Source organism: Taklimakanibacter deserti, assembly GCA_003574785.1.
Genome location: QORU01000013.1, coordinates 169265 through 226935, shown reverse-complemented (window position 1 = coordinate 226935; position 57671 = coordinate 169265). Strand labels below are relative to the sequence as shown.

Sequence of the window (57671 nt, the reverse complement as noted above, 5' to 3'; positions counted from 1 at the left end):
TGGCCCGGTCACGGCCCTGATCCGCCCGGAACAATTCTCGCTCGCCACCGCCAGTCCGGCCAGAGAGGCGAGCCTCGATGTCGAGATCGACCAGGTCGTCTTCGTCGGCTCCGTCTTCGAGCTCTATTGCCACTCGGCCTCGGGACGGAAGATCATCGCAACCGTGCCGGCGAGCGAGGCGGCGGCGGTCAATAGGGCGAGCCACGAGAAGAAGGCGCGCCTCGGCTACGATCCGGCCGCCGTCCATCTCATCACCGCCAAGGACGCCGAGCCATGACAAGGGTCGGACGGCGGATCGCCGAGCTGTCTGTCCTTCTCGGACCGGTCACGCTTTTCCTCGCCGTCTTCTTTCTGGGCCCGCTCATCATCATGATGATCTACAGCTGGCTGGCGCCCGGCCTCTATGGCGGTGTCGAATGGCAGTTCTATCCGCATAATTTCGGACGCATCCTCGGCTTCGCCGATCCGGCCTTCGAGGAATTCGACCCCGTCTATCTGTCGATCTTCTTCCGTTCGCTGAAAATCGCGCTGATCACGACCTTCTGCACCTTGCTCGTCTGCTATCCGGCAGCCTTCCAGATCGCCCAGCTGCCCGACCGCTGGAAGGCCTTCTGCCTGTTCCTGATCACGCTCCCCTTCTTCACCAGCCTGATCGTGCGCCTGTTCATCTGGGTCCTCATCCTGCGCCCGACCGGCCTCATCAACGGCCTCTTCATGTGGACCGGCCTCATCAGCAAGCCCTTCGAGCTCATCTATACCGACGGCGCGATCATCATCGGCATGGTCTATATCTTCATTCCCTTCATGTTCATGCCGATCTATGCCAGCGTCGAGAAGCTCGACTGGTCGCTGGTGCGCGCTTCGCAGGATCTGGGCGCCAACGGGTTCAAGACCTTCCTCAGGATCATCCTGCCGCTCACCATGCCCGGCATCATCGGCGGCATGATCATCGTCTTCATCCCGGCACTGGGCAATTTCATCGTGCCGGCGGTGCTCGGCGGCGCCAAGGTCCTGATGATGGGCAATCTGATCGAGCAGCAGTTCCTCTATGCCCGCAATTGGCCGTTCGGCGCCGCCCTCGCCATGCTGGTGATGACGGCGGTGCTGGTGCTCTTGTGGTTCTATGTCAGATACGAAATGCGCCGCGACGACGATGCCGCAGTGACGCGCTGAAGCGAGGGCACCATGCGGCTGGCCAGGAAAGTAGGTAATGCGGCGCTCGCCTTCTACACGGTGCTGTTCTTCGTCTTCATCTACCTGCCGCTGGCCCTGATCGTCGTCTATTCGTTCAACGCCGATCCGATCAACATGATGAACTGGTCGGGCTTCACGGTCGAATGGTACTTGAAGATCCTGGGCTTCAGGACGACGATCTCGGAAACCGCGCTCTATCTCGAATCGACGCCACAGCTCATCCAGGCGGTCAAGAACAGCCTGACGATCGCGGCCGCGACGACGGTGATTGCGACGGTCATCGGCACCTCGACCGCGCTCGCCATGTACCGCTTCAATTTCCTCGGCAAGCAGTTCTATCGTGTGCTGCTGTTCGCGCCGATGCTGATGCCCGATATCGTGCTCGGCATCGCGCTCCTGATCTTCTTCGTCGGCGGCGGCATCCAGCTCGGCCTCAAGACTATCATCATCGGCCAATGCACCTTCCTCATCTCCTATGTCTTCATCGTCGTGTCGGCGCGGCTTGCCGGCATGGACCGCACGCTCGAGAACGCCTCGGCCGATCTCGGCGCCAATGAATGGACGACCTTCCTGAGAGTGGTCCTGCCGCAGCTGACGCCCGGCATATTGGGCGGCGCCCTCCTCGCCTTCATCATCTCGATGGACGACCTCGTCATCACCTATTTCGTCGCCGGCGCCGAAACCCAGACCTTGCCGATCTTCATCTTCGGCATGCTGCGGCGTGGGATAAAGCCCGAGATCAACGCCATCGCCGTCATGATGCTGGTCTTCTCCTTCATCATCGCCTCGCTTGGCCTCTATCTGCGCAGCCGGCGGCGATGAGGTGCACCCCGATCACCGGTAAAGTTCCCTGACCCGGGCCACGGCCACGGCCATGTCCGGCCGATCTTCGCGCACCCCGGCGACAGGCGGCGGCGTACCGAACCAACTCAACCGGCCTTGGGCGGCGAGCTTGGAAAAAAGACGGTGCCGGTCGGCCGTCGCTTCAATGAGACCGGAGCCGAAGAGCCAGGCCGCCGAACGAGAAAAGGCTGAATTGCGCCGCATCGCCTGGCCATGCAGCCACTCGCACAGCCTGAACGTCACCGTCCTGCGCTGCGGCAATTCATAGACATGGACCGTCTTTCCGGCCGAGAGGGCATCAGCGACCATGGAGACGCTATCGCTGGTGACGACGATCTCATCGGCCAGACGGATCATATCCCAATAGGGATTATCGGGAGCTTCACGATAGGCCAGAGCCTGATGCGGCGGCCGCAAGCAGCGGACAAAGGTCTCCTCCACGGCAAGCGCGGTGCGCGGACTTGGAACGATCACCACGGTAGCACTTCTTTGCTCGGCATAGGCGGATAGCTCTCGGCACATGGTCTCGGCGACCGCATCATCGATCCAATCGGGCGTGCTGCTGGCGCCGATGAGAAGGGCGATCACCGGCGGCGCGATCTTCAAGGTCGATGGCGCGACCGGCCGGTCACATGACGTCTTGAGGACAAGCGGAAGGTCGAGCTCGACGACATTCGGCGCCGGCGGCAGACGATATTGCGCCGTGGTCAGGATGAGGTCATAGCCCGTCACGGCACCCGGCGGGCGGCCGATCACCACGATCTTCGTCCGGTTGCCGGACAATTGCCGCAGCTGCCTGGCGACCCTTACGCACAGTGCCTCGGCGCACAGGATGATCTCCGGCCATGGCGGCGCGAGCCGATCCGATGCGGCACGATCGAGAAGCCAGGGGGCCAGAAAAGTGAGCTCAGGCGAGCGGAATTGAATCCGCTTGGCCACCCACGGCCATTCCAGCGCCTGCGCCAGCGCCAGCATCTGCTTGTAGTCGCCAATGCGCCGATGCCACAGGATCCAGAGTGTCGGCGAAATCCGCGGCCGGACGTCAACCGCCTTCAAGCCCGGCGCGCGGCTGTCGACACGCTGCTCAAGAGCCGAGCGCGGCATTGCGGCCCGGACGCAGCGACACGGCATGTCGTGGCCTGTTGCTCATGACGACGGTCTCGGTCACCTCGACCACGTCGATATAGTTCGCGAGAAGCCCGGAAAGGACATTGTCCCATCTATATTCAGCCGACCGCTGCAGGGCATGGGCGCCCATCTTGAAGCGCAGCTCCTGTGACGCGACCAGAGCGGCGATCCTGTCGGCGAAGAGGGCTTCGTCTCTGGCGTTGACCAGGAAACCCGTCGTCCCTTCGATCACCAGGCTGCGGCTGCCGCTCGCATCGGCGCAAACCACCGGCAAGCCGCTCGCCATCGCTTCCAGTGTGACATTGCCGAAAGTCTCGCTCTCGCTCGGAAAGACGAAGACATCGGATGACGCATAGGTGCGGGCAAGCACGTCGCCGTTGAGAAAACCGGTGAATATGCAGTCCGGCAGGGCCCGGCGCATGGCTTCTTCTTCCGGCCCATTGCCGACGATCATCGGCCGACAACGCATGCCCCGCCGCCTCAGATCATCGAAGAGCCGGATCAGCACAGCGGTGTTTTTCTCCTTCACCAGCCGGCCGACATAGCTGACGACGATATCGTCATCGGCCACGCCGAGCGAGCGCCGCCAGGCCAGGCACCGGCGATTCGGATTGAACAGTTCGGTGTCCACGCCGCGCGACCATACTCGCATGTTCTGCGCTATCCCCTCCTCCTTGAGAATCGAAAGCATCGATTCGGAAGGCGGATAGATCTGGCGGCATTTGCCGTAGAAATACCTGAGATATTTCTTGCCGAGGCTTTCGAGCGCGGCGAGCCCGTAATACTTCAAATAGGCATCATAGCGGGTGTGATAGGAGGCGACGACAGGCACCTGCCAGCGTTCAGCCAGGCACAAGGCCCTGTAGCCCAGGACATCCGGCACCGCGATATGAAACAGGGTCGGCCGGAAATCTTCCAGGCGACGACAAACAGTGGATGGCAGCCCCAGGGACAGACGATATTCGGGACGCGAGGGAATGGGGAAGGAAGGCACCGACAGCAGCTCGCCGACAGGCTCGAAGGCCGGCGCAGGTCCGGTCGGGGCCACGACCAGCACCGCGATTCCGCGCCGCTGCAAATAGCCGACGAGACGGTTCAAGGTCAGAGAGACGCCATCCTTGATGTAATTGTAGTTGCCGGTGAACAACGCCACACGCAGCTTTCCGCAAATCTCGGCGGGTAGGCGATCGGCCGGTGCGTCGATCCGATGTGCCTGCGAAAACTTCGCCTCGGTCAATCCCATGCGGGTCACTCCGTCGCCAACGGGTCGTCAGCCGGTAGAAGCTTCGAGTCGCCTCACCCGTTGTTCATGAGACTCATTGTCCGCTCTTTCTTTAAAGGCGCATGACATTTGTCTGACGGGCGACAGAAAGATGTGCGCTAGGCTCCCACGGTCGCCGTTTCGACCAGGCGCGGCACGCGCGCGACGACGTCGAGCGCGTCATGACGGATGAAGTTTCGTTTCATCGCATCGCGGATCGTCGCTTCCTCGACCAATCCTTTCGCCAGGCACTCCTGCAGCAGAGTGAAGAAGAATTCCTCCTGCCGCCGGTCAGGATGCCTGGCATAACGGCCGAGCAGACCGTGATCGCCGAACATCTGGCGCCGCAGGCGCATGATCCAACCGATGACGGGCACGAACTCGGTCGGCGTGTAATCGACGGGCAGGCCGGTTTTCCAGGGCTGGGTGCGCCGCCTGGTATTGTGCAGCATCTTGGTCTTGGGCGTCAGCCGGTCGAAATCGTTCCACTCGTCCTCGAAGGAGCCGATCGTGTCGCGCGGCTCGAGCAGCAGGGAAATCCAGTCGTGATAGTCGCGCTTTCCCTCGAACAGCTCATCGAAATCGCGTTTGACATTCCAGTGCGCAAGCTTCGCGCAGTCGAGCAGCATAACACTGGTCGCGAAGGCGCCGTTCTTGAATTTCGACCCGCGGCACAGGATGGCCTTGCCCTTCATATCGCGGCCGAGCAGTTCCCAGACATCGGCCACGGCGAAAACATCCGGGTCGACCACCAGGGCGCGGCCGCGATAGCCCATCAACTCGGGCGGAAGGAAGCGCACCAAGGTGAAGGATTGCAGATCGTCATTGCGCCAGACGCGCTCGACGCCATGCCGGCGGTAGGATTGCCCTTCCCTGGCGTGGAAGAACCCATGGTCCTCCTGACGGATGATCGTCACATCGAACTTGTCGGCGTGTTTCGAGGCGCGCTTCATCGAATAGGCCGAAACGATCGCGCCAATCGACTGCTTGTCATTGGTCTGGATGAAGATTCGCGCTCTGTCGTGAGGCTGCTGCATGGATCCCCGCGGATTCAAAATCGGCCAACGCCAACTGACGCAGCAAAATGCAAATCTTTAATGACAGAAGAAGCGGCATTTTGCCGTGCGCGTGGAGATGGCGCCTGAGATAGGAATCCGGCTCATGGCGATGGCCGCACCGCGCACCTGGATTCTCGCAAGCCCGCATGCGGGCGACAACACCCAGCTCTTTGCTTTGGCCGACGCCTTGGGGTGGCCTTATGAGACCAAGAGGCTGATCTATCGCCCGTCGGAAAGGCTCTTGCGGTTCCTCGGCCAAGCGACGCTCGCCGCCTTGAGCAAGGAAAGCCCGGACAAGATCATGGCGCCCTTCCCCGATCTCATCATTGCCGCGGGACGCGCCAGCGAGGCCATCGCATCGTGGATTCGCAAATTCGGCAACCATGACGCCCGCCTCGTCTTTATCGGCACGCCTTGGGGCGATCTCGCCGGATTCGATCTGGTCATCGCCACGCCGCAATATGCCTTGGCGCGGCGCGCCAATGTGCTAATGAGTTCGCTTCCACTCCATCGCATCCATGCCGAGGCCCTGGCCGCTGCAGCCGAGTCCTGGCGGCCTCGCCTGCAGCATCTGCCTCGGCTATTGACCGCTGTGCTGGTCGGCGGCAGCAGCGGGCCTTATGTGTTCGATCAAGCCTCAGCCGAGCGGCTGGGCCGGGACGTCAGTCGACTGGCCCACGAGCGCGGCGGCGGCCTCCTGGTCTCGACCAGCGCGCGCACTGGCCTCAAGGCATCGCAGGCCCTTGCGGCGGCGATCAGCGTTCCCAGCTATCATTATGACTGGGCCAGCGGTGGAAGCGACAATCCCTACCTCGCTTTCCTGGCTTTGGCCGAGCGCATCGTCGTGACGGCCGACAGCATCTCGATGATCTCCGAGGCATCGGCCACTGGAAAGCCCGTGCTGCTCTTCGACATCGAGACAGGCAGGCAATCGATGCGCGCCGAAGCGAGCGAGGCGGGCGTCCTTCCAGCACCTCATTGGCGCGGACGAACCCCGGGGGCCACGGCGTTCCGGCTCGCCATGCGCTTTGGTCCGCCGCGCTGGTCGAGAGACCTGCGCATCGTGCATCGCAATGTCGTGTCGGCCGGCCGGGCAAGCTGGCTCGGCGATGACTCTATCGCGAAGCCGCCCGCCCCTCCTCCGACTGACCTACGGCATGCCGTGGCGCGCGTGCAAGCTTTGTTCAAACCGTGAGGACAGCATGGACGTTCCGCCGCTGCAGCACGAAGCGTCGCGCCCGCTGGCGAAGCCGTCCGTCAGCGGCCTCACCGCCAGTGCTGCGCTGCTGCGGGGCAAGCTGTGGAAGAGCACTCTCGCTCGGGCCGAGCAGTTTGCCTATGATGTTTCGGGCCTTCCCATGGCGCTCGCGCCGGCGTCCCGGCAGGGGTCCGAGGCGGCTGCCTATCTCCACGCCACATATAAAGAGTATTTCTGGCGTCTTCCGGCGGGACCGGGCAAGGCTCTCCTGGCGGCTGTCACATGGCCATTCGCGCTCGCTTTCACGATCGTCCAGAACACGGCGCGCAATGGCGCGGTCATCCGCAGGCGAACCGGCAAAAGGGCCGTGTCACAGGCCCTCGGCCAGCTCCATTGCGCCTGGTCCTATGCCATCGCGCCGCCTTGGTATTACATGTTCGAGCTTTTCGATGATGACCGAAGAGCACGGGCTCCGCTCTATCTGACGGCTCATGAGACGATTGCCGCCGCCTATGAGCTGCTCGAGCCCATGGCCAATACCGACTTCCTGGCGGACAAAGTGTGGTTTGCCGATTATTGCAAAACAACGGGACTTATCGCCGTTCCGGTGCTTTTCCATGCCGCGCGCGGCAAGATCTGCTTTCCGCAGGGCGACGGCGAAGCGCTTCCCGACAGTGATCTGTTCGTGAAGCCGCGGCAGGGCAATGGCGGTCATCATTCCGAAAGATGGGATTTCGTCGGTGACGGCCGCTATCGCAACAGCAAGGGCGAAGCGCTCCGTCGCCCCGACCTGCTGCGATGGATCGCCCAGCAGTCGCTCGGGCAGGATTTTGTCGTGCAGCCGCGGCTCGTCAATCATCCACTCCTCAAGGACATCAGCAATGACGCGCTCGCCACCGTGCGCGTGCTGACTTGCCGCGATGAAAAGGGGGGATTCGAGGCGACGAACGCCGCCTTCCGGATGGCCATCGGGGCGAATTCCGTGGTCGACAATTTCCATCAGGGTGGGCTCGCCGCCCCTGTCGATCTCGCAACCGGCCGCATCGGACTCGCCTCCGACATGGGGGTCAGGCCGCATGTTGGTTGGCGCGACACCCATCCGGTGACTGGTATTGCCTTCATCGGGCGCACTCTGCCTTTCTGGGCAGATGTCCTCGAGCTCGCCCGCCGCGCGCATGCCGCGTTTCCGCAGCGCACCGCGATCGGCTGGGACGTCGCCATGCTGGAAGACGGTCCCTGCATCATCGAGGGCAACGGTAAGCCCGATCTCGATATCCACCAGCGAGTCGAACGGCGGCCTCTCGGCGATCAGCGCATCGCCGAGCTGCTGGCCTTCAATTTGCGCAAGCGTCTGACCCAACCCGGTGTCATCTTCACGACCGGTGCATGACGCCGTTCGCCCCTTTGCCGGGCAGGTTCAGCCATCGCCTCTCCGTCACCAAAGCCTGCGGCCATTCATAAGGAGAGCGGAACGGATCGCGCTTGGCCGTAAAGCACGCCGTCCAGAAGCGCCAGGCCGTGAACAGCGCCATGACGGCGAAGGGCAGCCATATGCTGAGCCACGGCGAAGTGCCGTTGCCACTGGTGGCAGCGGCGCCTTGCTCGATGAAATGATTGTAGATGAACAAGAGGATGATGGCGCCGCCGATATTCGAGGCGCGATGAACCCGGCTGCGGGCCAAGGCGAAGGGGATCGCCAGCAAGGGCAGCAGCGGGATCGTCAGCATCTTGACGAGGCGGTTGTGGAGCTCGGCCGTCATCGCATTGACCGAGGAATCGGGCGGTGGGCTGGCCTGACGCGCGAACAGCTCGGGTAGGGTCAACTCGCGCTCATCGAGGCCACGCGCGCGAAAGGCCTTGTCGCTGACGCCGCCAATCGGCGTATCGACCGTGGTGAAGTCGCTGTTCTCCGGCGCCTTAAGCGGTCCGGCCACCAGGTTCGGGACCGGCGCGATCTTCAACGTCGAGCCGTGCTCGAGGCGAAGCGTCGGGCGGCCCTGACCTTCCGCATCGTGAATTTGCCCCGCTTGAGCGGTGATCGTCGTGACGCCCTTCTGCGGACCGCGATCCTCATAGATGAAGACATGCTGCGCCCGCTTGTTGGCCCGGTCGAGCCCGTCAAGGATGAAGGTGCGGTTGTCGGCCCGCATGAACACGCCTTCTTCGGCGAGGTAATAGACTTCGACATTTTGGACGGCATAGGCCAACGCCCGGTAGGCATAACGCCCATGCGGCTGCAACCAGCCCATGACCACAACCGCCGCCGCCAGCGAGACGATGGACAGGAGGGCAACCGGCACTGATAGGCGATGCAGGCCTATACCCGCTGCCTGCAGCGCATCGATCTCATTGTCCTGGGACATGCGGCTGAAGCCCAAAAGGACGCCCAGGAACAGGGCCATCGGGATCGCGAGCCCGATATAATAGGGAGAGAGATAAGCGAGCATCTGGAACAGGACGCCCAGCACGTTGTCCTTGCCGATCGTTCGGTCGAGAAGGCCCATGACGCGGTCGGCCAGAAGGAAGATGAGCCCTATGCCGAAGGTGGTTGCCAACGGGACGAGAACCTTGCCGGCAATATAACGATCGATCGTGAAGCGGCGCATTGCTGACTTCCCCGCGCAAGCCTCGTGTCCTCTAGAGACCGGCAATGACGGTGACGTGACAGCAGCATAGCGCATGGCGGCTGCCCGTTTCATTAAATCGACATAAGGAGAGGCGAAATGCCTGGCCGGTCCTTCGATCTACCAGGTAAAATCGCCGACATGCTGCCGTCGACCGCCACATTCCGCACCGGATTGCGCATTGCCGCTGCGTCCGCGGGCCGCATCCTCCCGGAACACCAGAATATCGCGTTCGAGCGGTGGCTGCGCGGCTATGAAGAAGCAAAGAAACTCGAACGGGCTGATGCCGTCATCGTCTCATTCGGTAAAAGCGGTCGCACCTGGCTCAGGGTCATGCTGACACGATATTTCACGCAGAAACATGGCCTGTCGTCACCGGTGATGATGGAATTCGACGAATTGAACCGGCGCCATTCCGCCATTCCCATTCTGTTTTTCACGCATGACAATTATTTGCACGACTATACCGGCACGGACGTGAAGTTCGACAATTACGGCCGCAGCAAGGTTGTGCTGCTCGTCCGCGATCCGCGCGATACGGCCATTTCCCAATATTTCCAATGGAAACATCGCATCCGCCGGCGCAAGAAGATCATCAATGCCTATCCGCTCGACGATCTCGGAGTCTATGACTTCATCGCCGGCGAGGCCGCCGGCATCCCGAAGATCATCCGTTTCATGAATGCCTGGGCCCGTGATCTCGACCGGTTCGCTGAGCTCAGCCTCTTGCGATATGAGGATTTGCGCGCCGACAATCACCGCGAGTTCGGCCGGCTGCTGGGCTTCCTCGGCCAATCGCCGGGGGAGCCTGAGATCGAGGACGCCGTCGCTTATGCCTCGATCGAGAACATGCGCAACCTGGAGCGCCAGAACTCGGGCAAGCTCGGCTTCAACATACGCCTCAAGCCCGCCGATGCGAATGACCCCTCGAGCTTCAAGGTCCGCCGTGGGAAAGTCGGCGGCTGGCGGGATTACCTGACGCCCGAAGAGGCGGAGAACATCGATCGCATGGTGCAAGCCGAGCTTTCCCCGGTCTTTCGCTATGGGGAAAATCAATAGGCCAGCACGTCGCATTTCGCCGGATAAGGCCCGCCTGGCGCATCGATCTCGAAACGCCCCGTCTCGATCCAGCCCTTGTCGATACCGCCTTCGCTGGAGATGAAACCGAGGGCCTCGGGCTTGCCGTTGAAGGGCCCCCAATGCCCCGATGTGGTCTGGCCTACCGTCTTTCCATCGCGCAAAATGCCTTCGTTGCCGTAGAGCGGGACTTCGGCCGACGCCATCGACACCCTGACGAGTTTTGTCTTCGTCGTCTCCCGGGCCGGAGCCTGATCATCAAGGTCGCGCGGCCAGGCCGGAACCCCTGCTCTGACCCGCAAGGCTTCGAGCGCGTAGTGGCCGCCCGGAATGAGCTTCCCTGAGCGGTCGAGGCTTTCGGCCACGTGGCCCGCGAATTCCGTCGATGTCACGACGAGCCAGGCGTCGATGCCATAGTGATCGCAGCGCAAGACGCGGCAAGGCGCATAGCCGATATGGAGATCACCCTCTTCAGCCGCGCCGATGATCTTCGCGCTGTCCGGCCCGATCAGGAGTAACACCGCGAGACCGGGCGTCACCTCCGTTACCGAGACATTACGTCCCGGCTGAACCCGCTTGCCGATCCAATGCAAATGCCGGCGTTCCGCCCCCGGCTCCGAGAGGATGAGGTAATGCCACTGCCCCATAGGTGCGATCGTCACTGCGGCTTCGATCGTGCCTTTGGACGTCGGCCAGATCGCCCGGCTCAATCCTGCTTTCGGCGCTTGCGATGACAGATCGGCGAGAGCAGCAGCGCTGTCCGGTCCCGACAAATCGATCTTCGCCAGGCCTGAAAGATCGAACAGGACTGCCGCATCGAGCGCGCGGCGGCATTCCTCGCTCGCCCAGCCTTCCCAGTTCTGATGACCATAGCTCAATTGCACTTCCACCTCGGCACCTGCCGGCGCATAGACGAGCGGCACTTCCCAGCCGGCCTTCTCGCCCATGACCGCCCGCTTCTCGATATGCCAATGATGCAGCGGCGAACGCCTCGCGCCGCGTGCCGATGAATATTCGCGATTGGGCCAGCCGACGGCATAAAGCACGCCCAGCGCCTCGACGGTACGGTCGTGGCGGAAGCTGCGGCTGATCTGGAAGGCGGGAGCGCGCGCCACATCGTAGGCCGAGAGACCCGGCGGCCTTTCGCGCGTGGCGATCCACTCCGCCATCGCCTTGCCGACGCCGCCGCCCGTCATCACGCCGACCGTGTTCATGCCGCAGGCGACGAACAGGTTCTTCACCTCGGGCGTCTCGCCCAGCAGGGCATTGCCGTCCGGGGTGAAACTTTCCGGACCGTTGAAGAAGATCTTGATCTCGGCTTTCTCGAGCAGCGGAAAGCGTTCCACCGCCGCGGTGAAGATCGGCTCGAAATGATCGAGATCCTCAGGCAGAGCGTCGAAGCAGAAGGATTCGGGGATGCGATCGAGCGCCCAGGGCTTGGCGCGGGGCTCGAGGCATCCGAACAGCAGCTTGCCGGTGTCTTCTTTATAATAGGTGCTCTCGTCCGGCACACGGATGAAAGGGATGTTGCGCTGGAGATCGGCGATAGGCTGGGTGACGGCATAGAAATGCTCGGCCGCCTGCAGCGGCAGGGCGACGCCATGGCCTTGCGCGAATTCGCGGCCCCACATGCCGCCGGCAATCACCACCGCATCGGCGCGGATGAATCCTTCCTTGGTGAACACGCCGGTCACCGCGCCGTTCTCGATCAAAAGTTTGTCGACCGGCATGTCCTCGCGAATGGTGGCGCCCTTCATCTTGGCGCCGCGCGCCAAGGCCTGAGTGGTGTCGACGGGGTTGGTGCGGCCATCGGTCGGAATATAGAGACCGGCCAACGCATCGTCGGTTTTGACATGCGGGCAAAGTCTTTGCACATCGGCGATCGAGACCATCTCGGCCTCGGCGCCATAGGCGCGCGCAAGCGCCATCACCCGCTGCATTTCCATGAAGCGCTCCGGGTTGAGCGCCAGCATGATGGAGCCCGATTTCTTGTAGCCGGTCGCCATGCCGGTCTCGGCCTCGAGCGAGCGATAGAGCTCGACGCTGTATTTCGCGAGCTCGGTCAGGATGCGGCTGCCGCGGAACTCGGCGACGCTGCCGACCGAATGCCAGGTCGTGCCGCAGCAGAGCTGCCGGCGCTCGAGCAGAAGCGTGTCGCTTATGCCGCGCTTGGCCAGATGATAGGCAATGGAGCAGCCGATGATGCCTCCGCCGATCACGATCACATCGACTTTATCCGGCATCATGCTTTCCTTGTCTCATTGAGCGCCCGCCATACCGCCTCGGGCATCGCCGGCATGTCGATGCGGTCATGACCGATGGCATCGGCAATGGCGTTCATGATCGCCGCCGGCGCGCCGATGCAGCCGATCTCGCCCGCACCTTTCATGCCGAGAATATTGTTGTCGGTGGGCAGATCCGCTTCGCCCAGGGTGAACATCGGCATGTCGTCGGCGCGCGGCAGACCGTAATCCATGAGGCTGCCGGTCAGAAGCTGGCCGGTCGCCGGGTCATAGAGAACCCGCTCGGTCAATGCCTGGCCTACGCCCTGCGCGATACCGCCATGGATCTGGCCCGCGACGACCTCCGGGTTGAGCCTTTTCCCCACGTCATCGACACCTGAGAACCGCGCGATCGTCACGCCGCCGGTGTCCGGATCGATCTCGACCTCGCAAATATAAGCGCCATTGGGGATGGTGAGGATATTGCCGTCGAGGGCCGCCTCGCCGCAGCACGGCGCCTTGGATTGGGCTGCGAGCGTACTGGCCAGATCGAACAGGCCGATCACGCGGTCGGTGCCCGTCACCCTGAACTCGCCCTGGCCATAGTCGAGATCGAGCGCATTGACCTCGAGCTCATCGGCCGCATGCTGCTTCGCTTGCTCGAGAAGCCGGTCCATCGCCCTGATCATGGTGACGCCGCCCACTTGCAGCGACGACGACCCGGCCGTCGGCCCGCCGCTGTCGGCCAAAGCGCTGTCGCCCTGCACGATCTTCACGCGATCGAAGGGAAGCCCGAGCTTCTGCGACATCAATTGTGCAAAGGTCGTCTCATGACTCTGGCCCGATGACTGCAGGCCCGTCTCCACAATCACCAGACCGGCGGGATCGAGGCGGACCCGCGAAATCTCCTGCGACGTGACGCCCGTCGTATGGATATAGAGGCCGATGCCGCGCCCGCGCCGCAGGCCTTTCTTCGCGCTCGCCTTGCGGCGCCTGTCGAAGCCTGCCCAGTCGGCGAGTTCGAGCGCGCTCGCCAGCACCTCAGGGAAATCGCCGCTGTCATAGATGACGCCATTGGCGGCCTTGTAGGGCATTTCCGGCGGCGTGATGAGATTGAGACGGCGGATCTCGATCGGCCCCAGGCCGGTTTCGCGTCCGGCGCGATCCATCAATCGTTCCAGCAGGTAAATCGATTCCGGCTTGCCGGAGCCGCGATAGGCATCGGTCGGCGCCGTGTTGGTATAGACGCCGCGCGACAGGAGATGCAGCGCCGGTATGCGATAGGGCCCGCAAGAGGTCGCGGCAAATCCGCCGGTATGGGTCGAAGGGCTCAAGGCCGAGGCATAAGCGCCGAGATTGGCAAAGGTCTTGATGCGCAAGCCCAGTATTCGGCCCTGTTTATCGAGGGCGAGCGACCCGCGGCTCACATGATCGCGCCCCGCGATATCGGCGAGATGACAGTCGAGCCGCGATGATATCCAGCGCACCGGCCGGCCGAGCTCCTTCGCCGCGAAGAGAAGCGCCGTCTGCTCCGGGCTGTTCACCAGCTTGGAGCCGAAGCTGCCGCCGACGTCGTTGGTGATGACCCGCAGCTTTTCAAGGCTCACGCCCAAGGTCGGAACAACGAGCCGGCGGATGAGATGGACCCCTTGCGAGGGCGTGTAGAGCGTATAGGTCCCGCTTGCAGCATCATAATCGGCCAGCGCGCCGCGCGGCTCGAGCGGACTGATCAGCACGCGGCCATTGACGACCTCTATATCGACAATTCGAGCTGCCCCGGTAAAGGCTGTTTCCGTCGCCTTGGCATCGCCTTTCTCCCAGAGGAAAGCCCGCTCCTCACTCTGCTTGACATCGAGAACGGGCGCGCGCTCCTCGCAATCGGCGAAGACCAGGCCCGCGGCCTGCGCCGCCGCCTCGTCCGTCTCGGCAATGACGATGGCGATCGGGTCTCCGACAAAGCGAACAGCATCCACGGCGAGCGCATGCCGGACCGGCGTATGGAACGGCTTGCCGTCGACGCTTTCGATCGGCCGGACGCAGGGAAGCGGTGAAAGCCCCGCGGCAACGAGATCCGTTCCGGTGAAGGCAGCGAGCACGCCCTTCACCTTCAGGGCCTCGCTGACATCGACCGATTTCAGGCCGGCACTGGCATAAGGCGATCGCGCGAAGGCGGCATGGACCTCGCCTTCGAGATGGATGTCGGCAATGTATCGGCCCGCTCCGGTGATGAAGCGGAGGTCCTCCGTCCGTCCCGTCTTTGCCGGGCGTGACACAGATCGGCGGGTGGGTGCGCCTACATCCGCTTTCATCGCAAGTCCACTCAATGCAGGAAGGAGGCTCCGACAACGTCGATCGTCGCACCCGTCGAATAGCTGGCCTTGCCGCTGGCGCAGAAGATCACGACATTGGCGACATCCTCGGGCGTGCCGAAGGCGCCGACCGGAATCTCGCGCAGCATCTCATCGGCGCCATAGATGGTGAGCATGTCGTCGGCCTGGCGGCTGTTGATGACGCCGGCGCAGACCAGGAAGGTCGAGATCTTGTCCTTGGCATAGAAGCGCGCGATGCCGCGCAGGAGCGAGTTCATGCCGCCCTTGGAGGCGCCGTCATGGAAGAAATCCGGCCGGTCGCCACGCACCGCGATGCGCGCCGTGATGCCGATGATGATGCCGCCGCCGACTTGCTTATAGTGCTTGACCGCCATGCGGGAGAGATGCGCCGTCGACACCAGGTTGGTGCGCAGCGCATGGATCCAATGCTCGTCCCATTCCTCGCTTCCCGCATCCATGCTGACCGGCTGGCGGATCGCGGCATTGTTGACCAGGACGTCGATGCGGCCTTTCCAGTCGACCGCCGTCTGCCACAAGCGATCGAGGTCGCGCCATTTCGCCATGTCGGCCTGGACCGGCAGGCAGCGGTCGCGGCCGATCTCGTCGGCGATCTTCTCGGCGCTCGCCTTGCTGCCGAGATAATTGAGCACGACGGATGCACCTTGCGCCGCGAGGCCGCGGACGATGCCCTCGCCGATGCCGCGCGAGCCGCCGGTCACCAGGATGGTCTTGCCCGTCAGGTCGGTGAAGTTTTTCATTTTTGTCCTCCCTTGGCCTCGGCCGGCGGCTGCTTCAATTCGCCCGAATGCCAGAGCACCGCTTCCTTCGACATGGCCTCGACGAGCAACTGGCCGAGCTTCTTTGATATGGGACCCGGCACGCCCTTGCCGATCGGCCGGCCGGAGATCTCGGTCACCGGCACGGCGAGCTCGAGCGTCGAACAGATGAACACCTCATCGGCCGCGGCCAGGGTGAAGGAATCGAACAGCATTTCTTTCACCTCGAAGCCTACCCGCCGGCCGATCTCGATCAAGGCGGCGCGGGTTATGCCCGGCAAGAGGTCGCGATCGGTTGGTGGCGTCATGATGGTGTTGTTGACGGCGGCGAAGACATTGTAGGCAATGCCCTCGGTGACGAAGCCCTCCTGGTCGGTGGCGATGCCGATATCGGCATGAGCGGCGGTCACATCGATCGCACCCAGCACGCTGTTGAGATAGTTGCAATGCTTGGTGCCGGAGGGCAGCGCGGCCGAAGGGATGCGCGGGCGCGACAGCATGAGCGCCTTGAGACCCGTCTCCATCTTCTCGGCGATCAGGCCCTTGTAATAATCCTTGAAGCCCGGAATGGGGATGATCGTCACATTGGGCTCAGGCTTGCGCAGCAGGCGGCGTTCCCATTTGATCGACGATATGCCTTCGCCGCGGCTGATCTGGATGCGCAGATAGCCGTCGAGCATCTGGTTCTCGGCAATGGTGCGATCGATCAGATCCAGCCATTCCCCGTCGCCATGCGGATTGTCGATGCGCAGATAAGCCAGACCCCGCTTCATCCGCTCGAGATGCGGCCAGAAGCGAAAGGGGGCCCGGTCCCAGACCGCGATCCCCTCGAAGATGCCGTCTCCATAGAGAAAGCAGCGGTCGAACACTGAGACCTTCGCCTCGCTGTCATCCATGAATTGGCCGTTCAAATAGACTTTTGTCACATCCGCTCCCGCGTCATGGATCGCCGATCTCAATCCACAGATTGCCGTTCTCGCTCTTCGTCACCGACGTGCCGGGATAGAGCACGACCGTCGTCAGATTCTGGTCGATCAAAGCCGGCCCCTCGACCGGGCGGCCGATTTCAAGCGCTGCTGCCTGATGGACGGGGAGATCGGCGACGCCGTCCAATTCCCGCAAATAGACCTTGCGTGTCTCGCGGCCGACCTTCTCCGATGAGGGAGTGTCATCGTCGTTCTGCCAGCTCTTGGGCAGCCTGCCGATCGCCATGGCCGACCATTCGGTGAATTCCACCGGATCGCCGCTGCGGACGAAATAGACCTTCTCATGGAGCTGATGGAAGGCTTCGAGCACCTGTACCAGCGCCATCTCATCGGCGATCTCGCCCTCAGGCAGCGCCAGCGACAATTGCCAGACCTGGCCGCGATAGCGCGCCTCGACCGAGAACTCGATCCTCCGGTCGGCGGCCGGCACGCGCATGCGCTCGAGATAGTCTTCAGCCTCCTTCGCCAAGACTGCGAGCGTTGCATTCACGCCGGCGAAGTCGAAGCGGGCGCTGGTCGCGGCGAAGCTCCTCGAGAAGCTTGACTTGATGTCGCTCGCCAGGATGCCGAAGGCCGAAAGGACGCCCGCGACCGGAGACACGACGACATGCTTGATGCCCAATTCGCGCGCCATCGGCACGGCGTGGAGGCCGGCTGCGGCGCCGCCGACCATCATGGTATATTCGCGTGGATCAATGCCCTGGCGAATGGTGATCTCCTCGATCGCCGCCACCATATTCTGCTCGACGGTGAGGCCGATGAGGCTCGCCGCCTCCAGCACGTCGATGCCGAGGGGCTTGGCGATGTGCGCCTCGATCACCGCTTTCGCCTTGTCGAGCGACAGGGTCATCGTGCCGCCGGCGAATTTGTCGGGGCTGAGGAAGCCGCGCACCAGATTGGAGTCGGTAACGGTCGGCAGGGTGCCGCCGCGGCCATAGCAGGCGGGACCCGGATAGGAGCCGCTGCTCTCCGGCCCGACATGGACGAAGCCGCCGGCATCCACCCGGGCGATGCTGCCGCCCCCGGCGCCGATGGTCTTGACCTCGACCGAAGGCACGCCGAACACATGGCCTGCGATCACGCCTTCGCGATGCATCGGTATGGTCCAGTCCGAGACGATGCTGATATCGAAGCTCGTGCCGCCCATATCGACGACGATGATATTGCCGTTGTCTCGGGCCTCACGCCTGAGCACTTGGTTGGCCGCCTCGGGTGCGGCTGAAGGTCCGGAAAGGCATAGGCTGATCGGACGCGCCACGACTTCGCGCGCCGCGGTCTGGCCGCCGCTCGAAGTCACGAAAGTGAGAAGACCCTTGAGCCCGGCGGCCCGGAGCTCGTTCTCCAATTCGTTGATGGCGCGACCGGCCAGCGGCTTCAAGGACGCATCGATCGCGGTTGCCGAGGTGCGGCGATATTCCCTGAGAGTCGGGCTCGTCCTGTGGCTCAGACTATAGGGAATGCCCGGGCAGATCTGCTCGATGAGGCGCGCGAGCTTGATCTCATGTTCCGGATTGGCGATCGACCACAGCAGCGAGACGGCGATAGCCTCGACGCCCCAGCTTTTCACCTCTTCGAGCGCTCGGGCGGCTTGAGCGACGGAGAGCGGAATCTCGATCCCGCCTTCGCTGTTGATGCGCTCCTCGATGCCTATGGTCAGGCGGCGCGGAATATAGGGCGGCGGATAGTCGATGGCGATATTATAGGTGTCCTGCTTGCCGCCTTCGCGAATGAGAAGCGTGTCGCGGAAGCCTTGCGTGCACAGGAGGGCGGTCCGGGCATATTTGCCTTCGAGAATGGCATTGGTGGCGACCGTCGTGCCGCAAGCGAGCTTGCTGCAGGCGCCGAGCAATTCCTCGCGCGTCCGGCCGAGATTGTCGGCGATGAGCGAAAGCCCTTGCAGGATGCCGCCGCTGATCTGGCCAGGCGTCGTCGGCGCCTTGAACGAGCGCACGCGTCCGGCCGCATCCTGGAGCACGAGATCGGTGAACGTGCCCCCGACATCGACAGCGATCTGATAGGTCATGACGCCACCCGCCGGTCTTTGAGCTCCTGCCGGCGCTCGAGCGTGGCCGGCTGATCGACTTCCCCGTCTTTCAGGATCACTCCGAAGACATCGCGCGCGCGTTCCGCCGAGATGACACCTTCCCGGACATCGCGGCGGACAAGATCGGCTGCGCGTCGCAGCGGATCGCCGAAGCCGCCGCCGCCGCAGCCTTGTGACAGCAGCCGCTCGCCGGATGCGATCACCGTGTCGACGGAGATCGGCAATTCCTCGACCACGCCATCCGTTCCCATCCTGGCAATGCGCATGGATGCTGCGGCAAGGCCGCCCGCCGCCCCTTGCGGCGGGTTCTGCCGTGAGGCCGAATTGACGATGAAGCGGACGGGATTCTGGCGCGCTTTTATCGAGCAGTCGGCACCGGGAGCGCCCTGCCACTCGCCGGCTCCGCCTGAATCCTGCCGGATTTCCAGCTTCTCGATGAGGATCGGCTGTTGCTGCTCCACCACCTCGACGCTGGACTGCCAGAGAATGCCTTGCGAGCAGCCGCTGCCATAGGTCAGCCAGCCGTCATGGCCATGCATGGCGGGCCCACCCCAGTAGCCCATGATGACCTGATTGACGAAAGGCTGGCTGGTGCGATGGTCGAGACCGCTGATCACGGCGCAAGAGCCCGGCATGCCGATCGTGCCATAGGCGGTGCCGAGATCGGGCCTCAAGTCGGCGAACATCGATTGGATATGCGGGACAAGCGCGTGGCAGAGATTGGTGGTCGCCGCCGATGTCGCGGCCGGGAATTTCGGCCGGCCGATGGCCGAGCCGTCGCGGAGCAGCAATTGCACCCGCTTGAAGGAGCCGGTGCAGCGCGGCACGTCGGGACCCAGGATATTGAGCACCGCGGTCATGCAGGCGGCCGTCACCGTGCTTTCGGTGAGATTGATGCCGAGCGGCAGATTGTCGACATTACCGGTGAGGTCGACCGTCACCGTCGCGTCCTCGGGATCGACGGTAAGCGTGGCGCGAATGGGGATGCCGTCCGGCAGGCCTTTATATTCGGAATCGTAGAGCATCTCCTTGCTCACCGTTCCCGCCGGCAGCTTGCGAATGGCGTCGACCGCCATGCGCTCGGCATATTTCTGGAATTCCTCGAGGAAGGCCTCGATCTTGGGCGAGCCATATTTCCCGCACAGCTCGACCAGTCGGTTCTCGCCGGTTCTGACCGCCGCCAGGACCGCGAGATAGTCGCCATAGAACTGGTCCGGCACTCTTATATTGGCGCGGCAGATATCGATGACTTCCGGAACGTCCGCGTAATCCTTCTGGATGCGCACGCAAGGCAGGATCAATCCTTCCTCATAGACGTCCTTCGCGGTCGGGCTGTAGGTCGTCGGCGTCGGGAAGCCCATGTCGCCCAGATGCGCGCGGGCGATGACATAGAACACGATGCGGCCTTCGAAGAAGACCGGCGCACAGACGGTGAAATCGGCGCAATGGGTGTTGCCGAGATAGCCGCTATTGTTGACGAAGCAGTCGCCGGGGCGGATGTCCTTGCCGAATTTCGCCGCCACCGCCTTGGGGATGAGATCGATGGCGCCGACATGCACGGGCAGGCCTTGCGCCAGGCTGATCGAGCGGAACTGGTGATCGGTGAGGCTGCAGGAGAAATCCATCGCGGTGTTGAGCACGCCCGACCGGCCCGACTTGAACAGCGCATTGATCATCTCGCGGATGATCGCCTCGAACCGACGCCGGATCACGACCATGGTGAAGAGATCGATGGGCGCGGCTTCGATTTCGGGAGCAGTTTTACGAAGCAATCGCTTCCTCCGCAGTGGTTCTTGTTGGAGGGAGCCTCGCAGCGCCCATGATCATTGCCAGCGGATTCTTACGGCCGGCGCATACGAGCGTCGACTAATATCTTTTGATCAGCCCTATCAAACGTGATGATAAACCATGCATTTATTGCAAGGATTTGAGCGCCGCCTCGATATAGCCGACGAACAGCTGGGCCGGCGCCGACAGGGTCTTCTGGCCCGGGAAAGCGGCGATGAGGGTGCGGTGGATCTCGGGCTCGACCAGATGGAAGCTCTTCAATTCACCGCGCTCCACGGCGCTTTTGACGGCGGCGGCCGGCAGTATGGAGTTCCAGCCGGCATCGCGGATGAGGCCGAACACGACGGCAAGTGAATCGACCTCCATCGTGGCGGTGAGCTTCAGTCCGGCGCGCTCCAGCTCATTGTCGATCAGGATGCGGGTGAGATTCTGGGAAGACGGCAGAACCAGTCGCAGATCCTGGATATCGGCGCATTTGACCTCAGGACCGGAGATCGTGCTGTTGAGATTGGTGACCAGCAGCAGTTCCTCGGTTACCAGCCGCTGATAGCGCAAGCGCCGTTCTTCCTCGAACTCGCTCAGGACCGCGACGTCGAGCTTGCCCTCGACCAGCCATTCGACCAGATGCGCGCTGTAGCCCTCATGCACGGTGAGCTGCACATCCGGGTTCTGGGTACAGAATTCGGTGAGCACGGCCGGCAGGATGCCCAGCGCCACCGAAGGCGGTACCCCGACTGAGAGATTGCCGATCAGGCGCCCGGAAATGTTGCGCAGCTCCTCCTTCACCGCTTCGAGGCGCTTCAATATGTCGACACACAAGGGATAGAGCCGTGCCGCCGCGGCGTTGGGGATGACACCCTGGGCCGAGCGTTCGAAGAGGACCGTGCCGTTGTCGACCTCGAGCCGGCGGATCTGCATGCTGACGGCGGGCTGCACCACATGCAGCCGGCGGGCCGCCTTGGTGATGCTCCTCTCTTCATAGAGAGCGACGAAATATTGGATTTGCCGAAAGTCCATCTTGTTTACCGTGACGTGACGGCGCGGCGTCTCCGCTCCGTCCCTCCGCCACTTACCCTCCCCTATTATTCATGATGGCCGCCATCATCAGACTTTATTGGATTTCCATTTGCAAATCATCAAAGTAGTTCGCGCTCTCATCACTATCGGTGCCTTGAATGGGCGATCGGATTTCAGCGGGTAGCAGACCCATTCGAGTGCTCATGGCCAAGGTCGGCCTTGACGGCCACGATGTGGGCGCGCGCGTCGTTGCGCGCGGATTGCTCGAGTCAGGAATGGAAGTCATCTATACCGGGATCAGGCGCACGCCGCAGCAGATCGTCCGCACCGCCGTCGACGAGGATGTCGATGTCGTCGGCGTCAGCATCCTCTCCGGCGCCCATGACGTCCTCCTGCCGCGCCTCAGGCAGCTCCTCGACCAGGCCGGCGCGCAGTCGATCATCCTCATCGCCGGCGGTGTGATCCCGCAAGAGGACATACCCGAGCTCACCCGCCAGGGCGTGGCCCGCGTCTTCCTTTCCGGCACCTCGATCGCCGAGATCGCCCAAGCGATCAAAGGCCTGGTGGCGCAGAAGGACGCGGTTTCGTGAGCATCGACGCTCCCGTGCAGAACGCTTTTCGGCATTTCGCCGGACGCACCGCCTTGATCGACGGTGGCCGGCGCTGGACCTTTGCCGAGCTTGAGCACCTCGTGAATTCGATCGCCGGCGGATTGAGCCAGGCGCTGCGGCCCGGCAGTCGGGTCGGCCTTTTCATGAAGAACCGCGCCGAATATCTCGTCCTGCAACTGGCGCTCGAGCGTGCCGGCCTGGTGCGTGTCCCGCTCAACGCGCTCTATACGGCGCATGAGGTGGAGAAGATCGTCGAGGATTGCGAGGCGGCGGCGGTCTTCTGCGATGCTGCGTGCGAAGCGAAGCTTAAAGGTCTCGATCAGAGCGGGCTCTGGCAATGCAATGTGGAAGGCTCCGCGACGGGCGGGCGCGATTGGAAAGCCCTGACTCAAGCACCGGCACAAGCGTCTTCGGGCCTCGACGACCTCGATGCGCTGGGCTCGATCAACTACACGTCGGGCTCATCGGGCCAACCCAAGGGCGTCATGCTGACGCACCGCAATTGGCGCTCGGTCACCAAGAACATGCTCATCGACCGCGATATCCGCGGCAGCGACCGGCTCGCCCATATAGGTCCCCTCACCCATGCAAGCGGCACCTATTTCACGCCATTCCTGTTGCGCGGCGCCACCAACATCATCGTGAACGGCAACTGGCAGCAGCTCCTTGCCACCATCGAGCAGGAGAAAGTGACGGCCTTCAGCTGCGTTCCGACGGTCCTGACCCGCATCCTCAATTCGCCCGATATCGAGCGTCACGACACGACGAGCCTGCGCTGGATCGGCTATGGCGCGGAAGCGATCCAGCCGACGACCCTCGACAAGGCGGTCAAGCGCTGGGGGGCCATTCTCACCCATAATTACGGGCTGACCGAGGCGATGATGACCTGCACGCGGCTCGGTGCCGATGATCATTTCGAGCAGCGGCCGGATGGCAGCTCCATGCTGCGCCATGGCTGCATCGGCTCGCCCTATACATTCGTCGACATCGTGCTGCGTGCGCCCGACGGCACGCCGGTCAGGAGTGGTGAGACCGGCGAGATCACCATCCGGGCCGAGCATGTCATGCAAGGCTATTGGAAGCGGCCCAAGGAAACGGCGGAGGTGCTGAAAGACGGCTGGCTGTGGTCGGGCGATCTCGCCAGGATCGGCGGCGACGGCCTCATCTATCTCGTCGGCCGCAGCAAGGAGATGCTGATCAGCGGCGGCTTCAACATCTATCCGCGTGAGATCGAGACCTGCCTGTCGGGCTGTCCGGGCATCGAGGAAGCGGCCGTCATCGGCATGCCCGACCGGGAATTCGGCGAGATCGCCGTCGCCTTCGTGGTCGCAAGCTCGGGCCACACCGCGACGGCCTCGGCCTGCGAAGCCCATTGCAAGCCGATCCTGGGTTTCCGCACGCCGAAACGCTGGCATTTCCTGGCCGCCCTGCCGCGCACCGGCAACGGCAAGGTCGACAAGACCGCGCTCAAGAACCAGCTCAGCCATGAGGCGATAGGCTCGTGATCAACGACACTGATGTCTATATCGGCGCCGTCGCTCGCACAGCCTTCGGCCGGTTCGGCGGAAAGCTCAAGGACATCGCCGGACCCGAGCTCGGCGCATTGGCGATCGACGAGACGATCAGCCGCTCGGGCGTCGACGCTCAAGCCATCGAGGCCGTCTATGCCGGCGTCGGCATGATCGGGAGCGCCGTGCTGACCCCTGCCCGCCGGGCGGTCCTGCGGTCACGCAAGCTCAAGGACTCCACGCCCTCACTGACGGTCGACCGCGCCTGCTGTTCAGGGCTGACGGCGATCAGCCTCGGTTGGAAGGATATCCGCCTCGGCCTTGCCGATGCCGTCCTGTGCGGCGGCTTCGAAAACCTGAGCCAGACGCCGTTCCTGTGGCCGCGCCAGCGCGGTGCCAAGCCGGGCGCGGTCGATATCAACGATCCGCTCTTGCTGCGTGCCGAGTTCCTCGACAAGGCGATCGCCGCCTATACTGGCGAGGAAGCGATGCGCCTCGGCATCACGCGCGCCGATCAGGATCAGTGGGCGCTCAAGAGCCACGAGAAATATTTCAAGGCCCAGGCGCAGGACTATTTCGATTTCGAATGCTTCCCGCTCATCAGCAATGATGCGCCTTTCGAGGCCGATGAATCGCCGCGCAGCGACACATCGCTTGCCAAGCTCGCGAGCCTCAAGCCCGTCTATGGCAGCCCCACGGTCACGCCCGGCAATGCGCCGGGCTTGAGCGACGGTGCCGCTTTCGTTCTCCTGCTGTCCGGGCGCTTCGCTCGCGCCCATGGCGTGACGCCGCTGGCTCGGATCATCGGTTACACCCAGGTCGCCTCGGGGCCGACCACGGGAAGCTATACGCCCGGGATCGCCATCGCCGAGCTTCTGCGGCGGACGAATGTCGGGCTCGACGACATCAGGCAGTTCGAGATCAACGAAGCCTTCGCCGCGACGCCGCTCGCCAGCACCTTGCATCTCGCCCTTGGCGATCGCGGCAAAGTGGAGAAGCTGCGCGAGCACACGAACCCCTATGGTGGCGCGGTGGCCATCGGCCATCCGCTCGGCGCCAGCGGCGCACGCCTCGCCATGACCATTGCCAACGGGCTCAGGCGGAATGGCGGCGGCATCGGCGCCGCGGCCATTTGCGGCGGCTATGGCCAGGGCGACGCGCTGCTGCTCGCGGTCGAATAGGTGGCGCCGTGAAGCCCTCCATCCGGCATCATCTGGCGCAGGCGCTCTCGGCAGTCGAGAACCGCAGCGGCAACTGGCGCCAGGTGCTGGCCGAAAGCTATGGCAGTCCGCGTGAGCTTTTCATCATCGGCATCACCGGCCCGCCGGGCGCCGGCAAATCGACGCTCATCGATGCGCTTGCGGCGCATTGGGCGGCAAACGGCCTGACGGTCGGGGTCCTCGCCATCGATCCCTCGAGCCCCTTTTCGGGCGGCGCCATCCTCGGCGATCGCCTGCGCATGCGCCAGTCGGAAGACCTCGACAATGTCTTCATCCGCAGCATGTCGGCACGCGGCCATGGCGGCGGGCTCAATGCCTCAGCGCTCGATCTGTGCATGGTGATGGCTCATCACGGCTGCTCGCATGTGCTCCTCGAGGCCGTCGGCTCCGGCCAAAGCGAGGTCGACATCGGCTTCGTCGCCGACTGCACGCTGGTCGTCGCCGTGCCGGGTCTCGGCGATTCGGTCCAGGCGGCAAAAGCCGGCCTCATGGAGATCGGCGATCTCTATGTCGTCAACAAGAGCGACCTGCCGCAGGCGCGATCAGTGCAGCAGGATCTCGCCGCCATGCTGGCGGTCTCCTTCCACGGCAGGCCCGGGCCCAATGATCCGCGTACGGCAAAGGGCGTTCCCGCGCGGGCGGTGGGCGCCATGCCGCAAGCGCTGAGCGAGCGCTATGGCGGTCCCGAAGGCGCCCAAGCCTATTGGCATCCGCCCGTTCTGGCCGCCGCGGTCGAGCGCCCCGATCTCATCGCCGGGATCGCCCAGACAATCGACAGCTTTGCTCACTGGCTCAAAGCCACTGACCGTTTTCATAAGCGCCGGGCACGCGCGCTCGCCAATCATGTCCTCGATATTGCCCGCAACCGCTTGTTCAGTGAATGGACCCGCAACTTCGAGCAGAGCCTGGGAAAGCCCCTGGAAGAATGGACCTGCGCGCAACTGGCCGATGGCGTGAAGGATCCCTATCGGCTCGCCGACATGATGATGGATGGGAGCAGCCTATGAAGGGCCGAGCCGCGAAGCCACAGACGCACGCCGATCGCTTCGGCACCTCTCTTGCTCAAGCGCATGAGCGCTGGCGCCGCGAAGCCTATGATCCGGCGATCACCGAAGCCGGCGAATATCGCAGCTTCAAGACCGACAACGGGATCGAGATCGAACCCCTCTATTCGCCCGCGTCCCTCGATGAGATCGGCTTCGACTATCTCGAGGATGTCGGCTTTCCCGGCGAATATCCGTTCACCCGCGGCGACAGCGCCGCCATGTACCGCGCCGAGCCTTTCGTGGTCTCGGCCTATACGGGCTATGGCGAGGCGGGCGACTGCAATCTGCGCCTCAAAAAGCTGATCGGGCTCGGCGTCGAGCAGATCCTGATGGCCTTCGATCTGCCGACCCAATGCGGCTATGATTCGGACGACGTCATGGCGACCGGCGAAGTCGGTCGTGTCGGCGTCTCGATCGACAGCCTCGCCGACATGGAGCTGCTCTTCGCCGGCATCCCGCTCGACAGCATCAAGCGCGTCGGCACGCTTGGCAATTCGATCGGGCCCATCGTCCTCGCCCTCTTCGCCGCCCTCGGCGAGAAGCAAGGCCTGTCGAACCACCAATTCACCGTCAACCTGCAGAATGATCCGCTCAAGGAATATCTCGCCCGCGGCACGCAGATCATCCCGGCGGCGCCGGCCGCGAAGCTCGCGGTCGATCCGGTCGAATGGTGCGCCGAGCATGCGCCCAACTGGTCGCCGATCACGGTCTGCTACAATCACCTCAATGCCGGGGGCGCCGGCTCCACCTGGGGCGCGGCGCTGGCGCTCGCCAATGCCGTCCATTATCTCGATCTCCTGGTCGAGAGAGGCTGCCCGATCGACAGCGTGGCTCCCCTCTTCCACATGTTCCCGGACGAGCGGCATGATTTCTTCATCTCCGTCGCCAACCTGCGCGCGTTGCGCCGGGTCTGGGCGCGCCTCCTCAGTGAACGCTATGGTGCCAGCGCGCCTGCGGCGCTCGCGCTCAAGACCACCGTCTATGGCCATGGCCAGGAGACCCTGCAGGAGCCCCTGAACAACATCGCGCGCATCGCCTTCGGCACGCTCGCCTATGCGCTGGGCGGCGCTTCTTACGTCTATATCGCCTCCTATGACGAGGCGGTGGGGACGCCGACCGAGGAAACCGTCAAGGTCGCGGTCAGGACTCAGCAGATCATCGCTCATGAGCATGGCTTCACCGATACGATCGACCCCTTGGGCGGCTCCTATTTCGTGGAAAGCCTGACCAAGACGATCGCCGAGCAGATCTGGGTCGACCTGCATGAGCTTCTCGAGCGCGGCGGCGCCATCGCCACCATGGCGAACGGTTTTAGCCGCGAGATCATGAATCGCGGCGCCATGAGCCGGCAGCGCCGGATCGATTCCGGCGAGCGTCCTTGGGTAACGGTGAACAAATGGCCATCCGTTCCGCAAGTGCCCAACACCGCCTTCCGGATGGATACATCGACCGCGAGCCGGCAGCACCAGCGGACCCAGGCGCTGCGCCAAGCCCGTGACAATGCCGCCGTGCGGCAGGCGCTGGCGCGGGTCGAGGCGACTTGCGCCAATGGCGGCAATCTCGTCCCGCCGGTCATCGAAGCGGTCAAGGCCTATGCGACCGTCGGCGAGATCGTGCAGATCTGGCGCCGGCATTTCGGCGAATTCCACCCGTCCGCGTCCTTCTGATTGCAGATGAAGATGCGGGCCTCATCACCTTTCATGATGCGCCATATCAGCAATCCTAAATTGCCATTTGAGCGGTCAGGCCGTCTTATGTTTTCGCATGCAAATCCGCCTGTCGATGAGGTTTTCGCCAGGCTTTCAGGACTGAAGCGTGGATGAGCGCAATCGATCTCGACAAGATATCCAAATTCTACGGATCGGTTCGCGCCGTCGATGACATTTCGCTCTCGCTCAAGGCCGGTGAGCTGACCGCCGTCCTGGGGCCCAGCGGATCGGGCAAGTCGACCATCCTCTCGATGATCGCCGGCATCGACACGCCGACCGCGGGCACGATCTCCATTGGCGGTGTCGACATGACCCATGCGGCGCCCGGCGAGCGCAATGTCGGCCTGGTGTTCCAGAGCTATGCGCTCTTCCCCAATCTCTCCGTCTTCGAGAATGTCGCCTTCCCTTTGCGCGTGCGGCGCCTGCCTGCGGCGGAAGTGACGCGCCGCGTCGAGGAGGTCCTGGCACTCGTTCACCTCTCGGAATTCAAGTCGCGCAAGCCGAGCCAGTTGTCGGGCGGCCAGCAGCAGCGGGTCGCCATCGCCCGCGCCATCGTGTTCAAGCCCTCGGTCCTCTTGCTCGATGAGCCGCTCGCGGCCCTCGACCGGAAGCTGCGCGAAGACGTGCGCCTGGAATTGCGCCGCCTGCAGCGCTCGCTCGGCATCACCACGGTGCTCGTGACCCACGACCAGGACGAAGCCATGACCATGGCCGACCAGATCGTGGTCATTGCCGACGGCAAGGTCCAGCAGGTCGACGCGCCGCTCAAGATCTATCAGCAGCCGGTCAACCGCTTCGTCGCGGGCTTCCTCGGCATCGCCAATGTCTTTACCGGCGTCTTCGCCGCCAATGGCAAGGAGCACAAGATCACACTGCCGAACGGCGAGCAGATCGCCTGCACGCAGCGCCCGCGAAGCGCCGGCAAGGACGGCGAAGTCTGCGGCATCCTTCGCCCCGAGCAGATCGTGGTGCGCGAGCCGAGCGGCCAGGCGCGGATGAAGGCGCGCATCGAGGATGTTTTGTTCTTCGGCGAGTCGGTTCGCTACATCCTCGTTTCCGAAGGCGGCCACCCGATGGTGGCGCAGGCCTCCAATCCCAAGACGACCTTCAGGCCGGGTGTCACGGTCTCGCTCGAATGGTCGCCGGACGACATCTGGATCCTGCCCAGCAGCCAAACCACCCACTGAACAACAAGATCCGGCGGATCAAGCCGGGGAGCGAAACGCCAATGAAAGGGAGACTAAAATGACGAAACCTGCATTACTCCAAGCGAGCCTGCTCAGCCTTGCCGCCGTGCTTGCCTTCAGCGGTCAGGTCACGGCCGAACCCGCCAAGACCTTGCGCATCCTCACCGCCGGCGGCGAATGGACGGATGCCGTCACCAAATGCGTCGACGGCCCCTTCGAGAAGAAATACGGCATCAAGGTCGAGCTCGACACGCCGGCAGGCTATGCCAAGCTCGCCGGCCTCGCGCAATCGGGCAATGTCAATGTGGCACTCATGGACCTCGAGACCAGCGAGCTCGAGCGCGCCAATGCGAACGGCCTTCTCGACAATATCGATTGGGACAAGGTCAAGCCCTTCGAGATGTTCCCCGATGCCAAGAAGCCCTATGGCTTCGCCAGCACCTATTTCTCGACCATCATGGCCTGGCGTCCGGACGCGAAAGCGCCATCGAACTGGGTCGAGTTCTTCGACACCCAGAACTTCCCCGGCAAGCGCGCCTTGCCTGACTATCCGGGCTATGTCCTGGCCTTCGCCGCCATCGCCGATGGCGTCGACCCGACCAAGGTCTTCCCGCTCGACCTCGACCGCGCCTTCAAGACGCTGGAGCGTGTCAAGGGCGACGTGATCTGGTGGACCGCCGGCGGACAGTCGGCGCAGCTGCTTCAGGACAATGAGGCGCAATATTCGATCGGCTGGTCGGGGCGGATCGTCACCAAGAACGACCTCAAGCATTCCTTCAACCAGGGCATGCTCGACACATCATGGTGGGGCATGCCGAAGGGCGCCGATCCCGCCATGCAGGAAGCAGCCCTCCTCTATCTGCATGAATATTCCGATCCCAAGCAGCAGGCCTGCATCGCGCAATATATCAGCTATACGGGCCCCAGCCCCGAGCTCGATCCGCTCCTGCCGCAGGACAAGCTCGATCAGTTCCCGAACTTCAAGAAGAACCGCGACGTGCAGTATGTGACCGACGGCAAATGGTGGTACGACAATGCCGCCGAAGTCGAGAAGCGCTGGCAGGAGTTCAAGCTGGCGCAATGAGGCATGAGCCCCAGGCCGCCGCCGGCCTGGGGCGGTCTCGCGGCGCGGCGCCAGTCCATGTCGACAGCAGCAGCCCATAATCCTTCTTTGTGGCGTGGCCGGCTGGCCACGAGCATCCTGCTTGTTCTTCCTCTTGCGCTGGTGATCGGGCTCGCCTTCGACCTGCCGCTCTTGATGACGGCGCTGTGGAGCATCACCGACTTCAAGAGCGGAAGCCTGACGCCCGAATATTACCAGGACTTCTTCGGCAGGCCGATCTATCTCTCGGTCGTGTGGCGCACGCTCGAGATCGCTTTCGCCGTGTCGTGCTGCTGCGCCCTCATCGGCTATCCGCTCAGCTACTGGATGACGACCCTGTCGCCACGCGGCCAGAAGATCAGCCTCATCATCATCGTCATGTCCTTCTGGGTCAGCGTCCTGGTGCGCACCTATGCCTGGATCGTGATCCTCGGCAATGCCGGCCTCGTCAACCGGGCGCTGCAACATCTGGGGCTCACCGAACGGCCGGTCCAATTCCTCTATGGCGAGCTCGGCGTGTGCATAGGCATGGTCAATGTGCTCCTGCCCTTCCTGCTGCTGCCGCTCTATGCCGCCATGCTGCAGATCGATCCGCGCCTCAGGCAGATCGCCCTCACCATGGGCGCCACATCGGGGCAGTTCTTCTGGCGGGTGTTCTTCCCGCTCACCGTGCCGGCGCTCGCGGCAACCTTCATCCTGGTCTTCATCCTGAGCCTCGGCTTCTACATCACGCCCGCCATTCTCGGCGGCGGCAAGGTGCCGATGATCGCCAACATGCTCGACATGCTGATCAACCAGTTTCCGCATTGGAGCCTGGCGGCGGCCATGTCCTGCGTGATGCTGGTGCTGACCCTGAGTCTGTTCGCGCTCTATCAGTCGCTGCGCGGAAAGGTTGCGGCATGACCGTGGCGCTCGACAGGATCGGGGCTCAGGCGGCCCAGGGCAGCGCTCACCGGCGCCATTCCCGCATCAACCGCATCGCCCTTGCCGCGAGCGCGGTCCTCACCTTGCTTTTTCTCGCTCTGCCGATCCTCATCGTCGTGCCGATGTCGTTCTCGAGTGCCGGAACCTTGCAATTCCCGCCGCCGGGCTTCTCGCTGCGCTGGTATCAGTCCTTCTTCGGCGATCCGCAATGGGTCGAGTCGGCGCTCAATTCGCTGGCGATCGGTGCCATTGCCAGCACCGTCTCGCTCGTCTTCGGGACCTGCGCCGCCTATGCGCTGGTGCGCGGATCCTTCATGTCGCGCAAGGCGCTGGAAGCGAATTTCATGGCGCCCATGGTGCTGCCGCCGGTCATCATCGCCGTCTCTCTTTATATATTCTACGCCAAGCTCGGCATATTGGGCTCCTATTTCGGGATCATCACCGCCCATGTGGTGCTGACCGTTCCCTATGTCGTCCTCCTGATGTCGCTCGCCATCCGCGCTTTTGACGTCAGGATCGAGCAGATCGCCATGACGCTCGGCGCGTCGCGGCTCGAGATGATGGTGCGGATACTCTTGCCCAATATCCTGCCGAACGCTGCGGCAGCCTGGCTCTTCGCCTTCGTCATCAGCTTCGATGAGGTCGTCGTCACGCTGTTCGTGTCGGGCAGCCACCTCACCGTCCCCAAGCGCATGTTCAACCAGCTGGTGCTGCAGATCAATCCGACCATCACCGCCATCGCCACCATCCTCATCTTCCTGAGCCTTCTTTCCGTCGCTCTCGCTCTGTGGCTGACGCGCGGCACCGGCATCGTCGCCAAGAGGCGCAGTTAATCCCCGTCATTTCAATAGTTTAGCCTGCATCCCTGACAAACTGATTCAAGCGGAACTTTTCCGGCGAATTCTGCGTTGGAGCTGCGAGACAACCCGTTTGCGGGCGGCGGGGAGGATGTCATCATGGCGCGGATCGTAAGCTTCATCGCGACGGCGCTGGCGTGGCTCGTCATCAGCTTCGCGCCGGCCCAGGCGAAAGTCACCATCTCGATCTCCTGCAGCTCGCTGGGCGTCGAGCTCGAGCTTTGCCAGGAAGGCGCCAATGAATGGGCCAAGCAAACCGGCAATGCGGTGAAGCTCGTCGCCACCCCGCCCGATGCTCAGGAACGGCTCGCCCTCTATCAGCAGCTCCTCGCCGCGGGCTCCGCCGATATCGACGTCTTCCAGATCGATGTCGTATGGCCGGGAACGCTCGCCACCCACTTCATCGATCTCAAGCAATATATCCCGGCCGAAGAGCTGAAAGACCATTTCACCACGCTCCTCACCAATGACACGGTCGACGGCAAGCTGGTGGCGGCACCCTTCTTCGTCGATGCGGGCCTTCTCTATTATCGCAAGGACCTGCTCGACAAGCATGGGCTGAAGCCGCCGCGCGACTGGGCCGAACTCACGCAGACGGCCAAAGCCGTCCTCGACGCCGAACGCAGCAGCAACGGCAAGCTGCAAGGCTTCGTCTGGCAGGGCCGCGCCTATGAGGGGCTCACCTGCAACAGCATCGAATGGGTGGCGAGCTTCGGCGGCGGCAGCATCGTCGAAACCGACGGCAAGATCTCCATCAACAACCCGCAGGCTGCTGCCGCCATCACCCTTGCCAAGGGCTGGATCGGCACGATCTCGCCCGAAGGCGTTCTCAACTATGCCGAGGAGGATGCCCGCGGCGTCTTCCAGTCCGGCAACGCGGTCTTCATGCGCAACTGGCCCTATGCCTGGGCGCTGGCTAATGCGCCGGACAGTCCGGTCAAGGGCAAGGTCGGCATCGCGCTCCTGCCGCAAGGCTCAGGGTCAGGAGCCCGCCATGCGGCGGCCTTGGGCGGCCAGGACCTCGCGGTCTCCAAATATTCGGCCAATCCCAAGGAGGCTGCCGACCTGGTGCGCTATCTCACTAGTGCCGAGGAGCAGAAGCGCCGGGCCATCAAGGGATCGTTCAATCCGACGCGCAAGAGCCTCTATGGCGACCAGGAGCTGCTTTCGGCCTTGCCCTTCCTCAAAGACTTCGAGGCCGTGCTCGAAAGCGCGGTCGCCAGGCCCTCGACCGTGACCGGCGCCAAATATAACCGCGTGTCGAGCGAATATGTGCGCGCCGTCCACAACACCCTCACCGGCAAAGGCACGGCCGAGGAGAATCTGGCGAATCTCGAGAAAGCACTGGAACGGGTGAGCCGCGGCGGGCGGTGGTAGGCCCAGATGGCGGCACGCGACGCGGCCCAACCGCGCAGCTCCGCCATAAGGCCGGCCAGGGTCCAACGCTCTCCCTTTGCGCGCCGGACCGCACTGAAGCCATGGCTCTTTCTCGCCCCCTTGCTGGCGAGCCTCCTGATCGTCGCCGCCTGGCCGTTGCTGCGGACAATCCTGTTCAGCCTCACCGATGCCAATTTGAGCGATCTTACCGCCTGGAAGTTCATCGGCATCGCCAACTATCTCTATCTCTTCGAGGACCCGCTGTGGTGGCGCGCCGTCGGCAACACCTTGCTCTTCACCTTGCTCTCCGTCGGCCTCGAGACCATCCTCGGCCTCATCATCGCGCTCACCCTCGATGCCCACCTCAAAGGCCGCGGCCTGCTCAGGGCGGCCATTCTCATTCCCTGGGCCATCCCGACCGTCGTCTCGGCCAAGATGTGGGCCTGGATGCTGCATGATCAATATGGCGTCGTGAATGCCATGCTGCTCGCTTTCGGGCTGATCGACCGGCCCTATGCCTGGCTTGCCGATCCTTCGCTCACCATGGCCGCCGTGGTCATGGTCGATGTGTGGAAATCGACGCCCTTCATGGCGCTCCTCATCCTCGCAGGCCTGCAGGCCCTGCCGCAGAGCATATATGAAGCGGCGCGCGTCGACGGCATCCACCCGGTCAAGGTGTTCTTCCACATCACCTTGCCGCTCATCCGTCCGGCTCTGCTCGTCGCCGTCATTTTCAGGGGACTCGACGCTCTGCGCGTATTCGACGTCATCTATGTGCTGACCGGCAACAACGAGAATACGGCGACGATGTCGGTCTATGCCCGCCAGCAGCTCGTCGACTTCCAGGACGTCGGCTTCGGCTCGGCCGCGGCGACGGCGCTCTTCCTCATCGTCGCCATCATGACCGCGATCGTCGTGACCCTTGGCCGGGTCAATGTCAGCGCCAGCGGAGGCGACCGATGAAATTGCGCAGGCTCGCCGGAACAATCGGATTTTACGGGCTCATGGCGCTCATCGTCTTCTATGCCGTCTTCCCCTTCTACTGGGCTATCGTCTCCTCGCTGAAAAGCGGCAGCGCCATATTCCGCGTCGAGCTCATCCCGTCCACGGCGAGCCTCGAAAACTACCGGGCCTTGTTCGTCGAGCAGCCCTTCGCCCGCAATATCCTGAATTCGCTCATCGTCGCCTCGGTCGCGACGCTCGTCTCGCTCACCCTTGCCTCGCTCGCGGCCTATGCGCTCGGCCGCATGAAGTTCCGCGGCCGATCGAGCGTGCTCTTCGCGGTATTGAGCATATCGATGTTCCCGCAGATCGCCGTGCTCTCGGGCCTCTTCGAGCTCATCCGCAGCTTCGGCCTCTATAACAGCCTCATGGGCCTCGTCTTCTCCTATCTCATCCTGCTCTTGCCTTTCGCCACCTGGGTATTGACCACCTTCATGCGCGAGCTGCCGCGCGAGCTCGAAGAAATGGCGGCGCTCGATGGGGCCTCTGCCCTTCGCACGCTGACCGAGATCTTCCTGCCCCTGATGGCGCCGGCGCTGGCCGCTTCCGGCCTCCTCGCCTTCATCCTGGCCTGGAACGAGTTCCTGTTCGCCCTCACCTTCACGCTCTCGAACGAGCAGCGCACGGTCCCCGTCGCCATCGCCCTCATCACCGGCGCCAGCGCCTATGAGCTGCCCTGGGGCCGGATCATGGCGGCTTCCGTGATCGTCACCGTGCCCCTGATCTTGCTGGTGCTGATCCTGCAACGCCACATCGTATCGGGGCTGGTCGCCGGCGCGGTCAAAGGATAGGTTGCGGGACTGGCCGCAGGCATTTCAATTGGCTATGAGACCTCATGAGCCAAATCCCCGACTATAACGCACCGCTGGAGACGAGCCTTACCAGCTTCGATCTCATCAACACGCCCATGCTCAACAAGGGCACGGCATTCCCCGATGCGGAGCGGGACGCCTTTCACCTGCACGGGCTGCTGCCGCCGCATATCGGCTCGCTCGACCAGCAGGTTGCCCGCCGGCTCAAGATCCTGCGCGGCTTCCACACGGATTTCGAGCGCTATGCCTTCCTGCGGGAACTGCAGGATTCGAACGAGACATTGTTCTATGCCCTCACCGTGCGCAATCTCGAGGAGATATTGCCGCTGGTCTATACGCCAACCGTCGGCGAGGGCTGCCAGCGCTTCAGCGAGATCTGGCGCAAGCCGCGCGGCCTTTTCCTGAGCTTTCCGAACAAGCACCGCATCCGCGAAATACTGTCCAACCCGCATCTTGATCCCGTCCGCATCATCGTCGTCAGCGACGGCGAGCGCATCCTGGGGCTCGGCGATCAGGGGGCGGGCGGCATGGGCATACCGATCGGGAAGCTCGCCCTCTATACCGCTTGCGCCGGCATCCATCCCGACGAGGCCCTGCCGATCCTCCTCGATGTCGGCACGAACAATGAAGAGCGGCTCCACGACCCGCTCTATATCGGCTGGCGGCATGAACGGATCAGGGGCGACGACTATGACGGCTTCATCGAGGAATTCGTCACCGCGGTAACCGAGCGCTGGCCCGACGTGCTGCTGCAATGGGAGGATTTCGCCGGCGCCAATGCCGGGCGTCTGTTGACGCGCTATCGCGACCGCCTGTGCAGCTTCAACGACGACATCCAGGGAACGGCCGCCATCGCCGCAGGCACGCTGATTGCCGCGGTCAATGTCACAGGGCTTCCCTTGGCAGAGCAGCGCATCGCCGTGCTGGGCGCGGGCTCGGCCGGCTGCGGGATTTCCGCACTCCTGTTGCAGGCGATGATCGATGCCGGTGCCAGTCCAATGGAGGCCCGCCGACGCTTCTTCCTCGTCGACCGCGACGGTCTCCTCACCGACGGCATGCCCGGCGTCACGCCGGCGCAGCTGCCCTTCCTGCAGGCAGAGGAGGCGGTAAGCGGCTGGACGCTCGAGGCGCCCGGCCGGATCGGCCTCTACGATGTCGTCGCCAACGCATCGCCCAGCGTTCTGATCGGCGTGTCGGGCCAAGCCGGCGCGTTCACCGAGCCCGTCATCCGCAAGATGGCCAAAGGGGTCGAGCGGCCGGTCATCTTCCCGCTGTCCAATCCGACATCGCGCAGCGAGGCGACGCCGGAACAGCTCATGGCTTGGAGCGAGGGCCGTGCCCTGATCGGCACCGGCAGCCCCTTCCCACCGCTCCAGCAAGACGGCAAGGCCATGCGCGTCACCCAGACCAACAACTCCTATATCTTCCCCGGCGTCGGTCTCGGCGTCCTTGCCGCCAATGCCCAGCGCGTCACCGACGCCATGTTCATGGCCGCCGGAAAAGCCGTCGCCTCGGTATCGCCGACGATCGGCGACAGACATGCCTGCCTTCTGCCGCCCGTCACCGAATTGCGCAAGGTGTCGATGATCGTAGCGCAAGCCGTTGCGCGCCAGGCGCAGGCCGATGGCGTCGCCGAGGCTTGCGTTGACTCGGAACTCGAGGCCCGCATCGCCGCCCGCATGTGGGAACCGCTCTACCGGCCCTATTATAAGAAGAGCTGAGGCAGGTAAAAATTGCGTGATTTTTGAATCATTTATGTGACGCATCTCGCAAAATGATTCAGGCGCGCTCCCGGTGCCTTCATCCACAAGATTGTGTGCCCCCCCAGCCGCGTGAGTGTCGCAACAGCCGCTCAGGATTGTGTGAAAACTCACTGCCTGGAGGGAACTCCGATGCTACCGTCACCTGGCACTTAGAGAACGATCGCAGCATGGGGGAAGACAACATGCGTAGATGTCGTGCAAAGGGAGAATCGCAGGGACGCAACAACAAGCCCGTGACGCGTTGCGGCGGGATCCTTGTTGTCCGCTTCAGCCATGCATAGGACGGCAAGCATCGATCTCCGTTGGGCGCCCGAATTTGGGGCGGTAAATCACCAAAGCATGCCTGTTCCTTCCGAGGAGCCGGACGAAGGTCTCATGACCGCTCACACCGTGGCCAAGCTGGCAGCGCCGCGGGCCCCCCAGATCCTGCGCCGGGCACGTGTTCTCAAGAAGATCGAACAGTCCCTGCGCTCCGGCATTTGCTGGCTCGCCGCTCCCGCAGGCTACGGCAAGACGACGGCGTTCGTCGATTATCTGCGCAGCACGACCGCAAGACATGTGTGGTTCAGGGTCGATGACGGCGACCAGGATGTCGCGCGCTTCTTCCAATATCTGGCGCTTTCACTGGATTCGGCGGAAGCAGCCGCGAACCTGCCGATATTCGGCTCCGAATATGCCGAGCAGCCGAAGGCATTCGCTCGCCGGTTCTTCCGGGCCTACTTTGCGCAATTGACGCCGAATACCCTGATCGTGCTCGACGACCTCCATTATGCCGACACGCCGGATTTCCGGGCCATCCTCGCGGTGATGCTGCGCGAACTCCCCAATACCCTGCGCTGTGCCTGCCTGTCGCGCACCCTGCCGCAAGGCGACTTGAGCGATCTGGCGCTCAGCGGCCGATTGCCGGTCATCGATCAGTCAACTCTCGAATTTTCGGAGATCGAAGCCCGCAATCTGGTGAAGCTCAGACTGAACCGCACCGCCGCGGCGGCGGATGTCGCCCTCGCCCGCGGCTGGGCTGTCGGCCTCGTGCTGCTGAGCGAGCGCAGCTTCTCGCTTCCCCTTTCCGAGAACGATGGCGCCGCGGCCGGCAAGCACGCCCTCTTCGACGCGCTCGGCCGGCATTTCTTCTACACCTTGCCGCCGGCTGACCAGGACATGCTGATGAAGCTCAACCTCCTGCCGGAGATCAGCACCGACCTTGCCAATGCGCTGATCGGCTCGACGGAGGCCGGCAGGCTGCTTGACCGGCTCTATCAGCGGCAGCTGCTGATCACCCGCACCACCCAGGCGAGCGGCAATCATTTCCACTTGCATGACCTGTTGCGTGACTTTCTCGACACCAGGCTCGCACAACGCTTTGCAAAGGAAGAGCTTGCCGCCATGCGCGCGGGGACGGCGGCCGTCCTCGGCGAAGCCGGCCATCTCGACGACGCCATCGCCTTGGCGCTCGAGGCGCAAGCCTGGGCAAGCGCCCGCGATCTGATCCTGAAACAGGCAGAATCCGTGCTGGCGCAAGGACGACGGGCGACCTTCATCGAATGGTGCGCCAGATTGCCGGCGACCGAGTTGAATGCGTGGCTCGCCTATTGGCTCGGCGTCGCGCATATGCCCGACGATGCGGGCGCCGAACGCTGGCTGTCGCAAGCCTGGGCTGGATTCGAAGAGGCCGGCGATCTGCGCGGTCAGAGCCTCACCATCGCACGCGCGGTCCTGGTCAAGACCGACAGCTGGCGCACTCATGAGGGCTTGTCCGCCTGGACGCAGCGCGCGTCCCACCTGATCGAGCGTGGCCTGCCGGATTTGCCGGCCGAAGAAGATCTCCTCGTGCGTACCGGCATGATGCGGGCCCTTGATTTCGCCGATGAATACTACAGGGGCAGTCCTGCCGGACAATTGCTCGAGAGACAACTTCAGGAGCGGCTCGCTCATCCCCGCAAGGGCGATCCGAGCGGATTGCGCCTCCTCGCCTCGGCGTCCCTGATCGAGCATTCGGTGACGACCATGCGTGCCGATCTCTTCGCCAATGCCGTCGACAGCGTCGTCGAGGACCTGCGCAATCCCGATGTCCTGCCGTGGATCCTCGGCATGTGGCTGGTTGCGTTTGGGGCGAGGAGCGGGCGCTATTTCCCCTATGCGCGGCGGGATTTCCCCTATGCCTCCGCCGAGGCCGCGTTGCGCGCGGCGATCGCGATCGGCGAGCGGGAATCGCTGCGCGGCGTCGAGTTCGCCGGCCTCTATCATCTGCAGATGCAGATGAAGTTCCACAACGATTTCGCGGAGTTCAACGACCTGGTCAGCCGCCTTGCCGCGATCGCCGACAGCCGGTTCACCACCCAGGTCGCCGTCGTCGCAGATTGTCATGCCCCGATGCATGCGCGTCAGGGGAATTTCATCGAAGCTTACCGGGACTGCGACCGGTTCATGGCGGCCATCGAAGCGGCCAACGAGCCGATGGTGGAGCGCTGGCCGCACTACATCACCAAATACCAGGTATTTCTCGCCGACCGAAAGGCGAGGGAGGCGATAGATCTCCTTGCCGATCTCATCCCGCGCCTCGATGGCGGCGCACAAAAGCGCACCGAGCTGTGCATCCTTGCCGCAGAAGCGCTCGCCGCCAGATGGAGCGGCGATCTGCAGTACGGCGAACATTTGCGGGCCTTCCTCGCCGAGCTGCGCTCGTTGAACTGGCCCACGATCCTCTTGAACCTGCCGGAGCTGCTGGCCGAGCTTCTCGCCGATGCGCTCGACCGCGGCATCGAGACCGAATATTGCCAGTCCCTCATCCGCTTGCGCCGACTGACCCCGCCGGCGCGGCGGCCGGCAAGCTGGCCATGGGCGTTGAAGGTGCATGTGCTGGGGAGTTTCCGTCTCGAGCGCGATGGCGCGCCGGTCGACCTCGGCACCAAGCCGCCGACCCGGGCGCTCGACATCCTGCGCGCGCTCGCCGTTACCCGGGATTGCACCTGCTCGCTCGAGAAACTGCAAGACTGGCTGTGGCCCGATCTCGACGGTGACCAGGCGAAGGCCGCCTGCGAGCAGGCTCTGCACCGTCTGCGCAAACTGCTCGGCCAGGCCGAGTTCATCATCCAGCGCGAAGGGAGGCTGCGCCTGGCGGCGGACAAGGTATGGGTCGACTCCGCTGAGTGGGAAGTCCGTCTCAAGAAGGCTCTCGGCACGAAGGCGGCGGTCGATGGCTGCACGTCGGAGCTCGATGATCTCTGTGCCGGCTTTACCGGCCCCTTGCTCTACGATGATCGCCTACCCTCCTGGCTGCAGCCAGTCGCAGAGAAGCTGCGCGAGCAGTTCGTCGATCTCGCCCACCGCGTCGGCCGGCAGCGCGAGGCGCAGGGCGACCCCGCGGGAGCGCGCGAAATCTATCTGCGCGCCCTCGATTTCTACCCTGACGCGACACGGATCTATGAAGGTTTGATCCAGGGACGCCTGGTGCAAAAGGATGCCGCCGGCGCGCTCGCCGACTATGCGCGCTATGAGCGCACGATCAAAGCCACCGCGGATGGTGTGCTCTCGCCGGCGATCCGAGGTCTCATCCATCCTTTCCTGACCGCCAGGGCTCCTCCCGGCGCGTAAGCGATCCGTAAGCCGCTTCCCCTCAGCATCGCAAGGCAGCGACCACGAGAGGGTGGCCGGATCCATCGTGCTTGCACACGCCTGGTGCCTAGAAAAGCGGCCGGTCCATCCGGTCGTTCGATTTGGTGCGTCCGCTCGCAACCGATGCTGACGGCAGCCTCTCAGGAGATCGAAATTGGATTTGCAGCTCCTTGCACCGTTCCTCACCGCGACGCTTCTCCTCCTGGTCACGCCGGGCCCGGTCGTGGCGATTGTCGTTCACAACACATTGCGGAAGGGCATGACGGCCGGGCTCTTGACCGCTCTCGGCGTCGAGCTCGGCGAGGTGCTCGTGCTCGGTGCCGTATTCACCGGCTTGATCCTTTCGCAGGAATTCATGCCGCTGCTGTTTCGATGGATTTCGCTCGCCGGCATAGCCTATCTCATCTGGCTGGCGATAAGGGCGTTTCGCTCCCGGAAAGCCTCTTCGCATGAGACGAACATCAAGAGCACTTCCCGGCCGATCATCGACGGCCTGACCATCGCCTCCAGCAACCCCGCCACGCTCATCTTCTACACCGCCTTCTTTCCGCAATTTGTCAGCCCGCACCATCCGCTGCTTCAGCAGCTGGTCATGCTGGGCGCGATATTTCTCGGCGCATCGCTTGTCTTCGACATGATTTGCATCGCAGCGGCGGCGCGCCTGCGGCCGTCCCCGAGCTTCGGCCGCCCCGGTTTCGACCGGCTCGCCGAACTCGGCAGCGCCGCACTCTATCTTTGCATCGCCGCCTTCGCCCTCCTCGGACTTGCCAATGTCCCGGTATGAGCCAGCGCGACCGATCGTGCGAGGTGACTCATGGACTGGCAGACCATCGCCCCGTTCCTGACCGCGACGATCCTGCTTCTCCTCATGCCCGGCCCGGTCATGGCCATTGTCAGTCACAATACGTTGCGCGGCGGTGCCGCGACCGGCATTGCGACCGTCCTCGGGGTCGAGCTCGGCAGGCTTCTCGCCCTCAGCGCAACGCTTGCGGGCCTCGTCATCTCGGGCGAGCTCTTACCCTCACTGTTTCAATGGCTGTCACTTGCCGGCATCGTCTATCTCGCGTGGCTCGCTTTCAGAGCCCTCCGGCGTGTTCCGCGCGGCCCGACAGCCGATCATTCCGGAAGGCCTTTCTTCGACGGACTCGCCGTCTCCCTCAGCAATCCCGTCGCCCTCGGCTTCTATACCGCCTTCTTCCCGCAATTCATCAGGCCCGGCCACTCGATCGCGCTGCAGGCCACGATTCTGGGTGCATTGTTCCTGGCCACATCCTTCATCCTCGAGCTCGTTCTCGTCTTCGCCATGAAGCGCTTCCGGCAGTCGGGGCGCTATGATCCAACGCGGTTCGGGAACCTCGCCGCCTTGGGAAGCGCCGTCATCTATATGTCGATCGCGGCCGTCGCGGCCTTCGGGCTGTAATCTCAAACCCCTGGGTAGATGCGGCGCGCATTCTCCTGCGCGACGAGCCGGACGATCTCATCGGCATCGCGCGCCGTCATGAAGCCATCGGCAATCCAATCGTCGAGGATGCTGGCGAAGGCGCGGCGGAACAGGAAGGCCCCGAGATAATAGAGCTCTGCGAGCCCGAAGGCGTCGGTCGAGAACAGGAATTTCTGGAATTTTCCGACCTGCAGCGCCTCGCGCAGGATGCGCTCCGATTCGGCCGCTCCATAATTGAGGATCACGCCGGCGTCGTAATAGACATTGGCGAAGACCTCCGACATCCACTGCGCCTCCTTGAGAAAGGGCCAGTTGTGCAGAAGCGTGATCGGCACATCCCACTTCTCCATGGCGGCGATGAAGTCGGTGAAATGGGTCGGATCGCAGGCATGCATATAGATGTCGGGATCGCCGAAACCGACATGGAGCTGGAGCGGCAGCTTCTTCGCCCGGCAGATTTCGGCTCCCACCCACAGGCCATGGCGGATGATCGTCGGATCGCTGACACGGAAGCGTCCGGCCGCTGCCGCAGCTTTCATCCAGGCACCGACAGCGGTCACGACCTCGCTCGTCTCGGGCGCCGTCTGCGGAATGGCGAAGGTCGAGCGATAGGCGACGATGGATTTGAGGCCGACGGCCTTGGCGGTGCGCTCGGCCAGCCGGTCGGCGAAAGCCTTCGCAAAATTCTCGGCCGACACGCCCGATGCCGCCACCTCTTCGAGAATGGCCTCGATGCGCACCACCTCATGGGCCGGACGTCCGGCCAGCCCGCCTGTCTCCTCGAATGTGTGGATGGCATTGGAGCGATGGCCGGTATCGACGATGAGGCAATCGAGCCTCGCGGCCTGCATCAGCCGGCGGTTGACTTCGGCAGCGCCGAGCTTGAGGCGGCGTTCGACATAGGCTTCGCCCGCGGCATGCGGCTCGAGATCCAGAAGCGGCGCGCAGAAGGCGCGAATGGCGAGGCCGAGCGGCTTCTGGAACTCGTTGGTGCCGGGCGGCGGCGGGCGATAGCTCTCCGAGAACAGGGCTTGGAACTGCTTCAGGTCGAGCTCGGCCGGCGATATGCCGTGGCAATGATGATCGATCAGCGGCAGCGTGAGGGCGCTCTCAATAGGCATCGTGATACCTCTTGCACATGGCTTCCGGTGTAGCGTCGGCAAACATCTCGATCTCCTTGCGCTTCACTGCGACATAGGATTCGCGCATGAGATCGGGCAGCCAGCTCGAAACGACCTCGCTCTTGCGCATGAGATCGAGCGCCTCGCCGAGCGAGGACGGCAGCGTGCGCACGCCAAGCTTGGCTCTTTCCTTGTCGGAATAGTCGGCGGGATCGCGATCGAGGATCGCCGGCAAAGGCAGCTTCTGGCGGATGCCTTCGAGGCCGGCGCGCACCAGGGCGCCTAAGACCATATAGGGGCTTGCCGTCGCATCGGGCGGCCGCAATTCGAGATTGAAGGCCTTTGCGTTCTTCTTGGGGTCGGGCGATGGACAGGAACGGATGGTGGCTTCACGGTTCTGGATGCCGAAGGCGGCATAGCCGCAAGACCAGTGATGCGGGCCAAGCCGCAAATAGGAAACCGGCGAAGGCGCCACCAAAGCGCAGAATTCTGGCATATAGCGGACGACGCCGGCGGTGAAATGCTGGGCCAGCCGTGACAGGGTTGCCGGCTCCTTCGCATCGAAAGTGCGGTTCACGCCCTTGCTGTCGACGAGGCTGAAATGCACATGGGCGCCGTTGCCGACGCTCGAAGGCGTTGGCTTGGGCGTGAAGCTGGCGCGGAAACCTTTGCGGCGCGCCGCCTCGCGGATGACCTCGCGGGCGATGACGGCACGGTCGGCGCCGGCGATCCCGATGGCCGGCCCACAGGAGATCTCATATTGGCAGACGCCATATTCGGGCTCGACCGTTTCGAGGCCGACATCGGCGGCGAGGAGTGCGCGGGTGAGATCGGCGGTGAACGGCGCCACCACCCGCATCTGCTCGACCGAGAAGGGCACGATCCAGGGAAGATCATTACCGGTGAGCAGGAACTCATGCTCGAAGGCCGCCGCGATGGTGAGGCCTGACTCGCGCTCGAGATCGGCGAGCGCCTTCTTCAGGAAGCCGCGCACGCAGCAATCCCAGCTCTGGCCGGCAATGAGCGAGTCGCACAGCGCGAAGTGGAAGGCGGGCGCATCGTCCCAGATGGCGATGCGCGTCTCGGTCGCGAGCACCGGCGTCTGGCGCACTTCGGTCATCGGCCCCCAGGGATTGGGCGCGATATCCTCGAAAGGCGTCAGGGCCTGGCCGGCCACGGCCCAGCCCAGGCCATGCGCATGGCGGTCCTTGAAGGCGGAAACCGGCACGCCGCGGCAGCGGGCGAGGCCGACATAGTCGGTCCACACCAGGAGGACGGTCTCGCCGTCGGCGCCTGACTTCAGCCGGCTTTCTTTCGCCGGCCTCGCGGCTTTACTTCTTCGTGCCATTCATATCCCTCCCTGAGGATCTCGAGGTCCTGTATTCTTTCGCGGCCCTTCCGGCCGGCGCGCACCGTCAGCTCGGCGATCAAGGCTTCGGTCAGCGCGCAAGCCGGCACCATCGAATCGAACGGCGACAGCGACTCGACCTCGGCTGAGAGCACGGCATGGGCGTAGCGCGCCGCCGGCGAATTCCACGGATCGGTGATGACGATCACCGTTGCGCCGCGCTCCTTGGCACGCCTGACGACGTCGACCGTCTCGGCTTCGTAGCGACGGAAGTCATAGGCGACGAGGACGCTGCGCGGACCGACCTCGAGAAGCTGGTCGGCGCGCGATTGCAGGCCCGGCAGCAAGGTCGAAACATTGGAGCGCATCTGGAAGAGATGCAGATAGAGCATCTCGGCGTGAAGCTTCGTGAACCGGCCCCCGGTGATGAGGATGCGGTTGCGCGGATCCGACAGGGCTGCGACCGCCAGCTCGAAATCGGCGACGGAGAGGCGCCGGAAGGTCTCGGTCACGCAGGCGGAGAAGGCAGCGGCGGATTCGCGCAATAGCGTGCCCGGGCGCGCTTCCGCACGATGATAAAGCGACAGCGGCGACGTGCTGCGCGCTTCCATCTCGCGCAACAGAACCTTCTGGAAATCGGTGTAGCTCAAGAAGCCGAGCCTGGCGATGAAGCGGACGACCGTCGGTCCCGAAACGCCGGCACGCCCGGCCAAGGCCGCGACCGTCTCGAAGCCCGCCAGCATGCCGCTCGTCGTCAATTCACGCGCCACTTTCTGCTCTGCCGGCGTGATGTCTTGGGCGACAGCCTCGATGCGCTCGGCAATGGCGTGAAAATCGGTTCCGGCGATCATGAATGATTTGTTACAGGTTCCGAAATTCCTGTCAATTCAGTAATGAATATTGACAGAGACGGCGCGCCTCTCCATAGGCTTGGCCAAGATGAGCTGGACCGCTCCCTTCGACATCGTCAATCCCACCGGCAAGGCCGGGATCGTCATCGTCTGCGATCATGCGAGCAACGCCGTGCCGCAAGCGATTGGCGATCTCGGTGTCGCGCCGCAGGACATGCAACGCCATATCGCCTGGGATATCGGCGCCACGCCGATCGCGCGCCGTCTCGCGGAAGCTTTCGATGCGCCGGCCATACTGTGCGGGACCTCGCGGCTCGTGATCGACTGCAACCGCAAGCTCGATGATCCGACCCTCATCCCGTTGACGAGCGACGGGACCGTCATTCCCGGCAATGCGGGGCTGACCCCGGCGCAGCGGCGCCATCGTATCGACGCCTATTTCACCACTTATCACGATGCCTGCCGGCGGGTCGTGGCGGAGAGGCTCGCCAAAGCTGAGCGGCCCCTCTTCCTCTCCATCCATTCGATGACCGACCGGATGAATGGCGGCGGCCACCGTCCGTGGGAGATCTCGCTCTCCTCCAATGAAGACCGCAGGGCCACCGATCCCGTGCTCGTCGCCTTGCGGCGCATGCCCGATCTCGTGGTCGGCGACAACGAGCCCTATGACATGGACCCCCGCGCCGATTATTCGACGCCCGAACATGCGCTGGCGCATGGGCTCGATTATCTGCAAGTCGAGTTCCGCCAGGACCGTGTCGCGGCGGCCGAGGGCCAGGAGCGTTTCGCCATGATCCTCGCCAGGGCGATCCGGGATTCAGGGATCCTCAGGTAAATCCGCAATACATGATGTGAAGGCCGACGCGGCCGAGGCTTGGATGGGCGAAGGCGCCGGGAACCGTGCCGACGATGGCAAAGCCATGCCGCTCATAAAGCCGGATGGCGGCGGCGTTCGAGGCGGCGACGGCATTGAACTGCATGCCCGCATAGCCCTGTTCACGCGCCCAGGCGAGCGCATCGACCAGCAGCGCCGTGCCCACACCACGTCCCCGCGCATCGGCCGCGACCATGAAGCTCGCCGTCGCCACATGCGCACCCGGTCCTGCCCGGTTTGGTCCCATCTTGGCGGTGCCGAGAACCCGCGGTCCCGCGACGGCCACGACCGTCCGTCCGGGCGGCGGCGCGATCCAGATGCCGTGCGCCTGTTCAGCGGTCATCGCCGGGTCGTAAGTGAACGTGTCCTCGGCCAAGACGATGCCCTGCACGATCGGCCAGACTTTCGGCCAATCAGCTTCGCTGAAGTCGCGAATATGGAGAGCGCTGGTGCTCATCCGCATAGGCATAGGAAGCCCGCGGCCGCCTGGCAATCCTTATGAGGCCGCCTTTCGCGAGACGGTGTTGCGATCCGATTGCGGCCACTCTGCCCGGCTCGCCAGCTCATCGAGCGTCAGATGGCAGCGCAGGCGAAGGCCGGCTGCCGTCTCGCGCCAGGGCGGCGCTTCCGTCTCGCAGATCGCTCCCTTCTTCCAGGCGCAGCGCCCGGCATAGACGCAAGCCGTGCCCGCTTGCGCGACCGTGGCCAGCGACCGGCGCAGAGCAGCGGGTTTGCGCCTTTTGCGCGGGCTCGGCACCGCCATCAGGAGGCTGTGGGTATAAGGATGGAACGGCGCCTCGAAGACCTGGTCGCGAGGGCCGATCTCCATGATCTCGCCGCGGAAGAGCACGCAGACGCGATCGGCCAGCATGCGCACGACCGCAAGGTCATGCGAGATGAACAGCATGGTGATGCCATGCTCGGCCTTGAGCCTTTGCAACAGCGCCAGGATATTGGCCTGGACCGAGACGTCGAGGGCCGAGAGGATCTCGTCGCAGAGCAGCAAGGACGGCTCGGCGACCAAGGCGCGCGCGATCGCGACGCGCTGGCGCTCGCCGCCCGACAATTGATCGGCAAAGCGGCCGGCATATTTCTGGTCGAGCCTGACGTCGCCGAGCGCCTCGGCGACGCGCGCGGCTTGCGCGCTCCGCTCGGCGCGGAAGAAGAACTCGATCACCCGCGCCACGATGCTGCCGATCCTGGCGCGGGGATTGAGCGAGGCGTCGGGATTCTGGAAAATATACTGGATGCGCCGGCGCTGATCGTCGCTACGGTCCTTGACCTGAGGCGGCAGCGCAACGCCCGAGAGGCTGATCTCGCCCTTGGCCGGCGAGACGAGGCCGGCGATCGCCCGCGCCAGTGTGGATTTGCCGCTGCCCGACTCGCCCACCAAGGCGAAGGTCTCGCCCTCGGCGACGCTCAGCGATATGTCATGCAGGGCCTGGAACTGTTTCGCGCCCTTGCCATAGACGATGTTGAGATTGCGGATGGCGAGAAGCGCATCGGCCCTGGCCTCGCGCGGCGGCAGCGCCGCGACGTTCTCCGCGTGCCGCGGTGGGATCTCGCGCCAGCGCCAGCAGGCCACCGAGCGGCCGTCGCTTTCATCTGCGAGATTCTGCCGCGTCGCGAAGCAGGGCTCGAGCGCATGGTCGCAGCGCGGCGCGAAGGGACAGCCGGGCGGCAGCGCCTGGCGCTCGAGCAAGCCGCGCATGGGCGCCGCCGGCGTTCCGGAGCGATCCTCGATGCGCGGAATGGAGCCGATAAGGCCTTGCGTGTAAGGATGCCGTGGATCGGCGAACAACACATCGCTCGGCGCGATCTCGACCAGGCGGCCGGCATACATGACGCCGATGCGATCGGCGATCTGCGCCAGAAGCCCCAGATCATGTGTCACATAGAGCATGGACATGCCGAGCCTGGCCCGCAGGTCGACCAGCAGCGAGACGATCTGCTCCTGTGTCGTCACATCGAGGCCGGTCGTCGGCTCGTCGAGCACGACGAAGCCCGGGTCGCAAGCGAGCGCCATGGCGATGCAGACGCGCTGCTGCTGGCCGCCGGACAGCTGATGCGGATAACGCCTCGCGAAGGCGTCCGTCGCCGGCAGGCCGACGAGATCGAGGAGCTTGAGCACGCGTTTGCCCGCGGCATGGCTCCCCTGGAACTTGCCGTGGGCGGCGAGGACTTCCGCGATCTGCTCGCCGATGAGAATGCCGGGATTGAGCGCCGTCGTCGGATTCTGCGGCACGAAGCTCACATCGACGCCGCGCAGGCGATCGAGCTCGGGCCGCGGCAAGGAGAGGATGTTCACGCCATTGAGCCTGACCTCGCCCTTCTCGATCCGGGTCGCCGGATGGCGATAGCCGAGGAGCTGCAAGGCGACGGTGGACTTGCCGCAGCCCGATTCCCCGACGAGGCCGAAGACCTCCCCCTTGGCCACGGCGAAACTCACGTCATCGACGACGCGCAGCCAGCCATTGCCCTGACGGTAGGCGACCGAGAGACGCGCGACCTCGAGGGGATATTTCGTCATTGGTTCCCGAGCTTCACGGTGCGGCCGAGGATGCGGGCAAGTCCCTCGGTGAAGAGATTGAGGCCGACGACGAGCGAGGCGAGCGACAGGCCGGGTCCCAGCACGGTCGCCGGCGAGACGATGAGCAGCGCCCGGTTCTCGCTGATCATGAGGCCCCATTCGGGCGTCGGCGGCCTGAGGCCGAAGCCGAGGAAGCCTAAGGAACCGATCAGGACCGGCGCATAACCGGCCCTCAGCGCGAATTCGACCAGGAGGACGCTCGAGGCGTTGGGCAAAAGCTCGCGGCGCATCACCGACCAGGCGCTCTCGCCGCGCAGCCGCGCGACGGTGACGAAATCGCGAGTCGCGATGTCGATGGCCGCGGCGCGCGCCATGCGGGCGATGCGGGGGGCATAGACGAGCGCCACCACCAGCACGACCAGGAGCGGATTGCCGGAGGCTTCGCTGCCCGCCGCGGTGATGGCGATCAGCGCCAGGACGAGGAAGGGAATGCTGATCAAGGCCTCGAGGAAGCGCTGGATGACCTCATCAATCCAGCCCCCGACATAGCCCGAGAACAGGCCGACGACGGCGCCGATGAAAAGGCCGAGCAGCGTTCCCGACAAGGACAGCAGAATGACGATATGGCTGCCATGGACGACGCGGCTGAAGACATCGCGGCCGAGCTGGTCGATGCCGAAAGGATGGAGCCAGGTGGCGCCGGACAAGGGAATGCCGGCGCCCATCTGGGAATAGCCATAGGGCGCCCAGAAGGGTCCGGTGACGGCAACGAGAAGATGGAGGATGAGGATGACCGCGCCGATGCGGAAGCTCATCGGCGTCTGGCGCCACAGAGAGAGCCAGCGGTTCTGGCGCCGAGATGCGGAAGCGGGGATTTCGTGCGCCGTCATGGTCAGCCAGTCCGCAAACGGGGATTGAGCAGGATCGCCGCGATGTCGGCGATGAGATTGGCCGCCACATAGACCAGCGCCGAGATCATCACCGTCGCCTCGATGACCGGCAGGTCGCGCAATTGCAATGAATCGACGAGCAGGCTGCCGAAGCCCGGATAGCTGAAGACCTTCTCCACTACCACGACGCCTCCGATGAGATAAGCGAGATTGAGGGCGGTGACATTGAGGGTCGGCACCAGTGCGTTGGGCAAGGCATGGCGCAAGAGCACGCGGCGGGCGGAAAGGCCTTTGAGCTCGGCGGTCCGGATATAATCGGAATCGAGCACCTCGATGAGGTTGTCGCGCAGCATGCGCACCGCATAGACCGCCATGACGATGGCGAGCGTCACCGCGGGCAGCGTCATGGCGGTGATGTATTCGAAGGCGCTCGATGAGTCATCGACCAGCGAGATCGCCGGCAGCAGCGGCAGAGCGACGACAAAGATCAGAAGGAGGATGGTGGCGAGCAGGAAATCCGGCATCGACAGGAGGATGAGGGTTACGATCGATAAAGCGTGATCGACCGGACGGTCGCGCCGCAAGGCCTGGATGGTGGCGGGAATGACCGTCAAGGGCACATAGAGCAGGAAGGCGTAGAGCGACAGCAGTACCGTGTTGAAGATGCGCGGCGCCAGTATCTCGGTGACCGAGCGGCTGCTCACCAGCGATTTGCCGAGATCGCCGGTCAGGAGGCCGCCGAGCCAGGAGAGATAGCGAAGCGCCGCCGGCCGGTCGAGGCCGAGCTCGGTGCGCAAGGCGGTCAGCGCCTCAGGCGTCGCGTCGCGGCCGAGGATGCGGCTCGCGACGTCTCCGGGCAGGATCTCGAGGATCGAAAAGACGACGAGCGAGACGATGAGCAGCGTCACGACCGAAAGCGCGATGCGCCTCAGGATCAGCGTGACCATGCCCTATCGCTCCCCCTTTCAGATCCGGATGCGCCAGGAGGCGCATCCGGCATACGCCTCGTCTTCTACTTGCAGCTCAGATCCTCGAAATTGAGATTGAAGTTCTGCGCGCGCGGCGTGTAGCCCTCGCAGCCCTTGCGCAGGGCGAGGACCTGATGGACGAACATCGGCAGGATGAGCCCGCCCTCTTTGGCCAGGAGCTCGCCCACTTGCTGGAAGAGCTTGGTGCGCTCGGCCGTGTCGACGGTGGTGTTGGCCTTGAGCAGCAGCGCGTCATAATCGGGCCGTTCCCAATGGGTCTCCTTCCATTTGGCGTTCTGCGTATAGGCCACCGCCAGGCCTTCGCCGGGCGGGCGCATCGACCAGGCCGAGGTCACGATCGGCTTCTTCAGCCACACATCGTCCCAGAAGCTGTCGGGGGGCGTGACGACGACATTGATGTCGATGCCGGCGGGCTTCGCCATCTCGGCATAGACCTGCGCCATGCGCACCATGCCGGGCACGCCTTCGGCCGTGTAGAGGTCGAATTTTAGCCCGTCCTTGTAGCCCGCTTCCGCCAGCAGCTTCTTGGCGAGCTCGTAATCCTGCTTGGGCGCCTCCTTGGTGTAGGAGGCGGGCGCCCCCACCGGCACCGGATTGTCGGCGCCGACCTGGCCGAAGCCCAGAAGCACGGTGTTGACCATCGCCTGCCGGTCGACCACGGCCTTGAGCGCTTCGCGCACGCGCACATCATCGAAGGGCTTGGTGTCGACCCACATGGAGACGGTCATCGAGTTCGATGCCGAGGTCTCGAGGAGCTGGACCGAAGGATCATCCTTGAGCGAGGGGATCACGGAGGGATCGACATTCAGCATGAGGTCGACCTGGCCCGCCTTGATCGCCGAGACCGCCGCCACCGGCTCCTGGGCGACGGTGATGCGGATGCATTCGGACTTGGGCTGGCCCTTGTTCCAGTAATTCGGATTCTTGCGCAGGATGCGTACCGGATTATTGGGGACGAACTGCTCCTGCATGAAGGGGCCGGTGCCGTCTTCCTTCAGCCGCAGATCCTCCTTCTTGGCGCCGTCGGGCACGATATTGGTGAATTTGTTGGTGATGAGAACCGGAAGCTCGACGACGGGCTTCGGCGTCGTGAAGCTCACCGTGTATTTGTCGACCGCCTTGATGCCCTTGGGATCGAGGAATTCGAGAACGGCCTTGGCGCCCGAGCCCGTCTTCTCGTCGAGCAGGCGCTGGAAGGAATAGACGACGTCGGCGGAAGTGAAGTCCTTGCCGCTGTGGAATTTGACGCCTTCCCGGAGCTTGAAGGTCCAGGTGAGGCCGTCATCCGACACCTTCCACTCGGTGGCGAGTTCAGGCAGCACGTTGAAATTGTCGTCGATATCGACGAGGCGGTTGTAGACGGCGAAAGTGTGATAGGCATCATCGCCCGAATGCATGTCGGCCGGGTCCATGGACTGCTTTTCGCCGCTCCATTCATAGCCCAGCACCTTGACGCATTCATCGCCGGCCGCGGCATGGCCGGCTTCTGCAAACCACACCAGCGCCAGAGCGGATAGCGCCGCACCTAATAGTCCCTTGGATGTCTTCATGGTCGTCCCTCCTGAGAAATTATCATCTATTGGCCAATCGCGAGCGATCGGCGGGGGCAGTTCCGAAATGTCGGACTTCAGTTCATTAATCTAGAAAGGGCACAATAACCGCGCGGTGGGGCGAGTCAAGAAAAGGCGAAAGCGCGCGCGGGCCGCCGGCGCATTGGTGCACGCGCGTATCGATCGCGAATTTGTCGCAAGAGTTTTGATCGGTTCAGCGTTCCGCTGAAGCGCCGTAGCCGCCGCCGGTCGGCGTGCGGATCATGATCGCATCGCCCGCTTCAAGCCGCACCTGGCAGCAGCCCGGCTGCTGCTCGCAGGTGCCGTCCTGCCGGCGGACCAGGTTCACGCCGAGCTCACCCGGATCGCCCCCCTTCACGCCGAACGGTCGCACGCGCCGATGGCCCGAGAGGATTGCGCAGTCCATGGCTTCGAGGAACCGGATGGTGCGCTCGGTGCCGTCGCCCGCCCGCCAGCGTCCCTTGCCGCCCGAATTCCGCCTGATATGGAAATCCTCGAGCAGCACCGGATAGCGCAGTTCCAGGATCTCGGGGTCGGTGAGGCGTGAATTGGTCATATGGGTGTGGACGGCATCGGCGCCGTCGAAGCCCGGCCCTGCCGGCGCGCCGGAACAGATCGTCTCGTAATATTGATGCTCGTCATTGCCGAAAGTGAGATTGTTCATCGTGCCTTGCGAGGCCGCCATGATGCCGAGCGCGCCGAATAGGCAGTTGGTGACCGCCTGGCTCACCTCGACATTGCCGGCGACGACGGCCGCCGGGAAGCTCGGCGACAATATCGTGCCTTCCGGGATGATGATCCTGACCGGCCTCAGGCATCCGGCATTCATCGGAATGGCGGCGTTGACCAGGACGCGGAAGACATAGAGCACGGCGGCGCGGGCGACCGGCGTCGGCGCATTGAAATTGTCGTCGCGCTGGGGAGATGTGCCGGTGAAATCGACGGTCGCCTCGCGCCTGGCGCGGTCGATCGACAGGCGGACGCGAATGACGCTGCCCTGGTCGAGCTCATAGGTGAAGGCGCCGTCGGCGAGATCGACGATGGCGCGGGCGACGCTCTCGGCCGCGTTGTCCTGGACATGCGCCATATAGGCATTGACGACGGCGAGGCCGAAATGATCGACCATCTTGCGCAGCTCGGCGACGCCGCGCTCATTGGCGGCGATCTGCGCCTTGAGGTCGTTGACATTCTGCACGGCATTGCGGACCGGATAGAGTCCGCTGGTCAGAAGCCGTTCAAGCTCGGCCTGGCGGAACCGCCCGCGGTCGACCAGCTTGAAATTGTCGATATAGACGCCCTCCTCCTGGATGGTGCGGGCTTGCGGCGACATCGATCCCGGCGCCGTGCCGCCGACATCGGCATGATGGCCGCGCGAGGCGACGAAAAACTGCAAGGCGCCGGTCTCGGCGAAGACCGGCGTCACCACCGTGATGTCGGGCAGATGCGTGCCGCCATTATAGGGGGCATTGAGCGCGAAAACGTCGCCCGGCGCCATGGCGCCGCCAAAGCTCTGGATCACGCTCTTCACCGACATGTCCATCGAGCCCAGATGCACCGGCATATGCGGCGCATTGGCGACGAGCGCGCCCTCGGCATCGAAGACGGCGCAGGAGAAATCGAGCCGCTCCTTGATGTTGACCGAATAGGCGGTGTTCTGCAGCGTCAGGCCCATCTGCTCGGCAATCGACATGAAGAGATTGTTGAAGACCTCGAGCAGGACCGGATCGGCCGTCGTTCCGGTCGGCGAGGCCCGGCGCAAGGGCGTCATGCGCTCGAGCAGCACATGGTTCTTGGCCGTGATCCGCGCGCCCCAGCCTTCTTCCAGGATGATGGTCTGATGCGGCTCGATCAGCAGAGCGGGTGCGGCAATGACATGTCCCGGCCGCAGGTCGGCGCGGAAATGGACGCCCGCCTCCTGCAGGACGCCTTGCGAATAGAAGCGCGTGCGTTGCCGGGGCGCGGCTTCCGCCTCTGGCGCATCGGTCTCACCCTCCGCAAGCGCATGGCCACCGCCGATCGCCTCGACGAAGAGCGCATCGAAAGCGATGGCATTGGTCTCGTCGATGAAACCGAAGCGGATCTTGTGCGCCGTCTCGAAATCAGCCGTCATCGCAGCGATGGTGCCGAAGGGGACAGCGAGCGCGGTGTCGGTGCCGGCATAGCGCAGATGCGCCTGGCGGTTGACCGCGATATCGGCCAGCGCGACGCCCTGCGCCAGGACCTCCGCCAGAGCCGCCTCGGCGAGTTCGCCCAGCATCTTCTCCGCCGCGCACAGTCCTTCCGCTGCAAAGGGGGCATGCAAGGTGCGCTGCCGCACGGCGCGAATGTCGGCGAGGCCCATGCCATAGGCGGAGAGGACGCCCGAATGCGGATGGATGAGGACGGTCTCGATGCCGAGCGCATCGGCGACGAGACAGGCATGCTGCCCCCCGGCCCCGCCGAAACATTGCAGCGCGTAGCGCGTCACGTCATAGCCGCGCTGCACCGAGATCTTCTTCACCGCCGCCGCCATGTTCTCGACGGCGATGCGGATGAAGCCGTCGGCGACCTGCTCAGGGCTCATCTCCTTGCCAATGTCGCTGGCGAGGGCGGCGAATTTGGCGCGCACGCCCTCCCGGTCGAGCGGCTGGTCATGCGTCGGCCCGAAGATCGCCGGGAAGAGCTCCGGCTGGAGCTTGCCCAGCATGACATTGGCATCGGTCACGGTGAGCGGGCCGCCGCGGCGATAGGCGGCGGGGCCCGGATTGGCGCCGGCCGAGTCCGGACCCACCGTGAAGCGCGAGCCGTCGAAATGCAGGATCGAGCCGCCGCCGGCGGCTACCGTATGGATCAGCATCATCGGCGCCCTGACGCGGATGCCGGCGACCTCGGTCTCGAAGGTGCGCTCATAGTCGCCGGCGAAATGCGACACGTCGGTCGAGGTGCCGCCCATGTCGAAGCCGATCACCTTGTCGATGCCGGCGCGCCGCGCCGTCTCGATGCAGCCGACGACGCCGCCCGCCGGGCCGGAAAGAATCGCATCGCGGCCCTGGAACAGCTCGGCCGCGGTAAGCCCTCCCGAAGACGTCATGAACATCAGCCGGCAGCCGCTCGCCTCGCCGCCGAGCTCCTGGGCGACGCGGTCGACATAGCGCATGAGAATCGGCGAGAGATAGGCATCGACGACGGTAGTGTCGCCGCGCCCGACGAGCTTGACCAGCGGATTGACCGCGTGCGAGGCGGAAATCTGGGTGAAGCCCAGCTCCTTGGCGATCTCCGCCACTTGCTTCTCATGGGCCGGATACTGATAGCCATGCATGAACACGATGGCGCAGGCGCGAATGCCGTCGGCATGAGCCTTGCTGAGGGCGCGGCGGGCGCCTTCGACATCGAGCGCCCTCTCCACCGTGCCATCGGCGCGCACGCGCTCATCGACTTCGTGGACGGCTTCATAGAGCTGTTCCGGCTTGACGATGGCTTGCGCGAAAATATCCGGGCGCGCCTGGTAGCCGATCCTGAGCGCGTCGCGGAACCCTTTGGTGATCAGAAGAACGGTCCGGTCGCCCTTGCGCTCGAGCAGCGCATTGGTGGCGACCGTCGTGCCCATTTTCACGGTCGCGATCTCCTGGGCAGGAATGGGCGCACCCGCGGCGACGCCCAGGAATTCCCTTATCCCCTGGAGGGCCGCATCGGGATAGGCCTCGGGATTCTCGGACAAAAGCTTCTTGACCAGCACCCGCCCTTCGGGGCTGCGTGCCACCACATCGGTGAAGGTTCCCCCGCGGTCGATCCAGAATTCCCATTTGGACAAGGCATTTCTCCGGGCTTTCGGACATAATAGGCACGATATATCGATAAAATGTCAATATGGACGGCCGATAAAATTGCTCGTAGAGAGGGAATATTGCCCAGAAGGATCAGCCATGGTCGACCCAGCTCACGAATTCAACGTCCCGATCGTCTCTTCGGCCCATCTCGCCGCCGGCGCCATGCCGGCCCTTTCCGAGTTCGAGTTCGGGGCGATCATCGTGTCGCACGCCTTCGACCGCTGGATGGTGCGCTGCATGGCGGCCGCCGGCGTGCCCGACATGTCGCCCGTCGACGTCCTCGTCCTGCATTCGGTCTATCACCGCAACAAGGCGAAGCGGATGGCCGATATCTGCCTTGTGCTCAACATCGAAGACACGCATGTCGTGAGCTACGCGATCAAGAAGCTCACGCGCCTCAAGCTGGTGGCCAGCCACAAGCAGGGCAAGGAGAAGTTCATCTCGACGACCGCGACAGGGGCGCGCGCCTGCCAGCGCTACCATGAGATCCGCGAGGCCCTCCTCGTCCGTTCCGTCGGCACGATCGGCCTCGACCAGCAGAGCCTGTCCCGGATCGCGGCCCAGATGCGCGCCCTGTCGGGACATTACGACCAGGCCGCGCGCGCCGCCGCCTCGCTCTGATCCATCCTCTGACGCGCTTTTCATCGGCAGCCGCAGCAACTGCCCAACAATCGGCCTTGACACTCTTCTGGCGATTTGCCAACGTTTCGTCGATAAATTTTAAAAAAGCTTACGGGGATGGATCGGTGACAGGACAGGGTTGGCGTGCAATCCCGCAGATCCCTCTCGGCATGAGTCCATAACAGCGACAACAGGAGAGGATCGCCCATGTCTTTTCACCAGACATTTCGCCGTTTCACTTTTGCGCTGGCGCTTTCCGCCAGCGCCATCGCGCTCGCTCCTGCAGCTGCGCTCGCGCAAGGCGGGACATTGATCTGGGGCATGCCGGCCGAGACCGATACGCTCGATCCGCATGCGACCGGCGGCTGGAGCACCTATCAGGTCACCTATCAGATCTTCGAAGGCCTGGTGAAGGAAGACCTCACCAAGGCTGATGTGCCGACGCCCGAGCTCATTCCCGGCCTCGCCACATCCTGGACCATCTCGCCGGACGGCCTGCAATACACCTTCACCTTGCGCGAGGGCGTCAAATTCCATGACGGCACGCCCTTCGACGCCGCGGCGGTAAAATTCAATTTCGAACGCTTCTGGGACGAGAGCTCGCCCAATTTCTACAAGAAGGCGAAGGCCTTCGTCATCGCCTACACCAAGTGGATCAAGAGCGTCGAGGTCGTCGACCCGATGACGGTGCGCGTCACGCTCAAGGCGCCGAACTATCAATGGCTGCGCCAGGGCCTGCAGAGCTACGGCCAGCCTCTGATGGTGAGCCCGGCCGCGGTGAAGAAATACGGCAATGAGGGCATCGTCGCCCATCCGATCGGCACCGGGCCGTTCAAATTCGTCGAGCGCGACCAGGGCGTCAAGACCGTCATCGAGCGCAATGACGACTACTGGGGCAACAAGGCCAAGCTCGACAAAGTGATCTTCCGTCCGCTGCAGGATCCGGCGACCCGCATCAATGCGCTGGAGAACGGCGAGATCCACATGATCACCACGCCCCCCTGGGACGAGATCGAGCGCCTCAAGGATGAAGGCTTCGTGGTCACGACCAACAAGAACGTGCCCTATATCAACTTCATCCATCTCAACTTCAAGAATCCGGCGCTGAAGGACATCAGGGTGCGCAAGGCCATCAACATGGCTATCGACCGCGAAGGCCTCGCCAACGAGATCTATCGCGGCACCGGACGCGCCGAATATGGCATGCTGTCGCCCGGCACCGATGCCTATGATCCCAATTTCAAGAGCTTCACCTATGACCCGGAAGGGGCGAAGAAGCTCCTCGCCGAGGCCGGCGTGAAGGACCTCAAGCTCGTCTTCGAGATCCCGCAATATGGCACGGGCGAGATCGTC

General features: G+C 63.7%; 45 protein-coding genes (2 of these 45 running past the window's edge). 25 read left to right on the top strand and 20 right to left on the bottom strand.

Annotated elements, in window-relative coordinates; all coding sequences use genetic code 11:
- The 3 genes in view from DS839_RS26335 to DS839_RS26325 are tightly spaced (at most 12 nt apart) and all read left to right on the top strand, a layout consistent with a single transcriptional unit that may run on beyond the window.
- Nucleotides 1-277 carry the 3' portion of an ABC transporter ATP-binding protein gene (locus tag DS839_RS26335; RefSeq protein WP_119273464.1) on the top strand. It extends 827 nt beyond the left edge of the window, so the window shows 277 of its 1104 coding nt (coding positions 828-1104); the start codon falls outside the window, past its left edge; its stop codon occupies nucleotides 275-277.
- Complete coding sequence (locus DS839_RS26330) at nucleotides 274-1173, top strand: ABC transporter permease (protein ID WP_119273463.1); 900 nt, start codon at nucleotides 274-276, stop codon at nucleotides 1171-1173. The genes DS839_RS26335 and DS839_RS26330 overlap by 4 nt, the downstream gene beginning before the upstream one ends.
- Before the next feature lie 12 nt (nucleotides 1174-1185).
- Nucleotides 1186-2016: an ABC transporter permease gene (locus DS839_RS26325; protein ID WP_119273462.1), complete on the top strand. Its 831-nt coding sequence runs from the start codon at nucleotides 1186-1188 to the stop codon at nucleotides 2014-2016.
- Between the two features lie 12 nt (nucleotides 2017-2028).
- Here DS839_RS26325 and DS839_RS26320 read toward each other — a convergent pair whose 3' ends face one another.
- From DS839_RS26320 to DS839_RS26310, 3 genes are all read right to left on the bottom strand, one after another.
- Complete coding sequence (locus tag DS839_RS26320) at nucleotides 2029-3141, bottom strand: ELM1/GtrOC1 family putative glycosyltransferase (protein WP_162918809.1); 1113 nt, start codon at nucleotides 3139-3141, stop codon at nucleotides 2029-2031.
- Nucleotides 3122-4408, bottom strand: coding sequence for a glycosyltransferase family 4 protein (locus tag DS839_RS26315; protein WP_119273460.1), 1287 nt, complete (start codon nucleotides 4406-4408; stop codon nucleotides 3122-3124). Before DS839_RS26315 ends, DS839_RS26320 begins: the two co-directional genes overlap by 20 nt.
- Nucleotides 4409-4545: 137 nt before the next feature.
- Nucleotides 4546-5463, bottom strand: a complete 918-nt coding sequence (locus DS839_RS26310) for a hypothetical protein (protein WP_119273459.1) — start codon at nucleotides 5461-5463, stop codon at nucleotides 4546-4548.
- 124 nt (nucleotides 5464-5587) lie between these two features.
- Here DS839_RS26310 and DS839_RS26305 point away from each other — a divergent pair, with 124 nt between their 5' ends.
- Nucleotides 5588-6679, top strand: a complete 1092-nt coding sequence (locus DS839_RS26305; protein WP_162918808.1) for a mitochondrial fission ELM1 family protein — start codon at nucleotides 5588-5590, stop codon at nucleotides 6677-6679.
- A 7-nt stretch (nucleotides 6680-6686) separates the two neighbouring features.
- The gene (locus DS839_RS26300) at nucleotides 6687-8072 is read left to right on the top strand and encodes a sugar-transfer associated ATP-grasp domain-containing protein (RefSeq protein ID WP_162918807.1); all 1386 of its coding nucleotides are present in this window, start codon (nucleotides 6687-6689) and stop codon (nucleotides 8070-8072) included.
- On the opposite strand, the gene DS839_RS26295 is transcribed toward DS839_RS26300, so the two are convergent.
- Nucleotides 8056-9288, bottom strand: a complete 1233-nt coding sequence (locus DS839_RS26295) for an LptF/LptG family permease (protein ID WP_162918806.1) — start codon at nucleotides 9286-9288, stop codon at nucleotides 8056-8058. The two genes, DS839_RS26300 and DS839_RS26295, sit on opposite strands and share 17 nt — an antisense overlap.
- Nucleotides 9289-9405: 117 nt before the next feature.
- Here DS839_RS26295 and DS839_RS26290 point away from each other — a divergent pair, with 117 nt between their 5' ends.
- A complete protein-coding gene (locus tag DS839_RS26290; protein WP_119273455.1) occupies nucleotides 9406-10365 on the top strand; it encodes a sulfotransferase domain-containing protein in 960 nt (319 codons plus the stop codon).
- Here the strand turns inward: DS839_RS26290 and DS839_RS26285 are convergent.
- The 7 genes from DS839_RS26285 to DS839_RS26255 all read right to left on the bottom strand — a co-directional run bounded on the left by DS839_RS26285 (nucleotide 10359) and on the right by DS839_RS26255 (nucleotide 21546).
- On the bottom strand, nucleotides 10359-12629 hold the full coding sequence (locus DS839_RS26285) for an FAD-dependent oxidoreductase (RefSeq protein ID WP_119273454.1): 2271 nt from the start codon (nucleotides 12627-12629) through the stop codon (nucleotides 10359-10361). The genes DS839_RS26290 and DS839_RS26285 overlap by 7 nt on opposite strands.
- Nucleotides 12626-14914: a xanthine dehydrogenase family protein molybdopterin-binding subunit gene (locus tag DS839_RS26280; RefSeq protein ID WP_119273453.1), complete on the bottom strand. Its 2289-nt coding sequence runs from the start codon at nucleotides 14912-14914 to the stop codon at nucleotides 12626-12628. Before DS839_RS26280 ends, DS839_RS26285 begins: the two co-directional genes overlap by 4 nt.
- A gap of 11 nt (nucleotides 14915-14925) precedes the next feature.
- Nucleotides 14926-15693 carry an SDR family NAD(P)-dependent oxidoreductase gene (locus tag DS839_RS26275; protein WP_119273452.1) on the bottom strand — a complete coding sequence of 256 codons (768 nt, stop codon included), beginning with the start codon at nucleotides 15691-15693 and terminating at the stop codon, nucleotides 14926-14928.
- Nucleotides 15690-16637 carry an aminotransferase class IV gene (locus DS839_RS26270; protein ID WP_162918805.1) on the bottom strand — a complete coding sequence of 316 codons (948 nt, stop codon included), beginning with the start codon at nucleotides 16635-16637 and terminating at the stop codon, nucleotides 15690-15692. The genes DS839_RS26275 and DS839_RS26270 overlap by 4 nt, the downstream gene beginning before the upstream one ends.
- Nucleotides 16638-16650: 13 nt before the next feature.
- Nucleotides 16651-18720: a hydantoinase/oxoprolinase family protein gene (locus DS839_RS26265; RefSeq protein ID WP_119273450.1), complete on the bottom strand. Its 2070-nt coding sequence runs from the start codon at nucleotides 18718-18720 to the stop codon at nucleotides 16651-16653.
- Nucleotides 18717-20513 carry a hydantoinase B/oxoprolinase family protein gene (locus DS839_RS26260; RefSeq protein ID WP_368911930.1) on the bottom strand — a complete coding sequence of 599 codons (1797 nt, stop codon included), beginning with the start codon at nucleotides 20511-20513 and terminating at the stop codon, nucleotides 18717-18719. The genes DS839_RS26265 and DS839_RS26260 overlap by 4 nt, the downstream gene beginning before the upstream one ends.
- 142 nt (nucleotides 20514-20655) lie before the next feature.
- Nucleotides 20656-21546, bottom strand: a complete 891-nt coding sequence (locus DS839_RS26255) for a LysR family transcriptional regulator (protein ID WP_119273449.1) — start codon at nucleotides 21544-21546, stop codon at nucleotides 20656-20658.
- Nucleotides 21547-21704: 158 nt separating this feature from the next.
- Between DS839_RS26255 and DS839_RS26250 the strand changes: the two genes are divergently transcribed.
- The 16 genes from DS839_RS26250 (at nucleotide 21705) to DS839_RS26175 (ending at nucleotide 41696) form a co-directional block, all read left to right on the top strand.
- Nucleotides 21705-22136, top strand: coding sequence for a cobalamin B12-binding domain-containing protein (locus tag DS839_RS26250; RefSeq protein ID WP_119273448.1), 432 nt, complete (start codon nucleotides 21705-21707; stop codon nucleotides 22134-22136).
- Complete coding sequence (locus tag DS839_RS26245) at nucleotides 22133-23662, top strand: class I adenylate-forming enzyme family protein (RefSeq protein WP_119273447.1); 1530 nt, start codon at nucleotides 22133-22135, stop codon at nucleotides 23660-23662. The genes DS839_RS26250 and DS839_RS26245 overlap by 4 nt, the downstream gene beginning before the upstream one ends.
- Nucleotides 23659-24846 (top strand): thiolase family protein, encoded by a 1188-nt coding sequence (locus DS839_RS26240; RefSeq protein WP_119273446.1) that lies wholly within the window; start codon nucleotides 23659-23661, stop codon nucleotides 24844-24846. The genes DS839_RS26245 and DS839_RS26240 overlap by 4 nt, the downstream gene beginning before the upstream one ends.
- A gap of 8 nt (nucleotides 24847-24854) precedes the next feature.
- A complete protein-coding gene (gene meaB, locus DS839_RS26235; protein WP_162918804.1) occupies nucleotides 24855-25892 on the top strand; it encodes a methylmalonyl Co-A mutase-associated GTPase MeaB in 1038 nt (345 codons plus the stop codon).
- A complete protein-coding gene (locus tag DS839_RS26230; RefSeq protein ID WP_162918803.1) occupies nucleotides 25889-27598 on the top strand; it encodes a methylmalonyl-CoA mutase family protein in 1710 nt (569 codons plus the stop codon). The genes meaB and DS839_RS26230 overlap by 4 nt, the downstream gene beginning before the upstream one ends.
- A 152-nt stretch (nucleotides 27599-27750) precedes the next feature.
- Entirely contained in the window at nucleotides 27751-28827 is a 1077-nt protein-coding gene (locus tag DS839_RS26225; RefSeq protein WP_119273443.1) for an ABC transporter ATP-binding protein, read from the top strand.
- Between the two features lie 58 nt (nucleotides 28828-28885).
- Nucleotides 28886-29911: an extracellular solute-binding protein gene (locus DS839_RS26220; RefSeq protein ID WP_119273442.1), complete on the top strand. Its 1026-nt coding sequence runs from the start codon at nucleotides 28886-28888 to the stop codon at nucleotides 29909-29911.
- Between the two features lie 3 nt (nucleotides 29912-29914).
- Complete coding sequence (locus DS839_RS26215) at nucleotides 29915-30832, top strand: ABC transporter permease (protein ID WP_119273441.1); 918 nt, start codon at nucleotides 29915-29917, stop codon at nucleotides 30830-30832.
- The gene (locus DS839_RS26210) at nucleotides 30829-31686 is read left to right on the top strand and encodes an ABC transporter permease (protein WP_119273440.1); all 858 of its coding nucleotides are present in this window, start codon (nucleotides 30829-30831) and stop codon (nucleotides 31684-31686) included. The genes DS839_RS26215 and DS839_RS26210 overlap by 4 nt, the downstream gene beginning before the upstream one ends.
- A 123-nt stretch (nucleotides 31687-31809) precedes the next feature.
- Nucleotides 31810-33087 carry an ABC transporter substrate-binding protein gene (locus DS839_RS26205; protein ID WP_119273439.1) on the top strand — a complete coding sequence of 426 codons (1278 nt, stop codon included), beginning with the start codon at nucleotides 31810-31812 and terminating at the stop codon, nucleotides 33085-33087.
- 6 nt (nucleotides 33088-33093) lie between these two features.
- The gene (locus DS839_RS26200) at nucleotides 33094-34050 is read left to right on the top strand and encodes a carbohydrate ABC transporter permease (RefSeq protein ID WP_119273438.1); all 957 of its coding nucleotides are present in this window, start codon (nucleotides 33094-33096) and stop codon (nucleotides 34048-34050) included.
- Nucleotides 34047-34880 carry a carbohydrate ABC transporter permease gene (locus tag DS839_RS26195; protein WP_119273437.1) on the top strand — a complete coding sequence of 278 codons (834 nt, stop codon included), beginning with the start codon at nucleotides 34047-34049 and terminating at the stop codon, nucleotides 34878-34880. The genes DS839_RS26200 and DS839_RS26195 overlap by 4 nt, the downstream gene beginning before the upstream one ends.
- A gap of 44 nt (nucleotides 34881-34924) precedes the next feature.
- On the top strand, nucleotides 34925-36622 hold the full coding sequence (locus DS839_RS26190) for an NAD-dependent malic enzyme (protein WP_119273436.1): 1698 nt from the start codon (nucleotides 34925-34927) through the stop codon (nucleotides 36620-36622).
- Nucleotides 36623-37039: 417 nt separating this feature from the next.
- Complete coding sequence (locus DS839_RS26185; RefSeq protein ID WP_162918802.1) at nucleotides 37040-40255, top strand: AfsR/SARP family transcriptional regulator; 3216 nt, start codon at nucleotides 37040-37042, stop codon at nucleotides 40253-40255.
- A 175-nt stretch (nucleotides 40256-40430) separates the two neighbouring features.
- Nucleotides 40431-41060 carry a LysE family translocator gene (locus DS839_RS26180; RefSeq protein WP_119273434.1) on the top strand — a complete coding sequence of 210 codons (630 nt, stop codon included), beginning with the start codon at nucleotides 40431-40433 and terminating at the stop codon, nucleotides 41058-41060.
- A gap of 30 nt (nucleotides 41061-41090) precedes the next feature.
- The gene (locus tag DS839_RS26175) at nucleotides 41091-41696 is read left to right on the top strand and encodes a LysE family translocator (protein WP_119273433.1); all 606 of its coding nucleotides are present in this window, start codon (nucleotides 41091-41093) and stop codon (nucleotides 41694-41696) included.
- Between the two features lie 2 nt (nucleotides 41697-41698).
- Here DS839_RS26175 and DS839_RS26170 read toward each other — a convergent pair whose 3' ends face one another.
- The 3 genes from DS839_RS26170 to DS839_RS26160 are packed head-to-tail and all read right to left on the bottom strand — an operon-like array spanning nucleotide 41699 to nucleotide 45037.
- On the bottom strand, nucleotides 41699-42838 hold the full coding sequence (locus DS839_RS26170; RefSeq protein WP_119273432.1) for an amidohydrolase family protein: 1140 nt from the start codon (nucleotides 42836-42838) through the stop codon (nucleotides 41699-41701).
- A complete protein-coding gene (locus DS839_RS26165; protein WP_119273431.1) occupies nucleotides 42828-44186 on the bottom strand; it encodes a type I glutamate--ammonia ligase in 1359 nt (452 codons plus the stop codon). Before DS839_RS26165 ends, DS839_RS26170 begins: the two co-directional genes overlap by 11 nt.
- Nucleotides 44138-45037: a MurR/RpiR family transcriptional regulator gene (locus DS839_RS26160; RefSeq protein WP_119273430.1), complete on the bottom strand. Its 900-nt coding sequence runs from the start codon at nucleotides 45035-45037 to the stop codon at nucleotides 44138-44140. Before DS839_RS26160 ends, DS839_RS26165 begins: the two co-directional genes overlap by 49 nt.
- A gap of 88 nt (nucleotides 45038-45125) precedes the next feature.
- On the opposite strand from DS839_RS26160, the gene DS839_RS26155 reads away from it, so the two are divergent.
- Entirely contained in the window at nucleotides 45126-45872 is a 747-nt protein-coding gene (locus tag DS839_RS26155) for an N-formylglutamate amidohydrolase (RefSeq protein WP_162918801.1), read from the top strand.
- Here the strand turns inward: DS839_RS26155 and DS839_RS26150 are convergent.
- The 6 genes from DS839_RS26150 to DS839_RS26125 all read right to left on the bottom strand — a co-directional run bounded on the left by DS839_RS26150 (nucleotide 45865) and on the right by DS839_RS26125 (nucleotide 55681).
- Nucleotides 45865-46368 carry a GNAT family N-acetyltransferase gene (locus tag DS839_RS26150; protein ID WP_119273428.1) on the bottom strand — a complete coding sequence of 168 codons (504 nt, stop codon included), beginning with the start codon at nucleotides 46366-46368 and terminating at the stop codon, nucleotides 45865-45867. The genes DS839_RS26155 and DS839_RS26150 overlap by 8 nt on opposite strands.
- A 39-nt stretch (nucleotides 46369-46407) precedes the next feature.
- Entirely contained in the window at nucleotides 46408-48441 is a 2034-nt protein-coding gene (locus tag DS839_RS26145) for a dipeptide ABC transporter ATP-binding protein (protein ID WP_119273427.1), read from the bottom strand.
- Entirely contained in the window at nucleotides 48438-49331 is an 894-nt protein-coding gene (locus DS839_RS26140; RefSeq protein ID WP_119273426.1) for an ABC transporter permease, read from the bottom strand. The genes DS839_RS26145 and DS839_RS26140 overlap by 4 nt, the downstream gene beginning before the upstream one ends.
- Before the next feature lie 2 nt (nucleotides 49332-49333).
- Complete coding sequence (locus DS839_RS26135) at nucleotides 49334-50278, bottom strand: ABC transporter permease (RefSeq protein WP_119273425.1); 945 nt, start codon at nucleotides 50276-50278, stop codon at nucleotides 49334-49336.
- A 65-nt stretch (nucleotides 50279-50343) separates the two neighbouring features.
- Nucleotides 50344-51870, bottom strand: a complete 1527-nt coding sequence (locus DS839_RS26130) for an ABC transporter substrate-binding protein (RefSeq protein WP_119273424.1) — start codon at nucleotides 51868-51870, stop codon at nucleotides 50344-50346.
- A 214-nt stretch (nucleotides 51871-52084) separates the two neighbouring features.
- The gene (locus DS839_RS26125) at nucleotides 52085-55681 is read right to left on the bottom strand and encodes a hydantoinase B/oxoprolinase family protein (RefSeq protein WP_119273423.1); all 3597 of its coding nucleotides are present in this window, start codon (nucleotides 55679-55681) and stop codon (nucleotides 52085-52087) included.
- Between the two features lie 112 nt (nucleotides 55682-55793).
- On the opposite strand from DS839_RS26125, the gene DS839_RS26120 reads away from it, so the two are divergent.
- Both DS839_RS26120 and DS839_RS26115 read left to right on the top strand, forming a co-directional pair.
- The gene (locus tag DS839_RS26120; RefSeq protein ID WP_119273422.1) at nucleotides 55794-56318 is read left to right on the top strand and encodes a winged helix DNA-binding protein; all 525 of its coding nucleotides are present in this window, start codon (nucleotides 55794-55796) and stop codon (nucleotides 56316-56318) included.
- A gap of 207 nt (nucleotides 56319-56525) precedes the next feature.
- A protein-coding gene (locus tag DS839_RS26115) for an ABC transporter substrate-binding protein (protein ID WP_119273421.1) crosses the window boundary here: on the top strand, nucleotides 56526-57671 show its 5' portion. Its footprint extends 435 nt past the window's final position; only the first 1146 of its 1581 coding nucleotides appear in the window; its start codon is at nucleotides 56526-56528; its stop codon lies beyond the right edge, outside the window.

Bases quoted from the DNA above. Each gene is read 5' to 3' on its own strand.
- DS839_RS26150 (WP_119273428.1), bottom strand. From the start codon at position 46,368: ATGAGCACCAGCGCTCTCCATATTCGCGACTTCAGCGAAGCTGATTGG.
- DS839_RS26275 (WP_119273452.1), bottom strand. From the start codon at position 15,693: ATGAAAAACTTCACCGACCTGACGGGCAAGACCATCCTGGTGACCGGC.
- DS839_RS26325 (WP_119273462.1), top strand. From the start codon at position 1,186: ATGCGGCTGGCCAGGAAAGTAGGTAATGCGGCGCTCGCCTTCTACACG.
- DS839_RS26285 (WP_119273454.1), bottom strand. From the start codon at position 12,629: ATGATGCCGGATAAAGTCGATGTGATCGTGATCGGCGGAGGCATCATC.
- DS839_RS26200 (WP_119273438.1), top strand. From the start codon at position 33,094: ATGGCGGCACGCGACGCGGCCCAACCGCGCAGCTCCGCCATAAGGCCG.
- DS839_RS26120 (WP_119273422.1), top strand. From the start codon at position 55,794: ATGGTCGACCCAGCTCACGAATTCAACGTCCCGATCGTCTCTTCGGCC.
- DS839_RS26140 (WP_119273426.1), bottom strand. From the start codon at position 49,331: ATGACGGCGCACGAAATCCCCGCTTCCGCATCTCGGCGCCAGAACCGC.
- DS839_RS26300 (WP_162918807.1), top strand. From the start codon at position 6,687: ATGGACGTTCCGCCGCTGCAGCACGAAGCGTCGCGCCCGCTGGCGAAG.
- DS839_RS26155 (WP_162918801.1), top strand. From the start codon at position 45,126: ATGAGCTGGACCGCTCCCTTCGACATCGTCAATCCCACCGGCAAGGCC.
- DS839_RS26205 (WP_119273439.1), top strand. From the start codon at position 31,810: ATGGCGCGGATCGTAAGCTTCATCGCGACGGCGCTGGCGTGGCTCGTC.
- DS839_RS26175 (WP_119273433.1), top strand. From the start codon at position 41,091: ATGGACTGGCAGACCATCGCCCCGTTCCTGACCGCGACGATCCTGCTT.
- DS839_RS26225 (WP_119273443.1), top strand. From the start codon at position 27,751: ATGAGCGCAATCGATCTCGACAAGATATCCAAATTCTACGGATCGGTT.
- DS839_RS26185 (WP_162918802.1), top strand. From the start codon at position 37,040: ATGACCGCTCACACCGTGGCCAAGCTGGCAGCGCCGCGGGCCCCCCAG.
- DS839_RS26265 (WP_119273450.1), bottom strand. From the start codon at position 18,720: ATGACCTATCAGATCGCTGTCGATGTCGGGGGCACGTTCACCGATCTC.
- DS839_RS26130 (WP_119273424.1), bottom strand. From the start codon at position 51,870: ATGAAGACATCCAAGGGACTATTAGGTGCGGCGCTATCCGCTCTGGCG.
- DS839_RS26295 (WP_162918806.1), bottom strand. From the start codon at position 9,288: ATGCGCCGCTTCACGATCGATCGTTATATTGCCGGCAAGGTTCTCGTC.
- DS839_RS26280 (WP_119273453.1), bottom strand. From the start codon at position 14,914: ATGAAAGCGGATGTAGGCGCACCCACCCGCCGATCTGTGTCACGCCCG.
- DS839_RS26170 (WP_119273432.1), bottom strand. From the start codon at position 42,838: ATGCCTATTGAGAGCGCCCTCACGCTGCCGCTGATCGATCATCATTGC.
- DS839_RS26305 (WP_162918808.1), top strand. From the start codon at position 5,588: ATGGCGATGGCCGCACCGCGCACCTGGATTCTCGCAAGCCCGCATGCG.
- DS839_RS26210 (WP_119273440.1), top strand. From the start codon at position 30,829: ATGACCGTGGCGCTCGACAGGATCGGGGCTCAGGCGGCCCAGGGCAGC.
- DS839_RS26330 (WP_119273463.1), top strand. From the start codon at position 274: ATGACAAGGGTCGGACGGCGGATCGCCGAGCTGTCTGTCCTTCTCGGA.
- DS839_RS26315 (WP_119273460.1), bottom strand. From the start codon at position 4,408: ATGGGATTGACCGAGGCGAAGTTTTCGCAGGCACATCGGATCGACGCA.
- DS839_RS26255 (WP_119273449.1), bottom strand. From the start codon at position 21,546: ATGGACTTTCGGCAAATCCAATATTTCGTCGCTCTCTATGAAGAGAGG.
- DS839_RS26320 (WP_162918809.1), bottom strand. From the start codon at position 3,141: ATGCCGCGCTCGGCTCTTGAGCAGCGTGTCGACAGCCGCGCGCCGGGC.
- DS839_RS26230 (WP_162918803.1), top strand. From the start codon at position 25,889: ATGAAGGGCCGAGCCGCGAAGCCACAGACGCACGCCGATCGCTTCGGC.
- DS839_RS26165 (WP_119273431.1), bottom strand. From the start codon at position 44,186: ATGGCACGAAGAAGTAAAGCCGCGAGGCCGGCGAAAGAAAGCCGGCTG.
- DS839_RS26220 (WP_119273442.1), top strand. From the start codon at position 28,886: ATGACGAAACCTGCATTACTCCAAGCGAGCCTGCTCAGCCTTGCCGCC.
- DS839_RS26195 (WP_119273437.1), top strand. From the start codon at position 34,047: ATGAAATTGCGCAGGCTCGCCGGAACAATCGGATTTTACGGGCTCATG.
- DS839_RS26190 (WP_119273436.1), top strand. From the start codon at position 34,925: ATGAGCCAAATCCCCGACTATAACGCACCGCTGGAGACGAGCCTTACC.
- DS839_RS26310 (WP_119273459.1), bottom strand. From the start codon at position 5,463: ATGCAGCAGCCTCACGACAGAGCGCGAATCTTCATCCAGACCAATGAC.
- DS839_RS26250 (WP_119273448.1), top strand. From the start codon at position 21,705: ATGGGCGATCGGATTTCAGCGGGTAGCAGACCCATTCGAGTGCTCATG.
- DS839_RS26145 (WP_119273427.1), bottom strand. From the start codon at position 48,441: ATGACGAAATATCCCCTCGAGGTCGCGCGTCTCTCGGTCGCCTACCGT.
- DS839_RS26215 (WP_119273441.1), top strand. From the start codon at position 29,915: ATGAGCCCCAGGCCGCCGCCGGCCTGGGGCGGTCTCGCGGCGCGGCGC.
- DS839_RS26135 (WP_119273425.1), bottom strand. From the start codon at position 50,278: ATGGTCACGCTGATCCTGAGGCGCATCGCGCTTTCGGTCGTGACGCTG.
- DS839_RS26160 (WP_119273430.1), bottom strand. From the start codon at position 45,037: ATGATCGCCGGAACCGATTTTCACGCCATTGCCGAGCGCATCGAGGCT.
- DS839_RS26290 (WP_119273455.1), top strand. From the start codon at position 9,406: ATGCCTGGCCGGTCCTTCGATCTACCAGGTAAAATCGCCGACATGCTG.